The following is a 44723-nucleotide window of genomic DNA, read 5'->3' as shown; positions in this document are numbered from 1 at the left end:
GAATAAGTCTTGTGGTGAGGGGGAGCTGGGGAAGCTGGGGAAGCTGGGGGAGCTGGGGGAGCAAGGGTACATTTTACCTGAGCAAGGTGATGCCATACTTATGAAGGATGCTACCCCATTTCCTTGCACTTTATCCACTGTTATTAAAAAATCCCCATTTTGTAAACTTTCACCATTGATGATGGCAGGATTTTCATCTCCCTGAACTGTAGATGTAATAACAGCAGCGTATGCATCTTTGGGTATTAGGCAACCTACACTAATCAGGGCGGCTCCAGTAGCCATAGCAATTGTACGTGGTAATACACTTAAAGTGACTGTTCTGCGTAGAATGGAATAGATTTTCTGAACTGACATTTTTTTCTCCTTGTGAAGTTGAACGGCTAATAATTTGCAGTACGAGATAGATGCGATCGCACCTTCCGATGTTTACCCAATTAAGTTGATAAACTTACTGATTTCCCTGACACAGATGCATTCTGTTAGCATCAAATCTGTGTTGCATCGATGAACTTGACCAATCTCTGTTGAGATATCGGCGACATTCACCAAAGTTTCGCAATCCGGAAAAAATTGTTACAAACGTTTACATAAAAGCTTAGGGGGTTGAAGATATCCCTGAACAGATCAGGGTAGGATGAATCGAACAAAAAATTTTGAATTTTGCGAAAAACTCTAAATTTGCGCCGATAACTGAGTGCAAGACTCAATTGGCACGATTGTGAAGGATGAGTGTAACCGACGATGACGGGGTAACAACCCACCCCAAAACCAATAGGAGTAAGAGTTTAGGTAATTTCATGGATGCGGACATCGATCAACAACTACGTCAGCTTGTCGCTCAAACCTGCCAGTATCCCCGGCGCAGTCTGCAACGGCGTCGTAGCTTGGATCAACTCATTCGCGCGATCGCACAATCGGGAAAACTTTGGCAGGAGAATAGCCCCGATTACGAAGAAGCACTGCAACAAACCTGGTTGTATCTGTGCCGCAAGATTGAGAACTATAATCCAGAAAGAGCCACTGTGATAACATGGTTGGATGCCCATCTCAAACAACGACTAAAGGATTTGCGCTGGAAACGATGGCAATACATGAAACGCCATCGACGTCAACCGCCCCCAGGTTGGGAGAATCCAACCGATCCGATTGAGAATTTGCCGGATACCCACGCCAATATTCCGCCGATTCTGGAAGAAACCCTACAGTGGGCAGAATCTGATCCAGATGGTGAATTATCCAGCGCTCATATTAAAGGGCGTCCAGATATAACCTGCCAAGTTTTAATTTTGCATCGCTTACCGCCGGAGACAAAATGGGTCAACCTGGAAACAGAATTGAAGTGTAAGACTTCCACGTTGGCAACGTTTTACCAGCGTCATTGTGTTACCCAATTACGGGAATTTGGTGAATCTCAAGGATATTTATAGAAAACAATTAGTTGATGGCATAACAATAATAGGACTGTAAAGGAGTGAATTATGACTAGCGTAGAATTACTGTTAAATAACGCTTTGCCGATGCCCATTATGTCCAAGATAATCCAGATGGCACAAGGGTTTGCCGAGAAACAACCGACGCCAGCAAAAGCGGAACAAGTTTATTTGAATACGTTGGCAGTTTGGGCAGTCCATGATTATTTGGAACTTATGGAGATAGACACTGACATTAAATCTAGTGATCTTGGCAATCCCGTGGTTTGCTTAGGGGCAGATGTGGCAGATTTGAAGGTCAAAGGATTAGGGACATTAGAATGCCGTCCGGTGAAAGTCTTTGAGAATGATTCAGCCTCTGAAAGCAATCGCTGGATTTCTGAATTGGGTTCAATTCCGCCAGAAGTCTGGCAGGAACGAATTGGCTATGTTTTTGTGGCGATTGATCCCAAGCGAAAAGAGTCAAAATTGTTGGGATTCACGAAAACGGCTGGTACTGGTAAGGTGGTATTGACGCAGTTACAACCCCTTGATGCTTTATTAGAGTATCTTGACCAATTAGCTCACCCTATCGTCAACATTAATCAGTGGTTTGCTAATCAGTTTGCGGCGGGTTGGCAACAGATTGAAGACTTATGGGCAGCTGATAGTGATCAGTCGCTTGAAAAGCCAAATGTTCCCGCACTTCGTCGATTTGATACTGGCGTTAAACTCTTTCCAGATTCAGATGTTATGCGAGCCAAGTTACTTGATTTGGCAATGGATTTGGGAACTCAGCGCCTCGCCTTGGTAATGGCACTTACCCAAGAACGCGATCGCAAGGTTAATGTTTTTGTTCAAGTTCATCCCACAGGGGGCGATCGCTATTTGCCGAGTAATCTTACACTAGCATTACTGGCTGACTCTGGGGATAGGCTGCAAGTCGTACAATCGAGAGGGTTAGATCTCTGGATTCAACTCAGACAATTTCGAGTCGAAGCTGGAACCAATTTTGGTCTGCAAGTGGCGCTGAATGGTATCAGTGTTACGGAATCATTTACACTCTGAGGTGTCACGGGTTAATTAGGTATTTTCGTAGTTACCCTGTCTTTGTCATAATTGTTGAACGTCTGACTAAAAATCTTGAATATGAATATCACTAGCTTAAGGAAAATATCGCACTCAATTTTTAAGCAATGGTGCGTTACGCTTTGCTAACGCACCCTACATTGGGGTTATATCAAATAGTTATCGCTGGCGAAGCGTTATTGAAGGGTAGAGTATTTTCTTTCATGGCTTAATTGTTTAAGAATCTTAATACCTTACTCGCCCAACTTATAGTAATATTTGAGCCAATGTGTCAATTAATCAGCAGACTTATTCCCTCTATCGCTACCTGTTCCCTAACCAATCAATAAATAAGAGCAGCTATGAGTAAAATAGTCGTCTTAAGTCTCGGATTCGGCAGCTTTAGAACTGGATTTCCTGCTGTTACGGCACGGTTAGGAGAGGTAGGGAATCTTTATATGCAATTCACAGGGAATTTGCCGACAGCGCCAGATATTCCTCAACTGCTCAGAGACTGGCGGCTAATGTATACAGCACTTTATCAGAGTGATGGCTTTCGTGGGATCGAAATTGTCGAATCGGGAATTACCCATTGTTCTGAGGGAAATTTCAATGATATTTGTCAGCAGTTACAAACGCGACTTAATACATGGTTCAAAAGTGACGGATTTCGCAAAATTGAATCACAATTGAGAACTCAATTAAACCCGTCTGAATCTGTGCGAGTAATTATTGAAAGCAATGAACCTGAAGTCTGGAAATTACCATGGCATCTTTGGGATTTTTTGGCAGAATACCGCCAAGCTGAGTTAGCGTTTAGTACCCCCGATTATCCCCCACCCGCTTATCAAGTTCCACCCCAACACAGAAAAGCTCAGGTCAAAATATTAGCGATTTTAGGCAATAGCGCGGGGATTAATTTGGAGAAAGATCGGGAATTACTGCAACGATTGCCAGGGGTTGACATTAAATGGTTAGTTGAACCCGAACGACAAGAATTAAATGACCAACTTTGGCAAGCTGGTTGGGATATTATTTTCTTTGCCGGACATTCCCAAAGTGCAGAAACTTTAACCCATGGGCGATTATATATTAATCAAAACGCTCAGAATAATAGCATAACGATTGGTGAACTCAAAGAAGCCCTAAGTCAAGCAGTTTATAATGGATTGAAATTAGCAATTTTTAATTCTTGTGACGGGTTGGGATTAGCACGAGATTTGGCAGCAGCACAGATTCCTTTGCCACCGATGATTGTTATGCGCGAGCCTGTGGCAGATCAAGTGGCGCAAGCCTTTTTGAAATACTTCTTAAAAAACTTTTCTGCTGGCGAACCCTTTCATTTATCCGTGCGCCAAGCCAGAGAGCAACTCCGGGGAGTGGAACATGATTTTCCTGGGGCAAGTTGGCTACCTGTCATTTGTCAACATCCTGCTGTAACTCCACCCACTTGGAAGCCGTTGGTTTTGCCTGAACGCCAACGTGACACAATTCCTTTTATTGGTTTATCAAAATGGGTGGCAATTGTTTTAGTGGCAGCGATTAGCAGTTACCTTTCATTCGGCTCCCAACTGGCAATTTTGGCAAACAAAATGGGACTAAAAAATCACCAAAATGGGCAATTATTAATAGCAAAACGCTACTATAATATCGCTACTGTACTGAACCCTAATTATGCACAACCGCACTACAATTTAGGGTGGATATGCAATGAAAATCTTGATGATAAAGACTGTGCTGAACAACGGTTTAAACAAGCCGCCCTGCGAGGACTTCCTGATGCTTACCCGGAGCTGGCTCGCTTGCAATTGCAGCAGCATAATCTAGAATCTGCACTGAAACAAACCTGGGATTGCTTAAAGCATAGCGACTATGATGAGGTGAAAGCTGCCTGTTTGAAGAATCGCGGTTGGGTGCGATGGGAACAACAACGGTTGGAGGAAGCTGAAGCCGATTTACGCCGCGCGATCGCGCTTCAACCTGACAGCCCTCATGCTTATTGTCTATTAGCCCAAGTGTTAGAAACGAAAGGGAACCATCAAGATGCAGTATTGGCTTGGGAAAATACACTTCGCTACTCGGATTATAATGTCCCTGAACAAGACGAGTGTATTGCCTTAGCCAGAGAAAATTTGGTAAGTAGTCGGACAAAATTAAACTTAACGGTTGAGATTAGGGAACAGGGAACAGGGAACAGGGAACAGTAAGGGTTTGAGGCTTGTAATACTTCTTAGTACAGGGTACAGAATCTTGTAATTAAACTTGACAATGATACTCGTAGCGGTTTAAATAGAACTAGAAAGATTCCCCTCTTCTGTTACAGATAAAAATTCTTCTCAACAGTCAGGCTTAGCTTTAATCTGCCTTGGGTGCAAACTATCAATGCGGATGCTAGGGCTGACTGAAAATAGCGCAAGTTTCAGTCATTGGTAATGATACTTTTTCGCAACGAGAAAATTAATGCCTAAGAAAAAGTAAGGCATAAATTAGGCATAGGTCATATTCACTCAAACAGTTTGCAATCTGAATTTTAAACAAGCATCAAGTTTGATCGTTTTAGAGGCAATAGCTAGGTCTCTCAATCTCCTGAACAGCATCTTAGTGTTTATTATGATGCGTTCTCGAATCTAACCCCATAGACAAGAAGGAGTACAAATTGCACTCAGGGTCATCCAAAGAATCGAAACAATAACACACGATTAAAGGAGTATAAGTATTGTATGAACTGGGCAATAGCGACTTCCATAAGTTTCCTGTTAAGTTCTCTATTACTCCTATTTGGCGGTAATTCTTCGGGTGTCGGGGCTGTTTATAGGGATGAACCTGTGAATAGGACTAATTGGGTTGATAGTGTCGGAGGCGGGAGCAATAAACAATCGGTACGGCATCAAAACAATGATCAATTGGTTACGACGTATCCCATTCTCTCTGCCTTACGCCCAACATCCCAACCCCTTGCCAATGGGCAAATTCTTCAGATAACGGGTGATGTACAAATTCAGCGAACTGGACGTAGAATTGAACCTAAAATTGGCACGGATATTTATCCAGGTGATCAGTTATTTATCGCCCAGGAATCACAAATCATTATGCAATGTGCGGACTTATCCATCCAAACGATATCCTCTGCCAATAATCTCCGCAATCGTTGTCCCGCCGCTAGCGAACAAACCGAATGTAGTCCGGGTACTTATAAATGTCCCCATCGCGGCGATGTTACCTCCTGGAACAATAATATTCCTTATATTATTAGTCCTCGTCGCACCGCGATTCTCACTGATAAACCTCTCCTACGCTGGAATGGGATACCGGAAGCCCAATACTATACCGTCACTCTCGAAGGGGATGGAATCGAGTGGACAACCCAAGTTAGCGATACCCAAATCCTCTATCCTGGAGAACCCCCACTCCAACCCGATGGTGATTATCTACTCATTATTGAAGCCGATACCGGGGAATCCTCACTGGATGAATCCCCCCTACCTGGCGGACTAAATTTCAGCCGACTCGACACCCAACAAACCCAACAGATTCGCACTCAAGCCAGCCAAATCAGCCAGCAACCCTGGAATCAAACCGCCAAAGCCCTAGCCTTAGCCACACTCTATAGTAAACATCAACTTCATACTCAAGCGATCGCAACCTTAGAATCCCTGATTGCTGACGGCGTAGAAAGTGCAGCCATCTATCGCAAAATAGGCGATCGCTACTTCTATCACCTCGCCCTTCCCCTCCAAGCTAAACCCTACTACAAAAAAGCGATCGAACTTTCCCACACCACCGACATCGAAGAAAAAACCCACGCCCAATACCACCTAGGGCGCATTGAAACCGCACTCGGTAATCCCAACCAAGCCCAGCACTGGTTCACCCTCGCCCTCAAAGGATATCAAACCCTCGGCTATACCCAACAGATTCAGGAAATTGAACACCAATTAAACCGATAACCAAACCACCCTCCTCCACCTCCAACCCCTCTGCGCCCCTCTGCGCTTCCCTCTGCGAACCTCTGCGTTAAAACAACATGAACCCATAGCCACTCAAAAAAGTCATGAAACCCCCTTTTCTGTGCAAAACAATTCTCCTCGCCCTCTTAACCCTAAACCCCTCTCCCCCTACCCTAGCCCAACCCATTATCCCCGCCAACGACAATACCGGAACCGTCGTTAATCCTACAGGCGATCGCTTTGACATCACCGGAGGTACCCTCTCCCCCGACGCCACCAACCTTTTCCACAGTTTTGAGCAATTTGGATTAGAATCTGAGCAAATTGTCAACTTCCTCTCCACCCCAAATATTCAGAATATCCTCAGTCGAGTTACGGGCAATAATCCCTCCATCATTAACGGCTTAATTCAAGTCACCGGAAGTAACGCCAACTTATTCTTAATCAACCCAAGCGGTATTATCTTTGGCACCAATGCCCAATTAAACGTTCCCGGCGATTTTACCGCCACAACCGCCACAGGAATCGGATTTAGCAATAACCATTGGTTTAATGCATTTGGCGACAATAACTACTCCAATCTCATCGGAAACCCCAATCAATTTGCCTTCGATTCATCCAATTCTGGCAGTATTATCAACGCGGGCAACTTAGCTGTCACTTCCCAGCACAACTTAACCCTATTAGCAGGTCAAGTGATTAACACCGGTGAATTAAACGCACCGGGCGGAACCATTACTGTTGCTGCTGTACCTGGCTCTAATTTAGTCCAGATTGGTCAATCAGGAAACCTGCTCAGTTTAGAAGTTGAACCGCCCCGGGATACTCAGGGAAATATTCTCCCCGTAACCCCCTTAGATTTAGCGGAACTGCTTACGGGAACACCACCTGAATTAGACACCCAATTAACTGTTTCTGCGGATAATACTGTTCAATTAGCTAATTCTGGCATAACCTTACCCAATCAACCCGGAACCACGATTATTTCTGGCAGTCTCAATGTTGCCAACTTCTCTGCTATTCCCGCAAATCAATCCATTACTATTATCGGTGAAAACGTGGGACTCGTCGATGCCGATATTAATGCCTCTGGTAATCATAATGGAGGTATTGTCCGGATTGGTGGAGATTACCAAGGTCAAGGTTCCATCCCCAATGCTGAAAACACATTTATCAGTTCCGATTCACTTATTAATGCCAATAGTATCCTCAACGGTGATGGCGGGCGTGTTATCGCTTGGGCAGACAATAATACCACATTTAACGGCACTATTTTAGCCCGTGGCGGGGATAATTCCGGAAATGGTGGATTTGTTGAAGTTTCCGGAAAAAACAATCTAGTTTTTCGGGGCGATGTCGATGTCATGGCAGCTAATGGTCAAGCTGGCAACGTACTACTTGATCCCGTTAATATCACGATAGTCGATCAAGATAATCCTGCTGCTAATGATAATGAGTTGAATGATAATACAATTCTCTTTTCAGACGGAATCACCGATAACTTTACCCTTTCTAAAGCCAAACTGGAAAGCTTATCCGGTAACCTCACCTTAGAAGCAACGAACAATATTACTATTGAGGATATCGCCAACGACAACTTAAATCTGAATACAGGTTATGGTAAAAACATCACATTTAGGGCGGATGCCGATGGCAATGGTGTCGGTGATTTTTGGATGAATTCTGGGGATTTAATCCAAACAGACGGAGGCTCGATTACCATTACAGGAGTCAATGTTGATGTCGGCATTCTTGATACGAATAACTACAACAATCCTCTATTTAACCATGGTGGTGATATCACGATCGTCACCGATAACGGCAACATCAGCACGGGTCTTTTAAAATCATGGGGAAGAGAAACTATCGGAGATAGTGGCACGATTACCCTGATGGCTAATAATGGCAATATCCGCACAGGTGAACTTCAATCCCAATCTCTTGCCAATTTGGGAAATGCTGGTGATATTAACCTCACCGCGAATAATGGTAATATTGAAGTATTTGGTGATATAAATAGTAGTATTGAAGAAGGGCTTGGTAATGGTGGAACTATTAACCTAACTGCTAACGGGGGTGATATTAAAATTACAGCCACAGAACAGAATAGTAGTATCTCTTCGGTAAGCCTTGTGGGAAAGGGCGGTGAGATTACAGTCCAAGCGACAGGTAATATTGAAATTTTAGGAACTATAGCCTCTTTGTCCGGATTGAGTAATACAGGCAACGTCACACTAACCAGTGAGCAAGGGAATGTTTCAAGCGGTAGCCTTGGCTCGGCTGTTTTTAGTGGAACGAGTGGCAAAGTCACCATTAATGCCCCCAATGGCAGCATTAATACTGGTAATATTGCTTCACTTTCTTTCAATGGTACAGGTAATGACATTAGGCTTACCGCTCGAAATAACTTGATAACAGGTGACCTGATATCTTCAGGTAAACTTGGTAGTGGAACAATTAATTTAACTGTTACTCATGGTTCTATTAATGCCCTGAATTCTGATTTGTCTGAGCTATTCAATTTGGTTGATTTAGTCCCGATCGAGGATTATCCAGAACTCGCTGATTTCTTAAAGCCTATAACTCAGTTACCCACACATGTTCTTGACTCATCTTCATCATCAAGATCAGGAGGTGCAATTATCCTTAATGCACCTAATGGGGATATTATTACTGGCGGTAAAACAATCAATTCCCATGGTTTTGTTAATGCTGGAAATATTACCCTAACCAGTGGGGGTATTATTGATACAACGGGCGGCATAATTAGCGCTCCCGGTGGTATTAAAGGGGGTGACATTACGCTGCTTGCTCCCGGTAATATTGATACGGGAACGATTACCGTATTTTTAAGTGGCTTTAGTGGTGATAGCGGCGATATTAGTATCACAAGTACCGAGGCAAATATTAACACCAGTAGTGGGGCATTAATTACGGCGTCTGGAGAGGGTTTAGGTGGTAATATCACCCTTGATGCGGCGGATAATATTACCCTGGGTCAAGTTAATGCCTTATCGTTTATGGATAGGGGTGGCAAAATTGATCTGAGTGCAGAGACTGATATTACAATTGGCGGAGATCTTCAAACCAACCAAAATAACATTACTTTGAATGCGCCTGTTACCTTAGCCGATAATGTGGCGTTGACTACATCAGAGTCTGGTGGTATTATCTTTAACGATACCGTCAACGGAACCTATAATCTGACCCTAAATTCAGACCAAGGAGTTGTGCAATTTAACGATCGCGTGGGTCATTTAACCCCCTTAAATAACCTACAGGTTCAAGGTGAGATCACCACAACTCATCCATCGGGTATCGATATCACTGCATTAAACAGGATTCTGACGGAAGATATTAGTGCATCGGGTGGGATTAGCCTCACAAGTCATCAACGAAGTATCACCACCCAGCGTCTAAATACCTCGGCATTGAATAATGGTGGTAATATTACTCTTAAAGCACCGGGTAATATTAGCGTGAGTCAAATTGATAGCCAAAGTTTAGGGAACGGGAATGGCGGCGCGGTTGACATTACTACCGGACAATTTTTCCAAGCCACGGATACATTCCTCGATCAAAATGGAATTCAGACAAGTATTTCCACGGCTGGGGTGGCTGACGGCGGATCAATTTTCATTCGCCATGGTGGAGAGGGAATTACCCCATTTATTGTCGGGAATGCTGATATCAATGGTACTGAAGGCGCGATAACGCGAGGAAACGATAATCCCGAAAGCCAGATTCTCCCCACACAAACCTATCTACACACTCATAAACAAGACAGCGATCGCATTCAGATTATATCAGTCTCTCCGGCTTCACCCCCGCCACCTGATCCCAATCCCCTACCACCTAAACCCAATCCTAGTCCTCAATTAACACCTGGTTCTCCATCATCCTCTAGTTCTAATTCTGAATCAACTCCAGAGACGACTCCATCTAACCCCAATCCCCTAGAATCTCTCGCCTTTCTTGTCGGCGATACTCTCGATGTCAATTCTCAAATCAATCAAGATGCTGAAACCGGAAACTACACCTTTACCTGGAAGATTCCCAATCAGCCAATCTTATCACTCAATGTTCCCTACGTTCAAGAGTCTTCCCGCCAACTGTCAATTAATCCCGGCGATGATATTGTCACCGTAATTGACCAATTATTAGAAGCGCAATTTGAAACCTATTTAGGCGAAGATATTACCCAGAAAAAAGTCACCACCGCTTCCCTGCAAAACAGGCTACAAACCATGGAAACCCAAACCGGAAAACGGGCTGTGGTAATTTACGCCTTGTCTCATCCCGATGGATTACAACTGGTTCTCGTTCCACCCGAAGGTTCTCCTATTTCTAAACAGGTTCCCCAAGCCAATCATCAAACCCTACGGCGGGAAGTGAAGAAATTTTATCACACGCTCAATGATTATACCAATAACAGGTATTTATCCAGTTCTCAACAACTCCACCAGTGGCTAATCGAACCCTTAGCAACGGAACTCGATGCCCTCAATATTGATACACTCATTTTCTCAATGGACGCCGGATTACGCGCGATTCCCCTAGCGGCGTTGCACGACGGACAGCAATTTCTGATCGAAACCTATAGCCTAGGTTTAATCCCCAGTGTCAGTCTAACCGATACCCGCTACCAGAGTTTAGAAAACGCGACTATCTTAGCCATGGGGGCTTCAGAGTTTCCAGATTCCACCCTTTCTCCATTACCTGCTGTTCCGATTGAATTATCCACAATTTTAGCCGAATTTGGACAAGGCAAATTATTGCTAAATGACCAATTTACTTTAGATAATTTCAAGACTCAGCGCCGCAACGCCCCCTTTGATATTGTACATCTGTCTACCCACGCCTCTTTTCCCCGCGATCGCAATCATCATCCCTACATTCAACTTTGGCAAAAACAAGTCGGATTAAACGAATTGCGACAACTACAATGGTACGCCCCACCAACCGTAGAACTCTTAACCCTAAGTGCTTGTGAAACAGCCGTAGGGAATGAACAAGCCGAAATGGGATTTGCCGGATTAGCGGTACAAGCGGGGGTAAAATCAGCCCTAGCTAGCCTCTGGAAAGTTGATGATTTAGGGACGTTAGCGGTAATGACCGAATTTTATCAGCAACTTAACAGCGAGAATGTATCAATTAAAGCCGAAGCATTGCGACAAGCCCAACTTGCCCTATTGCGTTCTCAAGTGCGAATTGAATCAAGTCAGTTGGTTGGCACAAGTCGGAATATAAGCGTTGCTAAAAGCTTAGTGAATAACTCAGAAATTAATCTATCTCATCCCTATTATTGGGCTGGATTTACCCTAATTGGTAGTCCTTGGTAAAACCAATGAGGACATTTTCATTTTCCTGTAGGGGCGGGTTTGACTATTATTCTTTCTCAATCCACCTTAATGTAACTAAACCCGCCCTGACTCATCCTCTCGTCAACCCAACCTACAACCGATATTCTTGGATACTCGACTGGTTAGTAATGATATCTCTTCAAATGCTGCCACATCAATTTCAATCCCAAATTGCACATTGGGTTCAGCAAAGTATCCTTCTGGCAATTGACGGTTTAAATCAGAAGCGATATACGTTGCCCACGCATTATGGAAAGCGTGCCAGTGACGACGAGTACTCAACGGTGGATGAAAGTGATCCAGTAATCCCATAATTCCTAACTCCAATTATTTATAGTGATTAAATTTATCGGGATAGTCTTTCAGCTTTTGTTTTTATTATACTTTTAAATTGCGATGCGGGCGTTTATAGCGCTAAAGCGCAACTACAAACTAGCAAACTATGAGACAATTAACTTTATCGAGAACTACCATCAGGTCAACTCCATGTCTTCAATAACTGACTCCTGGCAAGAGGATTATAGTATCACTAATGGTGTCAAACTACACTACGTCACCCAGGGAGAAGGTAAACTTATGCTGATGCTGCATGGTTTCCCTGAATTCTGGTACTCTTGGCGGCATCAAATCCCTGAATTTGCTAGGGATTATAAAGTTGTTGCCCTTGATTTACGCGGTTATAATGACAGCGATAAGCCCAAAGATGTATCAGCTTATCAGATCAGCGAGTTAGTTAATGATATTAAAGGAGTTATTCAAGGATTGGGTTATGAAAGCTGTATCTTAGTTGGGCATGATTGGGGAGGAATGATTGCTTGGTATGTTGCCTATACTTATCCTGAACGGGTGGATCAGTTAATTGTCATGAATATTCCTCATCCTGCTAAATTTACCGAAGCGTTTCGCAGTAATCCCCAACAACTCCTGCGAAGTTGGTATATCTTTTTCTTTCAACTTCCCTTACTCCCAGAGTGGCTGTTCCAGTGGGATGATTATCGACTGATTGCATCTAGTTTTATTGATATGGCAATTGACAAACGTGCTTTCTCAGAAGCGGATTTAAACGCCTACAAAGATGCAGCGGCAAAACGGGGGGCGATAACTGCCATGATTAACTATTACCGTAATCTCTTTCCCGGACTATGGCATCAGCGCCAGTGGGATGTTCTACCCATTCCAACTCTGATGATTTGGGGGGAGAATGATACGGCTTTGGGCAAAGAATTGACCTATAATACAAAGGATTATGTGCCAGATTTGCAAATCCGCTACATCCCGAATTGTAGTCATTGGGTACAGCAGGAACAGCCCCAGTTAGTGAATCAGTATATGCGAGAGTTTTTGGCAAAGGATGAGGGATGAGAAAGTTTTGGATCTTCGCTTTGCTAATCAGACATGGCGTGTGTGTAGGGGCGGGTTTCACTATTATCTTTCTATTTCACCCAGATGCGACTAAACCCGCCCCGATAAAGTTTTGAGGCGTAGCATACTATGTCTGAAAGAGGTTTATGAGGCGTAGCAAATATTGTTCAATTATCGGTTATTTGCCAATTTTTTGGCTAAAGGAAACCATGATAATTGGATCAGGGCGGGTTTGATTAAAATATTATCGGTGACATCCTAATTGTGTCCCTAAACCCGCCCCTACAATTACTCTTCACAACCTTCGAGGGATGTTTATTCCTCATTCAGTTTACCGTTGCGATAACCATAGAAGTCAATCCGATACTCAGTAATTTTGACACCAGTTTGTTGCTCAATGTGCTGGATTAGTTCCTCTGGCAATTCTACATACACATCCATGATCTGATTCGTATCCACACAATTAACGTGGCTGTGTGCATCGCTGATATTTCCGTAAAGCCGTCCATCGGATCGTTCAATACATTCGATAATGCCTTGAGAGGATAGCGCCTCTAGGTTCTGATATACCGAGGTATGACCAATTTCTTTACCTTGCTTATTTAGGCGATCATAAATGTCTCGTGCACAGAGATGCTCTCGATCTTGCCACAACAGTTCCAAAATTAAGCGGCGTTGACGCGACAAGCGCATTCCTAACGCTTGACATCGATTGAGGGCGTCTTCCAATGAGCGAATTGGTTTGACAACTGCCGCTTCTTTCTGCATGGTCAATACTTTGAATGGGGTGGTTAGCTTTCTGGGGAGTAGTCTCAAGCTCTACTCTTAAGGGGAGAATTATAGAGATCCCATAATGCACTGGTTAAAAGTGCATCATATTTGCGGATATAATCTCTTTCGCCAAGCTTTGTCCAGGTTTTGGTCTGAATGACTTGGCATCTGGCACTGTAAGGCAAACTCATTACCACTTTACCTTAGATGGTGTAAGTATGTCTACTGTGGACTGATATCAAGTCGGGTAGCATCGATTGTGTTAATTCAAACTAAGGTAAGCTTGATCCGAGGTTAAGCCTGGGGACTGGTTGACCCTGAGCGGCGTCGAAGGGTCAAGTGCCGTCACTACCAGGATGAAAGACCGAAGTAATCCAGGCAATGTACAGACGCTGTAACAGTGCGTCTCTACGTCCAAGTGTTGTGGAGCGGATAAAGATTAGTGGCAATCACAATTAAACTCAATTCCCATTCCATTAATGATTTAGACCTATCGCCCGTCCAGACTGTGATTGATAAGTGGTTGACCGAGGGAGCGATCGCAAACTATGAGCAGCAGTTACGCTTTGAGTTTAACTACCCTCGCGAACCCAATGATCCACGGGAATGGTCAGAAATTCCGGAGATACGTCTGTGGTTTATCCGCTTAGATGTTCAGTATCCGTGGTTACCATTTCTGCTGGATTGGAAAGCTGGGGAACTCGCTCGCTACACGGCGATGCTCGTCCCCCATCAGTTTAATCGCACGGAAGGGATTCAATATAACCCAGAAGCCTTAGAAATTTTCATGATGCAAAAGGTTTTTGTGGTGAATAACTGGTTACAACAAATTGATTTACCCAACCAGTCGCGCCTCAAGTCCATGGCTCAAATGTTAGGGTATGAACTCGATGATACGTTGTTTCAGCTAATGTTTCCCCCAAAAAGAACTTGAGACTTAGAGGAGTGAGGCTGGTGGGCATTGCCCACCCTACGGTATATCAAGGGTTTCGACACTCCAAAACGGCTCAAAAAGAACTTGAGACTTAGAGGGATGAGGCTGGTGGGCATTGCCCACCCTACGGTATATCAAGGGTTTCGACGCTCCAAAACGGCTTAGTTGAGTGCCATTCCCTAGCCCCGCCAAACTTGTTTTAATACATCATCAGGCTGAATATCGGCAATCCAACGAGTGGGTGATTGAATACCGATATAGCGTTCTGATGGGGGTAGGAGTTTGTCAGCCTCAGTCGGACCAAACAACGCGATCGTATACGTTCCCACAGCAACAGCCAGATGCATCGACGCGCTATCGGTACACAGCAGTAAATTCGCCCCCGCAATCATTGCCGCTAATTTACCACTATCAGGAGGTGAGGTCATCTGTAAATTAGGACAGACTTGAGTGAGAGCCGCAACTAACTCCGTATCCTCCGAACCATGCAGCATAACCAGAGTTAGGTCAGGCTGTTTTTGGTGGATGTCTTCAATAACCTCTTGCCATTTATGGGCGGGATAAACTTTATCAATGTCCTGTGACTGATCCAGGTGGTTAGAGCCGCCGTCGATCATAATGTAACCGCTTTCCTGGATACCCAGGCGGGCTTGTTCACCTTCAGCCCAATCCAGATCGGATTTTGGCACACGAATGGCAAGTTCTGGACAGGGGGTGTTAATCCCTAACCCGGTGAGCAGGTCATGATACATGTACGCGGCATACTGCTCTGTTTTCAGGGGTACAGTATTGGTGAAAAACCACGTACCCTGATTATTTTCGTAGCCCACACGGATGGGAATACCACTCATCCAGAGCAATAGTCCCACTGACCACCGACGCTCTAGGGCAATTGCCGCATCATATTCGCGATCGCGGATAATCCCCAATAGGTTACCAAAATCTGCCAGACCATTGCGGTCTTTATAGTCAAAGGGTAATACTTCCTGGACTGAACCGGAAACTCGATAGGCTCCCTTGGCGCGGGGTTCGACAATGACATCGATTTCGGCGTCGGGGTAATTGGCTTTTAGGTCATCTAACGTCGGAAAGAGCAGCAGTTGATCGCTGATTCCTCCCGGAACAAGGGCTAATAGTCTCATCTGAATATAATTTAGAGCTTGTATATCAGCTCAATTTTAATGGACTGGTCGTTCCTAATTTCACGAAATTTTCCAGAAATTAGTTTGTCCGGATCACCGTGACAGGGTGAACTCCTACACCCCTGCTCCCATTGCTATTTAGCTGATGGAATTACTGTACGCATGATATTATACCTAGTGGTTTCCTAGGATGAACCAGTAGTAGCATATTAGATTAGATTCGGTCGCGATTAGAGATTTGGCATCATAAGGCGGAAGCTTGTGCATTTATTAATTCCAGCAGCGGGAATGGGACGACGGATGGGGAGCGATCGCAACAAGCTATTGCTTACCTTACTGGGTAAACCCTTATTAGCATGGACGTTACTGGCGGCGGAAGCGGCGACGGAAATTACCCAAATTGGCATTATCGGACAGCCAGGGGATCAGACCGATATTCAGGCAATTCTGGCGGATCTCGCCCTGACGAAAGCAGTACAACTGATTCCTGGGGGCGCAACTCGCCAAGAATCCGTATATAACGGCTTGCAGGCTTTACCCTCAACGGCGGAACGGGTACTGATTCACGATGGTGCGAGATGTTTAGCCACACCTCAATTATTTGATCGCTGTGCGGAACACCTCAGAGATTGTTCGGGTTTGATTGCCGCTATCCCGGTTAAGGATACGATTAAAGTGGTCGATGAGTCGGATATTATCCAAGATACACCCGACAGGCGACGGTTATGGGCAGCCCAGACGCCCCAAGGATTCGAGGTATCGCTTCTGAAGCAATGTCATCACCAAGGACGGAAATTACATTGGGACGTTACCGATGATGCGGCATTATTTGAGCGCTGTGGGCTACCTGTACAGATTGTGGCAGGGGAAGAGACTAATCTCAAGATAACCACACCCATGGATTTAGCGATCGCGGAGTTTATTCTGCGTCAGCGACTTGCAGCCAGCCATCAGTCATAAGGATCGTCATTTATCATTTGTTATACTCGCTCCCGACAAGAAGCAAGCTACGTCAGTTGTCAAGGTTTAAAGACTATTTACAGAACTTAATAGTTTTAGGCGACTTTCCACAAACCTACTAAAGTCAATTGTCGGAGCTGGTTTAACCAATAACCGTTTACCAATTTTATTTTATCACCAAGGATGAACTGAGATGAAACTTCCCACTTTTCTGATTATCGGTGTTCAAAAAGCAGGGACAACCTCGATTTATAACTATTTGAAACAACACCCCCAAATTTACATGAGTCCCGTTAAAGAAACAAACTTTTTAGAAAAGAACTGGGAAGAACTTGAAACTAAACGGAAATCCAAAATTGACACCTTTGAAAAATATTGTCAACTTTTTGAAGGGGTAACAGATGAAATTGCGATTGGAGAAGCCTCGCCTAATTATCTGTTTCATTATCAGTCATCCTCAGAGCGGATCAAGCGTTATGTGCCTAATGCCAAGTTGATAGCCGTCTTGCGAAATCCAGTTGACCGAGCCTATTCGGATTACTTAATGCATATCCGAGATGCCATTGGCAAAGGAAAGCACAACAGCTTGTCTGACCAAATAAAATATCGAGCTGATAAATCGTTTATTTTGCTCAAGGGATTCTATTATCAGCATTTGCAGCATTTTTATAAAGAATTTGACCGAGAGCAAATCCGAGTTTATTTGTATGATGATCTGGTGAAAGACCCGGCTCAATTCATGAAAAGCATGTATCAGTTTGTTGGCGTCGATGATACCTTTTCACCTGATGTCTCCAAAAAAGCTCAAGTTGCTCAAGTTCCCAAAAATACAGCAATGAATAAGATGTTACGCCAAGAAAATCCCTTGAGAACGATAGTCAGGTCGGGACTGCGAGTTATTTTACCCCTGGGAATGAGGCAAACGATTCGTTCTCGCCTGATTCAAATTAACTCTCAAGATAAGAAAGCGGCTCCACTTTCGCCAGAAGATCGCCAACAACTGATCGAACTCTATCGAGACGATATTCTCAAGTTACAAGATTTAATTCAACGAGACCTTTCTCATTGGTTAAAGTAGTTATTAGTTATTAGTTATTAGTTATTTGTCATTTGTCATACTCGCTCCCTTGAGAAGCAAGCTACGTCATTTGTGATAATTGAACGGTTAGGTCGGGGCGGGTTTAGTTATATCAGGGTGAAAACTAAACGTTAGTGGTAAAACCCGCCCCTACAAAAGATGTTTCATCGGAACGTCTCTGCTTCCTCAGTTTCCTCTGCTGCCCCAACTCCCCCTGTCTTCCACCCTTGGCTCGATTAAGCAGATAGTGCCATCTCTTGTTCGGTTTGAATCGGTAGCGTAATTGCAAATTCGGTTCCTTTCTCAGGTTCAGAGGTGACTTCAATTTTACCCTGGTGTTTTTTCACAATCTGGTAACAAATAGCTAATCCCATCCCTGTGCCTTTGCCTACAGCCTTGGTGGTGAAAAAGGGATCGAATATCCGGTCTTTAATTTCCCCTGGAATCGCTGCACCATTGTTCCAAACTGACAGGCGAATCCAACGATTATCGATGGTTTCACTACGAATGACGATTGTCGGTATAGCTTTACCCTGAACCTCTTCTAAGGCGTCAATGGCATTGCTGATAATGTTGATAAATGCTTGATTGAGTTGAGCCGGATAACAATCAATTCGCGGTAATTGACTGTACTTTTTGACCAGATTAATATTGGGCTGGAGGCGATGACCGACAAGCAAGAGGGTATTCTCTAGTCCTTCATGAATATCTGCCTGTTTCAACTGCGCTTCATCCAGACGACAGAAGTTTCGCAAAGATAAGACAACTTCCTGGATTCGTTCAGCCCCACTTTTTAAGGATGACAGCATTTTTGGCATATCGGCGATGAGGAAATCTAAATCCATCGCTTCGCTTTGTTCTTGAATCGCGGCGTTAGGCTGAGGATACTCTTGCCGATACAGTTCTAGCAAGATCAGTAAGTCGTTAATCGATCGCTTGGCATAATCTAGATTGCCGTAGATAAAGTTAATTGGATTATTAATTTCATGGGCAATCCCTGCTACCATCTGTCCTAAACTGGACATTTTTTCATGTTGAATCAGTTGGGCTTGGCTGTGTTGGAGTTCTCGCAGCGCTTGCGTCAATTCTTGCGTTCGTTCATCGACGCGCTGTTCTAAGGTTTGACGCGCTTGTGTCAATTCTTGGGTTGAGTCATCTACCCATTGGACAAGCTGATTGAGAGATGTGGCTAATGAACCGACTTCATCGTTGGCGGTGACGGGAGTACGAATCTCCAGATTGGACTCTTTGACGATCGCACTAGCAACGTGAGTTACTGTTTCGATAGGATGCGCGATCGCACGGCTGGTAATCGTGGCTAAGAGTACCGCGATACCTACCGATAGCAGCAAACTACTTACCATGATTCGCAGGCGTAAGGCTTCTGCTTGTGCTAGTTGTTGATGTACCTGAGACTGTTGCGTTTCGGCATTAGTTTTGGCATCCTCTACATGGTGGGATAGGTGATTGAACTCAGCCATCACTTGGCTGGTAGAGGGGTGATGCAGTGCCTGTAAGAGTTCTTGTTGTATCGCAGTAACCTCTTCTGGCTTCAGGTTCTCCGATTTACTGATCTGCCAGAGTGATTCAATCACCTGATTGTAGGCGTCTATATTCGCTTCATACTCCTGAAGCAGATGATGTAATTCAGCCGTGTTTATGTTTAAGTCATCGGGATAGTCTTGGATGAAGATGTCTAACTCCGAGAGTAGGCGTTTCATCCGATCCACATCGGCTAAATACTGATTCTTTTGGGCGTCAATCTGGCTAGGGTTCACCGAAACTGTGAGTAGTTCTTGCGGATGCGATCGCACAGCCAAGGTGACATTTTCCAGGTTGCTGAGGAGATGGTGCTGCTGATCCGCAACCCGTTCTTGTTGTTGGGCTTGGTCTTGGTAATAATTACCTAGAATTAATCCTCCAGTTGTTCCCAGAATGGATATGCCGATCGCCAAGGCGTAGCCGTAACCAATTTTCTGAGATATGCTGAGGTTGCGAATCCCTTCTTTGATCCAGGTGAAAGGGGAAATCTCGGATAAATTCTTATTCAGATTTAATGGGTTTTGCTGACCCATTAAGGTATTTTGGGGAGAGACTGGGGGATATCGGGAATTGGAAAAAAGCATAAGATAAGCCAAAAAGTGAGATAGATCGTAAGGTTTCCAGGGGAAGTGATGCATGATTTGCGAGAAACGATTGAATTAAACAATCGGTATCATTGTTAAGAAAAATACTTGAAGCTTGCGACAATTAGTAGATGGAAAATTCAGTTTACCTCTGTTCATCAATATACATTACCTTTTTACACCCTCTATCTATTAATTGTAGGAATAAAATGATGAAGTTTTTAACAAGTTTTCATTTAAAATTGTCTAAACAAATAAAGTTAGAGTAAAGATTAAAGTACAGAAGCAGGAAAAAGGAATTCCGCTCTAGGGCTATCAATGGATGGAATCGGCTACCAGTAAGAATTAGAGCGACAATGACAGAGTTGTAGCGGTCTGCCCAAATCATAAAGTAATGTGAAGATATTTCATAAAATCCATCAATTAATTAAAAAATATTAAAAACGTCCGGATTAGACTGGAAGTAAGCCCAGACATTTGTTATTTCAAGACTGTAGGGTGGGCAATGCCCACCTTGCCCTCATCAATAGGATTTGCATCCTCAAATTGCGTAAGTTCTATCTTTTTGATGGGCAAGGAAGGAAGCACATTAGCTTTGTGATTTGGATCATCCCAATTCGCCAAAATGATTGGTAATAGGAATATTTTTATCGCAGGAATCGATATAAATTTCTACCTAGAAAGGGTGGAGATAACTTAGTTAACCGCCGAAGCCCAATTGTAGGGGTTCGGCATACCTAATTTGATGGATTAGTCGCACGCTTTTGTTGTTTCCCCCTCATCCCCTAACCCCTTCTCCCACCGGGGGAGAAGGGGAACCATCACTCTCAGAGCTAAGCTGTTTGGCGTTTACAGCTTTGCGCTCTCCATAAAGTACAGTCGATCAAAGTCCCCCTTCAGATCCCCCTCCCGTCCCCCTTCAGATCCCCCTCCCGTCCCCCTTCAAAAGGGGGAGACCAAAGGATGCGGGAGCTTTTGGTTCCATGGGGGAGACCAAAGGATGCGGGAGCTTTTGGTTCCATGGGGGAGACCAAAGGATGCGGGAGCTTTTGGTTCCATGGGGGATTTAGGGGGATCGACAATGTACCGCATAGCAGAGCCAACTGCTGTAAATATTAATGTCAAGAATGGCGAAGTCTTTGTAGGGCGTTTAGCGAAGCCATGCCACAGGCTTTGCATCTTGCTCGCTACTAATACCCAATTTAAATGCATGACTGATTATTTAACCGCCGACGTGTCCGCCATACCCAGCAAAGGTTCTAGCAGCTTGCGTTCTTCTATGGGTAGGCTAAATAAAACACGCTTATTGCCTTTTGCTTCCTTATAACCAACAGCCGCTTTGAGAAGACGGAGAGGGATTTGAAATTCAGGATAATCACTCGCCATTTCTTGCCACACCTCCAACCAGGTTTGTGCCGCTTTGTCGCTAACCATTTCTGACATTAGTGTAGGAACGCTTTTCACCAGTCCCTGTCCTAATGTAGAAATAACCTGGTGTTTGTGGTAAAGTTCGATAAGGGTTTCGATGCGCGATCGCCATATCTCTACATTGTTACTGCTGTTGAACAAGATGTGCATAATTAACTTGGCATCATCTGCATCAGCTTCATCGTCAAGGGTAAAACGTTGGAATGCGTTCTCTAGTGCAGCAATTCCTTCATCCCAGCGATTTAATCCCAAAATGGCAATAGCACGGTTTAAGAAGACAGAGGAGTCTTGATACCCCAGTTCAATGGCTTTGTCACAGGATACTAAGGCTTCCTCGTAGCGTTCGAGATTGTCTAGCACCCAGCCTCTGTTCAACCAAAGTGCTGCATAATTAGAGTCAAACTCAATTGCTTTTTCGTAAGATACTAAGCTTTCCTCGTAACGTTCGAGTTTCTCTAGCACCCAACCTCGTCGTCCCCAAGCTTCTGCATAATTAGGGTCAAGCTCAATTGCTTTTTCATAAGATACTAAAGCTTCCTCGTAACGTTCGAGTTTCTGTAGCATCCAACCTCGTCGTCCCCAAGCTTCTGCATAATTAGAGTCAAGCTTAATTGCTTTTTCGTAAGATACTAAAGCTTCCTCGTAGTGTTCGAGTTGACTTAGTACCAAACCTCGTCGTCCCCAAGCTTCTGCATAATTAGGGTCAAGCTCAATTGCTTTTTCGTAAGATACTAAAGCTTCCTGGTCTCGTTTGAGATTATATAGCATTGCGCCCCGGTTGCACCAAGCTGGTGCATAAGTAGGGTTAAGCTCAATTGCTTTGTAACAAGAGGCAAAAGCTTCTTCGTAGCGCTCGATACAATACAGCATTGTGCCTCGTAGTACCCAAACTGGTGCATAATTAGGAGCAAGCTCAATTGCTTTGTCACAGGATACCAACGCTTCCTCATAGCGTTGAAGATTGCTCAAGCACAATCCGCGTTTAAACCAATCCTCGGCTTGACCGCGAATTTTTACCAGTTTCTCTGCTAGTTCTAAAGCAGTAACATAATCTTCCTTCTCAAAACAATCCCCATACTCTTGCAAACACGCGGCGATGCGAGGATCTTCATCTTCATTTTCTATCGCTTTAAGTGCATAAAGAATATATTCTCGTTCTAGAACAGCATCAGAGGGGAGTGGTTTTAAGCGTTGCTGATACTGGAGATTATCATTGGTTACTCCTAATCGCTGTAATAACTCTTCCTTCGTATACCAAATCCGTAAAAAATCGACAAATAACTGTATCGGTTCCCCCCGCTGCTTCTTCACCTCCAGACAAAAGCGCATCAATGGTTCCCGCATCTCATAAAAAGACTCCCGCCCGATCGCGTCAGATGTGACATACCCTTTCTCCCGCAAATCCTTAAGCTGACTGGATGTGGTTTGATGCGTCATAAAACAGCGCTGGGCAATTTCTTTGACTGGAACCCCATGGCGGCGATCGCATAAAAATTCCACTATCTTCCGTTGCTGCGGTGACAGAGACGCCATCCGCGCCTGATAATAGGGTGTCAAATCATCTAGCATCCGCATAAAGGGTTCCACTAATTCATCCAACGACTGGCGAGTGAGGAACTCTGAGAAAATCACATAAACCCGGTGATTTCCCCCAGCCAGATGATGAACCGCCTGGATGCGATCGCGTCCCCTTGGCTGTCGGATAAAGGACTCTAATTCGCGATCGCCCCGAACTCTGGCAATATTGGCTAATAACTGTATCGCTTCCTCAACCGTTAAATCTTCTAAGTGATCAATGTGGAAAAACCCATAAAACGGCGATTTCTCTTTTTTTACCTCATCGAATAAACTCTGAGACGTTGCCAAAATCGTACAACCAGGATTCTCTTGCAAAAAAGCATAGAGTTGTTTTTGTCCTTTTTTACCCAACCCAGAAAAGATATCATCCAGGTTTTCCATCAGTAGGAGTAAGTGATTATCGCCGATGATTTCCCTTAATAATTCTGCCCCAACCTGTTCCGCTTCATCGGGCGACAATTCATAAAGTGATTCAACCCGCTTAATTAACCCTTCTTGTCCCCCCTTTAGTTGGATTTTGGCAAAATTTCCATCATTTTCCTGAAGCGCCCGAAATATCCGCAACAGCAAATCCAGAAACGAGGTAACGCCCCATTCTTCCTCACGTAACCAGGCGATTAACAGGAAATTTTGTAACGCTTCCCGCTTGCGAATCCGGTGATATACCAGCGAGACTAAATGAGTTTTGCCAATACCTCGTGGACCAATCAGTAATGTGTGATGTGGCGACGGTGTAAGCACACTATCGCTAATGCGTTCCATAATATTTTCAGCTAACTGATGACGCTGCACAAAGATGGCTTCTAAATCTTCATGCTGCATCAAACTAGGAGTAAAACGAGATACTTTCATATAAGTCACTAAATTAAGCCCTGAACTAAAGTTCGGGCTAAAAGCTAAAACCCGTTAAAACGGGTTAAAAGACTGACCCAGTAAGCTCCATTCTTACTTTAGCTTTGACAGGGTTAGGGAGGGGTCTGTCTCAATGGAGATTTTTGAGCTTAAGTTGATACCAATGCGTCATGAATTCCTCCTACTCACACCGTTGTTCAACCTGGATGTTTCCATTTTATGTCATTTTTGACGTACTCAACTAAATAAGTACGTCAATTTTATTGTATCTTTTTTAAAGAGCGTGCTATCTTTGGCATATAAGCAGTTGAGCGCCCCTAGCTGGAACTAGAGACGCTCTCGATTGCTTACAAATTCAGTTGAGCGACTGGCTGGAACCAGTGACGCTCTTGGATTTTATCAATTTGTCGTTTTTGGTATAGAAAGACCAAAGTATTCCTATGTCTAATCATAACAAAGAACAGGTCATTCTAGTTGCAGCGACTCCCCCTGAACCACCTCTACCCCCTGAATCCGGGAATATCAGTTCCCTGATGGTGTATGGCGGCGGAGTCGCGGTGGTTGTAATTCTGGCAATGGCGTATTTCTCGCAAACTCTGCTTAAGTCAATTGCTGAGTTGCTCAAAACGGTAAACAAGCCCAGGAAATAGGTCATACTGTCTTACTGTTCTCCTCTTGCTCCCCTCTTGCTCCCCTCTCCCAAGGTTGGGAGAGGGGCTGGGGGTGAGGGTTGGCTTGGGAGAGGGGCTGGGGGTGAGGGCTGGCTTGGGAGAGGGGCTGGGGGTGAGGGGTTGAGCTTAAGTTGACACCAATGGCAAGTGGGTAGCCCCTACATGACCCCAGATGCGTTTCTTTAAACTCAAAGCGAAGGGTCAAGTCAGGGCGGGTTTTGTACAAATGTTATTATCAATAGCTGCACGAAAGTCCCTAAACCCGCCCCTACACACTCACGCCCTATACCCTCGAAGGTCGTGAAGCATCAAAGCTATTTTACCCCTCCTTTGGCGGTTCAACTCCAAACATTAATTGTCCACTATTATAAACCGGAATATAAGTACGTTTGCCCTTTCCGGCTTGTTCTAGCATCTCTTGGTATGACCAATCATTATTCATAGCCCAGATACCTGTCGGCGTATTCACCTGAAATTGGACATCTTTCTTATAATAAGCTTCTCCCCCAGGATAAAGTTGAGTTCCATCCACATCCACCTGAATATAATAAATCGTTGGCGAATTTTGCCAAGGATTGAGTCCAGATACCGTTATTCCTGATTCAGGACTGGCATTGACTGTAATATCTGTTGGGTTTCCTCCGGCTTCAATCACCTCACTAGTATCGATAAAATAGCGAAACGATAAATTAGGAATAATTCGGGCGGGCCACGCGGATTGGTTATAAATGGTGGCTTGCACTTCCATCAAATTATCACTCAGTTGATTTCCTTGCGCCTCGACAAAAAATTCATCGCCCCGTTGTTCTGGTTCCGGAAAATTAGCTAATGCTTTGCCTCCATATTTCTGATAGAGTTTCGCCACAGCACCCGTAAATCCGGCATTATAATCTGTGGCAACTTCAGTCATCTGAAAATTAGACCGTTCATCGATATAATTATCCTGCTGATCGGGTCCACCCACTAAGGCTCCATATAAAATATGTCGCGTTTCTTCCGGAATTTCTTTACTATTTGCCCAAGAACCATGTGCCGTTCGATGATGGGGTTGTCTGGGTGGGTTATTGCCAAATCCGACCACATAACTCCGCTGATCTGGATTCGATCCTAACATATAATTAATCTGCCGTTCGGCAAAGGCATGATATTTTCGTCGCGTCCAAGCCGAGTCTACTGAGTCCCCATAAATAAAGGCTAAAAATGCCGTTTTTGCCGCATATCTTAACGAACCCCATTCATCTAGCCAAGCCAGTCCCCCTGGAGTATAAGAGATGTGCTGCCACTGACAGCGATCGCACCAATAGTCTAACCAGCGTTCGGCGTCTTCTCGATACTTATTTTTCCCGGTTAATTCGGCTAATAAGACATAACTGCCATAAGATTTATCATCCCAGGTATGCGTCCAATTATAAGCAAGAGTCGCATTAGGTTGATCCCTTAACTGCTCATAATAGGCTTCAGATTTCTGTAAATACTCTGGTGTTTGGGTTGCTCGATAAAGCCATGCTGCACCCCAAACCAGTTCATCGGTATAACCACTGGATTTATAATACTCTGCCGCCTCGGTAATACAATCCGAATAGATTCCCGGATATTGCTCAGCAAAGTCGTAGAGTTCTTGGGCATGTTTGAGCAAAGTTTGGGCATAATTTGCATCGGTTTCTTGAAAAACCATAGCTGAAGCTGCCATCGCGGCGGCGGTTTCTCCAGCTAAATCAGAACCCGGACAAGTGGCATCAATTTTATAGGAAGGACGCTCCATTGGCATCACCTCCGCTGCTCCCCACCACCCATGATCTAAACTTCCTTTACCCACCTGACCCCACAATACTGTTGGCGCAGGATGTGCCTTAATAAAATAGTCATTAACCCAGCGTAAATTATCCAGCATGGCGTCATATTGACCACTTTGTTTATAGGCGTCTTCATATTCAATCACGCCCCAAGCCAAAAGCGTAGTCGAAGCTGCCATGGGAAAGCCAAATTTTAGATGATCCCCGGCATCATACCAGCCTCCGGTTAAGTCAATCCCATTATCTGCACCATCATTTAATGCCGAATCCCCCCGCCATTCCACCCGATTATTGGCAGGCAGTTTTCCGGATCGCTGAACATCATAAAAATAGACCGCTTTTTGTAAGACTTCTCCGTAATTGTACTGATTTCCTGCTAGATAGTCTTGACCCAAAACATTGAAGACACCGAACATCCAATAGTGAAGGCAATTAAAGGTTAAAATAAAGACCGTCAGTAAAAAAATGAGCAGGAATTTAACCAGAGTACGGGCTTTAAACATAACGTTAGGGTTATCCAGATTAATCTCATGCTAGCTTAGTCAGTTCCTGAATCCATCAGAAAATTCACTCAATTGCTAATTTTTCATGAAATCTTTAATTAAGATATATTTTACTGGACAAATAAAAATACCTTAGCAAACGCTTTAGCTTATCTAGAGCGTCGGTTAAGTATTCCTAGAAACCGGGTTTCTCGTGAGGATGACGACGCCATATTAACCTTTCACCCAAAGAAACCCAGTTTCTTGACCGAATTTTTCCTCAACAGTGTACTATTCGGATCTACCTTTATCCCTCATAATCGTCCGGATAGTGTGATACCACATCTGCTTCAGGAATCCCCTTTATCCTGTGCGTACTTTTTCCTTGAAGCCCTCTGCCATTTACCTTCTACACCTGTGCAATCCAACTCAACCCCCATCTATCAGCACCTCCTCAAGGGGGCGGCGCGGTGAAGTGGGCATGGCTTGTTCATTAACAAACGCCGGATCATTAAACTGGTGGCGATTCCCTTGTTTAACAAAGTCAGTAATCTGTTCAATATCGTCAGCCTCCGTAAATACTCTTAACTGAATCCCGTCTTGAGTATTTGCCCTTTCCAACTCTTCTAAATCGGTCACTGGGATTTCCCGACTATCATAAGCGCAACGAGTGGATTGACGCTGAGGAATAGCGTGGAACAGGGCTGTATCCGGAGGATGGAAATTGGGGTGCAAATGAACCAGCAAACAATCTTGGGCTTCTCCATCGGGAAAGTACTCAACATCGCCGTTGAAACCGCTATGCTGTGCCGCAATCAACAGATTTTCCAAAGCACAACCTAAACTGATAAACAGCGCATGGTCATCGAGATCTACTATAGGTAGACGACGGGAATAGTCCGGGTAAATACGGATAGTATTGGTATCAATAGAAAATTTCCAGGGTTGGGTGTTGTGACCCGATGGTGCTAAGGTGGCGAGGCGAATCAGTTCTCTGGCTTCCGGCTGAGAAATCATGGTTAAAGTAGTCGGTACAATTAACGTCCAGTGATGAGTGTCGTTATTTTAATAGTTTCATGTTGTAGGTTGGGTTGAGGTATGAAACCCAACAAACTCTAGGCTCGCATCCCTGACTACCGAACCGTGACAAAATTGGCGGCAAATACCCACTAACCAACTGTCAACAGCCACCAGTCATCAGCCACCAGTCAGCCGTCAACACTAGAATTACAATAATGACGCGATCGCAACCTGGGGTCAAGCGATGATTGACACCGCTTGATATCCTCAAGAAACCGAGATACTCCCCACCGCCTCTATGGATGGCAGAATGTTCCAGGCTTGGGCGACAATATCACTAAGCCAGCGTCGTTGTGCCTGATCTAAGACACTATCTTCCGCTAGCACTTCAGCGGTAAGCTCGTCTAAGGACTGTCCTTGAGAACGGGCAATCTGAATGACACCGGCAATTGCCGCTGCTACTAATTCTTCGTTCACTGGTTTTTGACGGAGAGCCGTCATTTCTTGGGGACTAACTGGGATGGGATAATTCATGGCGAGTTAACAAAAGCACCCTAATTTACCGAAAATGAGAAGAGTGTAAACTTTTTTTACTAATATTAAACCAATCAGTATCCGGAAGTGTAGCGTATTTTGCTCCAAGTCACCTCCGTCATCTTGCGTAATTCCTCAGCGAATCAGATCACTCAGATGAAAGAACTTCTCTACGTAGAAATACCGAACCCCGATACCGACGCTGTTCGCACCTGGTTGCAGCAGGACTGGTACTTTGAGCTGGGGAAGAAAACTCTAACCCCCGATGGTATCCTGGTACAAATTGAACATGCGTCTTCAGCCAATTCATCTACACCGATTTGCGTCCCGATTCCGGAAATCTCCATTTTTGTTTGGTCGGTGCAGCGAACCACCTACTTGAAAGCCTTTCGCTGTGGCGATTGCGCGATCGCGGGGGAACGGCAATTACTCCAGAAGCTGACAGGGGACTTACGCCGTCAGTTTCCCCATCGCTATCCTGAACCCCCAGAGGTCGATTTATCCCAACAGTCGATCTTTGAGGCGCTAGCACCCTATTATCCCCAGACAGTTCATTTCTTCCAAAAAATGCCCAAAGGGGAATATGACCTCAACCGCGTCTATTGGTGGGAAAAACGATGGCGCGAAGGGGTGCGGAATCCGCAGCAACCCAAACAAGTTGTGTTTAAGACAACCGAGGCACCGACACAGCTTCTCGGAAGCCGTCACTCAAAGTCCACCTATGACCTGATTTACATCGGTGGTGCCCTGGGAGTCATTCACGCCGCTGTGATGGCACAACGGGGGTATCGAGTCCTACTGATAGAACGGTTACCCTTTGGGCGCATGAACCGCGAGTGGAATATTTCCCGGGCTGAGTTTCAGAGTCTCATCGATTTGGGGTTATTTACGCCCGATGAGTTTGAAGCCATGATCGCCAGAGAATATATTGATGGCTTCAACAAATTCTTTGATGGCAACAATCCTCCTCATCTAAAAGCACCTGTATTACATACACCAACAGTACTCAATGTGGCAATTGATTCAGAGAAATTGTTACAATTATGTGGAGAAAAGTTACAAAAAGCGGGCGGCGACATCTGGGATGAGACGGAGTTTATCCGGGCAGAGATCACGCCAGAGGAAGTTGTCGTCAGTCTACAGCATTTGCCCAGCCAAACCCCCCGACAAGCCAGAGGACAGCTTTTAGTCGATGCCATGGGTACCGCTTCCCCCATCGCTTGGCAACTGAATGGAGGCAGGGCGTTTGATAGCGTCTGCCCAACGGTTGGTGCGGTGATTGCCAGTGGGTTCGAGCCAGGGGTGTGGGATTCTAACTATGGAGACGTTCTCAATAGCCACGGTGACATCTCCCGGGGACGGCAGTTGATTTGGGAACTGTTTCCGGGAGCAGGGCAGGACTTGACGATCTATTTGTTCCATTACCATCAGGTGCATCCTGAGAACCCTGGCTCTTTATTAGAAATGTATGAAGACTTTTTTACAATTCTGCCGGAGTACCGCCGCTGCGACATGGAAAAATTAGTGTGGAAGAAACCCACATTCGGTTATATTCCTGGACACTTTAGCATCAGCAGTCGCGATCGCACGGTGGCGTTTGATCGGCTGGTTGCCATTGGGGATGCGGCTTCCCTACAATCGCCTCTGGTGTTTACAGGATTTGGTTCCCTGGTGCGTAACCTGTATCGGTTAACCGACTTACTCGATACCGCCCTACGCCATAATCTCCTAACTGCCAACGATTTAAACCAAATTCGCGCTCACCAAAGCAATATTTCTGTCACCTGGCTCTTTTCCAAAGGCATGATGGTGCCAACCGGGCGTCATTTGCCTCCCCAACGGGTTAATGCCATGCTGAATACCTTCTTTGGGCTTTTAGCTGATGAACCGCCAGAGGTGGCTGATACCTTTATTAAAGACCGTTTTGATTGGTTAACCTTCAACCGACTGGCATTAAAAGCAGCCAGACGTAATCCTGCCCTGATTTTTTGGATTTGGGACATGGCAGGGACAAAGGATTTCTTGCGTTGGCTGGGGAGCTATTTCACGTTTACTCGAAATGCTATAGTGAGTGGATTCCTTAAAGGGTGGTTCCCGAATCTGATTCGCCGCTTACAACCCTGGATTGAAGAGCGTTATCCCTCACTAGGATTGCGGCTGCTAGCCCAACGTTATGCCATGACAGTGGGGATGGGACATCCGGAGCGGATTCAGCGTGAAGCATCAAATTCGGATGAATTAGTGACCCATGGGGGTCAAAAGAAAGCCTTTGATTCTTGAGGGTTTAACCCATGCAACTCTTGCCCTACAATAGGGGCTGCTGAATAAGTCTTGTGGTGGGGTAGGAAGCAGGGCGAGCAGGGGAAGCAGGGCGAGCAGGGAAGCAGGGGAAGCAGGGCGAGCAGGGGAAGCTCAAACAGAGTCTCGGCTTAGTTAGGGAGTTTGTCCTACTGGCAATTGCCCAAACTATTGCCAACGCAATGCAGCTTAAAGTTCATCAAATGAATCAACTAAAGCCTCCCGCCTTCAAAATTGATGAACCTGAGCAATAAGTAAATTGTCTACGACGCCTACGTGAACTGCTGACTCAGCACGACAGGGTTGTGAACCGTGATTTTTTTCTTTTGAATAGAAATCATTTGATCCGTTCGCAGATCCCCCAGTAGACGAGTGACGGTTACTCGTGTCGAGCCAATCGCTTCCGCGATCGCTTGATGGGATAGCTTCAAGTCAATGGTAATCCCATCCTTGCCAGGGACACCGAAGTCACGGCAGAGAATCAATAAAAAACTGACCAAGCGAGATCCCATATCCCGGTGAGCTAATGTCTCGATCATCATTTCCGTCTGTAAAATCCGCGAGGACAATCCCTGGAGCATTAACATGGATAGTTCTGGGTTGTCCTTGAGCGCTTGCTCTACCTGGTCAATCGGAGCCGAAAGTAGTTCAACCGGGGTAAATGCCACCGCATGGTAAAACCGATCAGAGCGGTGACCTGTAATCAATGACAATACCCCAAAGACACTATTTTCCCGCAACAAAGCCACTGTAATTTCTTCCCCCGCCTCATAAACCCGGGAAAGCTTCACAGCGCCTTTCATTAGAAAGTAGACCCGTTCGGCGGGATCTCCTGGGAAAAAAATAGTTTTGCCCCGTTCAAAGGTTTCAACAACGGGAGGAAATGAGCTTCCGCCGATTTGACGGAACACAGCTGCTAACGGTCTATCTTGCATTACGACCATACCTATTACCCTTGCGCCAAAGCCTTACTGACTTCCTGTAAGTGATCGCCGATGAAGCTTGAGACTCCAAAATCGGCTCAATGAACGATCTCTATATTGTATTCAAGAATACTTAATCTGAGTCCCAATAGGTTTTTTGTACTAATTGTTACATAATGAGGTGAGATGTCAACGGACACCTGGCAAGTTGGGTTGATAGCTAACGGTTTGGCGTTATCATACAACGAACATCGCCCAAACACGGTTATTCTTTAATGAATTGTTTTATTGTCTTGAAGAATTAAGATACTTATGCTGAATTTGACTGGAAAGAATGCCCTGGTGACTGGGATTGCCAACAAGCGATCAATCGCTTGGGGCATTGCCCAACAGTTGCACCAAGCGGGTGCGGAGTTGGGAGTCACCTATTTACCCGATGAGAAGGGACGCTTCGAGAAGAAAGTCAGAGACTTGGTAGAACCGCTACAACCTAGTGTCTTCTTACCCTGTAACGTCCAGGATGATGCTCAAATCGACGCCACTTTTGAGTCGATTGGGAAGCAGTGGGGCAAACTGGACATCCTCATCCATTGTCTGGCGTTTGCCAACAAAGAGGACTTATCGGGAGAATTTAGCCAAACCTCGCGACAAGGGTTTACCACAGCCTTAGAAATTAGTACCTATTCCCTCACGCGATTAGCCGCCGCTGCTAAACCCTTAATGAAGGAGGGAGGAAGTATTGTCACCATGACCTATCTTGGCGGCGTGAAAGTGATCCCCAATTATAATGTCATGGGGATTGCCAAGTCGGGATTGGAGATGAGCGTCCGTTACCTCGCCGCCGAATTGGGACCGAGTAATATTCGGGTCAATGCGATTTCTGCAGGTCCAATCCGTACCCTAGCGTCTTCAGCCGTGGGCGGCATCTTGGATATGATTCATCATGTGGAGCAGGTAGCACCCCTACGGCGAACCGTTACCCAGCTAGAAGTTGGCAATACCGCCACCTTCTTATCAAGTGATCTCGCCAGTGGGATCACGGGTCAGGTTTTATATGTCGATGCTGGATATGAAATCATGGGTATGTAATTGGGTGCCTCGGTCAAGAAACCGGGTTTCTTTGGGTGAAACTTGATATTTCTGTCATCTTCACGAGAAACCCGGTTTCTCATAATACTTGACCGACGATCTAGGCATCAGCATTAAAAGGAATGATGTTGGAGCAACTCATTAAATATTTTGTCTATAAGACAAAAGGACATATCACGAAAACACAGCTCGTTAATTTTTTATATTTGGCTGATCTTTATACGGTTAAATGGACAGGAAAGCAGCTTACTGAATTAAACTGGTGTTACTACCGCCATAGTCCCTGGCATGAAGATATAGACGCCGCTCTCAGTCAAATGGACGGGAAAGAGATTGCCCAGGAAGCTGAAGGCAGGATCACCTTTATTAGACTAGGTATAGAAGCAGATCTCACAACTGATATAAATTTACCTTTGGGTCTAAAACTAATGCTTGATAACATTAGAAGAGAGTGGGCTAGTGCAGCAAAATTTGAACAGTTATTAGATTATGTACAGAATACGGCTCCAATGCTGGAAATAAGGCGAATTCATAAAGCCGAAGGAAAAGTTAAGCTCAATTTAAACGCCGAACGAGAAAAATTGGTGCGTGAGTTAGGATTGTAAAATGGCTGGACAAAAACCTCGGCAAGGATGGATATACCTGATTAATCCTTCTCGTGTTTCTTTGCGCTGTAAGCAAGGTCATGTTCATATTTATGATTTAAAAGAACCCAGTCAGATCGAGTGTAATCATGAATATTGTACAGAAAAGCTTAATGCTAGTCGAGTTTTGAGAGGCAGTAATCCTCACCTAGTTTGGACAAGTGAGCAATTTAGAAATAACTCGGATGACATACAGATATTTGCAATTATTCCATTGAGTTCACAAGAGATATACAAGGGTTTACCAACGGTTTACCCGATTAATCCAACTCAAAGGAATGAGCTTGATACTGAATATTATGCTTTAATACATCAAATATACACTGTTGATAGTACCTGTTTTAAAGATTCTAACCATCATTGGTTGAAGCGCATAGGACAGTTGGATAAATCAGACAAAGAGGCGATAGAGAAACGATTACACTATTTTTTGGTAATACAAGATAATCCTGATGGGGACTGGTTTTCCAAAAATGTCTCTCCAGAGTTGGCTAAAAAGGTATTCTATCAGTTATCTGAAGATGAGCGAAACAACCTCATCGATGAATTTCTAGGTTTTTGATAAAACAACAGTATTCTCAAATCTTATTTGACACTCCCCGCCTTAAGCTCTCCGATTATAAATTCAGCAACAGTCCAAGATACCTACACGGTCAAACTGGCACCATTTTTCCTGAGCCACTCTTTTCTCTCCCGGTAGTCAGGCATGACCTTATCTACTTCATTCCAAAAGAGATCGCTATGATTGCGGTGGTGGAAATGGCATAGCTCATGAACCACAATGTAATCAATAATTCTGGGTGATGCCATCATGCATTTCCAATGAAAATTAAGCCAGCCACCTTTGCCACAACTAGCCCAGCGGTAGCCCATGTCTTTGACTTTGACACCTACAGGCTGAACGCCGACTTTAGGCGCAAAGTATTTGACGCGATCGCGAAAACGTTGCTGACCCTTCTCGGTGAAATACGATATAAATGCTTGTTTGGCTGCTGTACTACTACCTTGCTCCACTACTCTACGATCTAAGCAAAAGTAGCCTTCTTTGAGCTTGAGGGCACGGTCTTGATTTGATACGAGTGCTAAACGGTAGGTACGACCTAGGTATAGAAAGGTTTCACCGTTGACCCACTCGCGCACTACAGCACTGGCATTGAGGTCTTTCCATTCAGCCAAGTTGCGGTAGATCCATAAACGCTTGCTTTCTACTACTGCATCGGATTGTTCCGGGGTGTAATCAATCGGTGGGCGCACGGTTACTCTGCCATCACGCTCAATTACAATATCGGTGGTTTTGCGGGGGCTACCAGGGAGTAACTGGTATTCTATATCTTTGACACAGCGGATATTCATGGGTTTTCAGTCGTATCTTTCAAGAGTTCGTTGTGGCGGTTTTTGGCGAGTTTCATAATTTCAACGGCGATCCGTTCACGATTCACTTTCAACTCGGCAATGCTAGTCAGGGTAAGCGCAGTCTTGATTTCACTGCGGGTTCGCTTTTGCTTATCGCTATTATTCCAGAAATCGATGCTGCCAATACTATCTTGCAAGGTTTCGACAACTGCTTCCATCAGCACCTTTATCTTGGGTTTAGCATCTGTGGGTATCTCTCCATTTTCAAAGACCTGGTTGGCGATGTGTTCGTAGAAGGTTGTCGCTTCTTTACTCATGCCCTCTTCACCCCGCTGACGACCCGCGATCGCTTCTTCGCGGATTTTCTCTAACTCTTTGGCAAGCTTGTCCCAGCGGTCATGATATTCTTCGATTAGGTACTCGACTTTCTCGGATAGCTTTTGATAAAAGGCTGGGTCTTCATCGTGGTGGACGGTGCAGTGCTTGCGGATAGCGTGCTCCATTTCGCTAGCTCTGGCTTCGTCGTTGTTGCCTGCGTGTTGGTTAAGCTGTGCCATAAAGTCTGGCGATAGCAGCTCTACGGGGGGTACTTTGGGGTTGATTCCCAGACTAATCAAATGCTCGTTAATCAGATCCCGGACTTTTTTGCCAGCATCGCCGAGGTTGAGGCTGGTGTCCTTGTAACGCTCTTTAGTGACTTGGAGGATGTAACCTAACCGTTTGGCAGGCACCCGGTAGTTCTGAGCGATGGGGTTGGGCAGGATAATATCTAGACTCGCCAGGAATTTTTTCAGATAGACCTCAAAGTCAGCCCGGATTTTCTCATTTTTGAGTAGCTTAACCGCCTCGTGAACCACGGCAGCATCTGCTTCGATGGTTTCTAGTTTCCCTTCGGCATAGTCCCGTACCTTGGCAACCTTATGCTCCGCAAATAGCTGTAGCAGGCGTTGGTATCGCTCCTCTAGCACGGGCATCTCAGAGGCGATGCTCTTTAAGCCCTGAGCCAATTCCTGTTGTTCATTAGTGGCTGCATACAAAGTCAGAGCCTCGGTCAGATTTTCGGTGAGACCGATGTAATCGACGATGTAGCCCCGCTGTTTGCCTTGCTTGACTCGGTTGGTGCGGGCGATCGCCTGTAGCAATGTATGCTCTTTCATTTTTTTGTCGAGATACATCACCTGCTCAATGGGGGCATCAAAGCCAGTGAGTAGCATATCACACACGACCAAAAAGGCAATGCCAGTGTGAGGCTTATCGGGATCATCAAAGTCGAAGGGACGGCAAAAGTTATCGACGGCATTCCAAGCTCGGACTTGCTTGCGGGCTTCGGTAACGTAGCCAGGTTCATTCGTGCCGCTGCTGGAGATTACTACTGCTGCTTTGAGGAAGCGGACTTTGCGGATCAGTTCAAGGTCGGGGTCAGGTTGCGCTTTTAAGCGGGCTACGGTGTCAGCTAAGGCTTGATGGATGGCTTTTTGATAGCGCACAGCAGCGAGTTTAGAATGGCACACCACTTGGGCTTTAAAGCCGTTCGGGAAAATATTTTCTAGGTAGTGTTTCACTAGGTCTTGGGCGATCGCGTCAATCCGTTGCTCGGCTTCTAGCAAGTCACCTGTCGCCCCGTATTTTTTCTTGATTGCTAGTAACTCTTCGTCACTGCGATCGCGAAAGAGATTTTCAAAGCGGGTTTCAAAGCCGTGTTTATCGTTGAGGGCATCGTCGGAGGTACGACCCTCGTACAAAATTTGTAGCGTGGTGCCGTCGGGTACGGCATCCATGAGCCGATAGGTGTCGATGTAACTGCCAAAGCGTTTATGGGTCTTCTTTTCACCGTGTCGCTCGGTGATCAGGGGAGTGCCAGTGAAGGCAAGACGGGCAGCATTGGGAAAGGCTTCAAAGACATTATCGCCCAGGTCGGAGCTTTGGGTGCGGTGAGCTTCGTCAATCATTAGCACGATGCGGGAGGAGTGATTGACTACGCCAAAAGTCTGGTTGCTCGGAATGGCGCGATCAGTCCCCAGGGCTTCGGCAACTTTCAGGGGCATGACCGGATCACGTTGCTGAAATTTATGCACCATCACCATATTGATATCGGAGACATCTGTTGATAGGTGGTTTCGGAGGGCTTGGGTGCTTTCGATCAGATGAACCCGTCCCCCAATTAGGGTGGCGGTTTTAGATAGCTGCTCTTCGAGATCGACGCGATCGTTAATCAGCACGATTTTGTAGTCGCTCAGGTCTGACGATGCCCGCAGCATCCGCGCCACAAATACCATAGTTAGGCTCTTGCCCGATCCTTGAGTATGCCAGACAACACCACTCTTTTCTGCTGCGGTTTCACCTTGGCGGAGACGCTCGATAATTTTGTTGGCTGCTCGAAACTGTTGGTAACGGCACACTACTTTAATGCGGGGACCGCTATCAGTATCCATGAAGACACTAGAAGTCCTCAGAATGCTCAACAGGTTGGTTTTATTGAGCATACCGTTGATGAGTTGCTGTTGTTGGTTCAGCCCTTTGGCGGTGCTTTCTGGTTGAGGATACTGGGTTTTCCAGGGATAGAAATGCTCTTCTTCGGAGGCGATCGTACCGTAGTCAGCTTCAATGCCTGTGCTGCGAACAACAAACAGATTGGGATGAAACAGGCGCGGTTCTCCTTCCCGTAAGCCATGCCGGATCGTCTCCTCTCGTTGGTTCATGTAACGCTGGAGCTGCTCAAAGGCTTCGGACATGGGGTTGGCGCAGGTGGCACTGCCTTTTTTACACTCAACGACTACCAGGGGGATGCCGTTGACGAATAGCACAATGTCGGGAATGATGTATTGCTTGACACAACCGGGGGTATCGATGCGGAATTGGTTGATGGCGTGAAACTGGTTGTTGTTGGGATGGGTAAAGTCGATCAGCTTTACTACAGGGTCTTCTTCCCCGGTTTGCTCGTTGACATCAACCTGGGACTTGAACAGCAGTTTTTGAATGGCTTCGTTGGCTTCGAGGAGGGTGCGGTTGGGCTGACGCAGGATTTGGTCTTGCAGGTCTTGGAGTTGTTTGGGGGTGAGCCAAGAAGTGCCGTCGGCGTTGGTGTTGAGGGCTGCGACGGATTGAGTAAATACATTGGGTAGCAGCCACTGGCGAAAGTTAGCCCGTAGGCTTTTGGTGGGGTCACTGGGGATTTGTGCGCCCTGGTCGATAATTTGCCAACCGAGGGCTTGTAATTGCTGGAGAAATGGCTGTTCGACTTCGGTGTATTCAGACATAAGCTAACTGATAAGCTGTAATGCATTTAAATTGGGTATTAGTAGCGAGCAAGATGCAAAGCCTGCGGCATGGCTTCGCTAAAGCCTGCGGCATGGCTTCGCTAAACGCACTACGGCAAGGATTGCGCCATTCTTGATATTCAGGTTTAAATGCCGAACAGCTTAAGGCTGGAATTGCAGATGTCGCCAATCGCCAGCGGTTGTACCCCTAAAAGTTGATCCAGTCGTTCGACAGCAGGGGTATCCTGACCGTTAAAATAATCAATCCAAACGCTAGAATCGACCAAAATCATGTATCTGTCCTCATCAGGTCGAGGTCGCCCTCCCAGGACAACTTACCTCGAAAAGCTTGAGTTGTATAGCACCATTGTAGAGACGTTGCATGCAACGTCTCTACATAAATGATGTGTCCTAACCGCTATGGCGGTTGCTATAATAGCGTTTTTAGAGCCAACTCGATTACTTGATCGGTGGTGGTTAGCCCGGTGGTTTGTAGGGCATCAGCAATCAAGGCTTCGTCTATTTCAATGTTGGTTTTCATGATTTTGGGAGTAAGCTGTTCGGCATTTAAACCTTAATATCAATATATGGCGAAATCCTTGCCGTAGTGCGAGCATCTTGCTCGCTACATCAAGCATCTTGCTCGCTACATCAAGCATCTTGCTCGCTACATCAAGCATCTTGCTCGTTACATCAAGCATCTTGCTCGCTACATCAAGCATCTTGCTCGTTACTAATACCCAATTTAAATGCATGACAGCTTATGAGACTGTTAAAAGCGTTCAAAGTCGCTATCATTGCCAACGTTGGGAATGAGGCGAAGCACTTCAGCAAAGGATTTTTGGGGCGGATGCAATAGGGCTTGTTCCAAGATTTTGCGATGTTCAGCTTCGGCACTGATGCCGTGGCGACTAGCCCGTTGTTTCAGTGCTTTGACAATGGCATCGTCAATGTTACGAACAATTAGATTAGCCATAGCGAATGGGTTTTGAAGAGATTGCTTATGCTGATGATAGCATTGCTATCAGGACAGGTGATAGGGCTAGTTTAAGACATGAGCCACTTCATCAGGGTCTACTTTCACCGGGACTTTGCCAGTGAGTAAATCGTGCATTAAGCCAGTCTTTTGTCTAGCTAACTTCTCTAATATTTCACACTCTTTTTGAATTTTGTACTCACAAGCTTCTATACATCGAACTATATCAATTTGCTCGGTTTCTGGTGGAATAGGTATCAGAGGCTCCAGTATTCCAGCCTTTGATAAATGGGGTATGTCCATACCTTTTTGCTGATTCATGAGAGCACAAAGATATTGATCCGAAAGTAATATCCATCTTAGATAGGACTTATGACAGCCAAAAGCAACAAATCTCCCTACTCGCTGCACTAATAAGCTAGGACAGTCAAAGACTTGTAATACAGTTATTTTTATTCCTGACTTTGTGAAAGTACGATCCATTCCGATAATGATGTCACCTTCACGTAGTAAATACTCCTTGAAGTTTTCGGATTTTTCGTAGGACAAACATTGCGTATCTTTCCAATCTGGCTGACCATATCCAACATTTTCACCACGTAAAAGTTTTATGCCATCTTCTTGAAACCAGTCACTTTTGAAAGGGAATCCCACCTCTAAATCTGCAACTTGGCGAAGATTAACACAGTCCCACTCCCTCGGAATCCAACCGATCGCACTCTCCTGATATAGCTCCGGTGCTTCCTCACGAGTCGGGCGCAGCTTACCATCCGCACCAATGCCACGGGTAAACAGGTCGTGCATCAGCCCAGCCTTAATCTGATGGTATTTCTCGATTAGGGCTTCGGTGTGTGCGATCGCGCGATCGATGGTTGATAAGATTTCTTGGATGCGTTCTTGAACTAATCTTGAAGGAATAGCAACCTTTGTTGAAAAATAATTTTCAAGTTTCAGGTTAATGATTCCGGTTGTTTGCTGTTGGTATCGATATACGAAACCACAATAGTAAAGGAAAGTCATCAGATAATAAGAGAACTTCTTATCAAAGCCATCCGCGACTCTCAATAACTGTAAGAAGTTGGAAGGCACATACTTTATGCCTTCATCCTCTCGGTCGAAAAAGACAACTCTTCCGACAGGCTGATCGGGACTTCCACCCGATTTTTCAATGAGGATATCTCCCTTCTGCAAACTTAGTCTGTCGAGCTTTAGCTGATTAATCTTTCTTAGAGCGCCTATTTGACCTCTCAGCTTACAGTCTTTTGTAAAGTCTGCTGCTCTTAATACCAAAGCATTGCCTTCAGGCACTGGCTCACTTCCCCATTCACCTGAAAGCGATATTGGAAAAATATCAGCTAGTGCATATTCTGAAATGCTATTCATACCCCAACTCCACCAAAAACTCTTGTAACTCCTGCGCTGCTGCATCCCTTGCCGTTTCTATCTCCTTCGCCGTCACCGCATACTTCTCCCACAAATTCTCGATCGCCCGCACACAAGCCCGCAGATCCGCCCGCAAATAGGATTCATAAATCTCCATCAGCGTTTTCCGCAGACGCTCAATAATTACCATCCGCGCCTCAGCCGTAGAAATCTTTTCACGCGCACTTTGCACCAGTTCATCGCGATTATTTTCAATACTCCTGATACTAACCCTGAGTATTTTCACTTCATCTTCTAGAGCCTGATGACGCTCCAAGCTCGCCGTAATCCTTGCTGCCTGATGATAGGCGTGTTGTCCCCGTTCCATTGCTTCTTTTAAAGGAATGGCATACTCACTGATATGACCCACCTCAGCAGCAAGCTCCAGAATGCGATTACCGTTAGCAAACTGCGCCTCTTTTTGGGTCAAGCCTTCATTGCAATAAAAGCCTTTCTTCTCACCCTTGGGTAACAAATTCGCCCCCTGGATTTCCGTAAAGAGATTGCCAGCCAAGGCTTTGACCTGTTTGAGCTGCGCCTTCCACTCAGCATTCTGGGTCTTCAACTCCTCCTTCTTACTTTTCACCTCCTCACTGGGTAATACCCCCGTATCATCAGTATCTTCAAAATCCTCCTCATCGGCAGCAGCAAATAGTGCCTGCAACTCCGCCAGACGAGTCTGCGCCTGCTCCAACTCCTCCAACACTTCCGGGAACTGACTCTGCAAAATATCCTCATCGGGAATCAGTTCTGCCCCCCAACCACTGGCTGCAATGGACTTAAAATCTGCCTTCAATGTATCCAGATAGTTAGCAAATGCCCCCCGCACCTGAAAGGAAGTGAGTAACTGCTGGTTAGCTAATGTCTCCTCAATACTCCTGAGCAAACGACTCCGCATAATATAGACATTCCGGGGGCGAGCTTCCTGATTCGCTGCATCTGGAGCCAGAGCCTGCACAAGGGGTAGATTTGCCTCCCACCACGCCTTTAGCGTCTCCCTAAACTGCTGGTGACGAGTTAGCACGCTCTGGTGAGTCGCCACAAAGTCGGCAATGTCACGCTTCCTCGCAAGCACCGGGGTGAAGTCGAGATACTGATCATCTCTAGGCACAAAGGCATCCTCTCGCAACTGCCCATAGTTCTGCCAAAAGTGTTCGAGGCTATCGACTTCCACCTTGGGTACTCCCCCATGCAGATGGGCAGGCACATCATGGGGTTCTGGCGGTGGGGCATTATCCACATAACGCCGGATATTGCAGTTATAGTCCTCCTCAACAATCTCCGCCCTAGACACTAGCCGCGCATAGGCGGGAATGTTGTTCTTGGTGCGATAGGCATAGACAATTTTGTCAATATCTTCGGGGCGTAGGAAGTTCTGCGCTTTGCCCTCACGATATTCGCGATCGGCATTGATAAACAGCACCTCGTCGCGAGTCGTTGCCCCCATCTTATTCAGCACCAGAATGCACGCCGGAATCCCGGTGCCATAAAATAGATTACTGGGCAAACCAATAATCGCCTCTAGATAGCCGTGATTGATCAAGTATTTGCGAGCTTCCTGCTCCTCACCCCCTCGAAATAGCACACCGTGGGGCATGACTGTTGCCAAACGACCATCATGCTTCAACACCGCCAGCATGTGCTGCACAAACATCAGGTCAGCCTTCTTACCCTTTTCCGGCATCATCACCGGGAAGCGTCCGGTAAATACCAGATCTTTTTTATTTAATATAGTTCTGGCTAAAGGGGGGATTGGCTAAGACGCGATCAAAGCGCTTGAGTTCGTTATTTTCGTCTAAGTGCTGGGGTTCACGGATAGTATCCGCTTGACGAATATCCGCATGGGAAATGCCATGCAGCAGCATATTCATCTTGCAGATAGACCAGGTTGTCCCCATTTTTTCCTGACCGAATAGCGCCAACTCCTCCGCATTCCTCCCCTTTTCCCGCAGGTAGTCCCGCATTTGAATCAGCATCCCGCCTGAGCCGACAGTAGGGTCATAGACCCGCATACCCTCCTCTGGGTCACAAATTTCGACGCAAACCCGCACCACCTCCGCTGGGGTATAAAATTCTCCCGCCTTTTTCCCGGCAGAGTCCGCAAAGTATTTAATCAGCCACTCGTAAGCCGCCCCCAACAGATCGGGAAACTCAAAATCGCTGTCTTTTAAAGGAATCTTCTCAAAGTTCTGCAAAAAATCAGACAATGTATCGTCATCCAGCGTTCGCTGCCCGATTTTGCGGTTGAAGTTAATACCCTTAAGTACATCTTCCAGTACATCCGGGTTGGCATCTTCGATCGCCTCTAAAGCTTTATTGAGAGTCGTACCGACATTGTTTTTAACGTGCTTGAGAGCCGGATGCTTGACGATTTGACGCTGACCGTTATTGTTAACTCCCTCTTCCTCCCAGCCTTCATTCCAGCGGGCGCGAGGTGGCACATAGAAGTATTTGCCAGAGTAATTATCGGGATCTTCTAACTCCATCTCGATATCTTCTTCAGCCATGCCTCTAGCGGCTAACTCTGCGTGTAATTCCCCACGGCGTTGGTCAAAGAGATCGCTCGCCCGCTTCAGAAACAACATTCCAAAGACATACTCTTTGTACTCGCTGGCATCCATACTACCGCGCAGATCATCGCAAGCAGTCAGCAACAGATTGTATAGGCGCGAAAGCGTTAATTTCATCGATAACCTGAGCAAAATCTATTTAATTCCAAGGCAAGAGTTGCTACAATCCGCCTCTGAAACTAGGGGTCTAGCACTTCCTTGCTGTGATCTTTCGATTGAAAGATCCTTTCTAATGTCTGGGCAACTGTAATACAAGACTCATACATTTCAAAACGGTCTGTTAGCCAAAGCCATCGTCACCTTCGCTCAAAGTCAAGGTGCAGGCAGTATTGTTCTTCCCAAATGTCGATTGACACTTGTTTAACGAGCACGGAGGGATTTGAACCCCCGACACCCAGAACCGGAATCTGGTGCTCTATCCACTGAGCTACGCGCCCTTGTGTGTAGCGGCGTTTCAAAGGAAACACACTGACACAAATCAGATTATAACGTTGATTTGGAAAAAACGGCAATCTGTGCCGAATAAAAAATTTCCCTGCATACGGCTCAGACTAAATCCGGGTTAACTACCCCCATATTGATCTTACTTTTGGTCGGGATCTGGAAAACCTCTCTCCAAACCTCTCTCCTACAAGGAGAGAGGCTTTGAATTCGGGAGCATCCCGTTTTGGACAAAGCATTACCTCAAGTAACGCAATTGCAAGGGTTTCAGCCCCATTCAAAGAGCCAACCTGCCAAATTGGGATGCTCCCTTGAATTCTCCCTCTTCGTGAAGCATTCTCTGGTTTCCCCGTGCAAAAAAAAGCGAAGCATCCTCTGGCTTCCCCCATGGAACAAAAAGCGAAGCATCCTTTGGCTTCCCCCTTTTGAAGGGGGACGGGAGGGGGATCTATAAGGGACGAGGGGGATCTATAAGGGAAGCGGGGGATCTATAAGGGAAGAGGGGGATATAGGTAGCGAATGTTACCTAAAGCAGCTTTCCTTTTTGACTTTCCTGAAAACTCTTCCTTTAGATAGATGCACATTCCACTCTTCTTTGGGAAAAAGAACTGGTGTGTATGCTTACTCATGTAATCACTAGGGCAATATGATATAGGTTCAGTACTCACTTGCCTATTATCAGGAGTCGTTTGGTAAACTGCTGGAGTCAAAAAACTAATTTGTTCCATTATCACTTGGAATAAATGCAGTAAACCTCTCTACTCAATAGGATGATGATACTAGGACTTCTTACAATTTATTTGTTAATCGCTGGATTATTTTGCATCAACTGGTTAAATGCATTCCAAAAAGAGACGAATTTATCGTCGGAGCAAAAAACTCGGTGTCGGATAGTCTTTATCATTGCCACCGTTTTTTGGCCCCTTACCTTCCCAATTTCATATCTGGAAAACTGTTCGAGAGTTTAGGTAGTTGGAAAGTGAGAAAGCTTGAACCAGCTTTTTCCAACCTGAATAAGAGTGGGCATCTTGCCTGCTTCATTATTTGGGCAGAGTTGGGCTGACGCAAGCCCCCCTAATCATGGCATCGTCAACAACCCACGCTTCATCCTTAACGGATAGAAGCGGGGCGTGTAAAAGCGCTCTTGTTGATTAGCCTCAGCTAGGAATAGCTACGTTATGAAGGAATATATAGGTACTTCAAGGTGCTTCACTAGCCTTGAACTCTAC

General features: G+C 45.4%; 28 protein-coding genes, 1 tRNA gene and 3 pseudogenes. 14 read left to right on the top strand and 18 right to left on the bottom strand.

The window, feature by feature from the left end:
- On the bottom strand, positions 1 to 357 hold a 357-nt coding region (locus RIB93_RS33195), incomplete at its 3' end, for a hypothetical protein (protein ID WP_446379690.1).
- A 371-nt stretch (positions 358 to 728) separates the two neighbouring features.
- On the opposite strand from RIB93_RS33195, the gene RIB93_RS33190 reads away from it, so the two are divergent.
- From RIB93_RS33190 to RIB93_RS33170, 5 genes are all read left to right on the top strand, one after another.
- Positions 729 to 1430, top strand: a complete 702-nt coding sequence (locus RIB93_RS33190; protein ID WP_446379688.1) for a sigma-70 family RNA polymerase sigma factor — start codon at positions 729 to 731, stop codon at positions 1428 to 1430.
- Between the two features lie 51 nt (positions 1431 to 1481).
- Positions 1482 to 2480, top strand: a complete 999-nt coding sequence (locus tag RIB93_RS33185) for a DUF1822 family protein (RefSeq protein ID WP_446379686.1) — start codon at positions 1482 to 1484, stop codon at positions 2478 to 2480.
- A 362-nt stretch (positions 2481 to 2842) separates the two neighbouring features.
- Positions 2843 to 4687: a CHAT domain-containing tetratricopeptide repeat protein gene (locus tag RIB93_RS33180; protein WP_446379684.1), complete on the top strand. Its 1845-nt coding sequence runs from the start codon at positions 2843 to 2845 to the stop codon at positions 4685 to 4687.
- Between the two features lie 513 nt (positions 4688 to 5200).
- Positions 5201 to 6427: a tetratricopeptide repeat protein gene (locus RIB93_RS33175; RefSeq protein WP_446379682.1), complete on the top strand. Its 1227-nt coding sequence runs from the start codon at positions 5201 to 5203 to the stop codon at positions 6425 to 6427.
- A gap of 104 nt (positions 6428 to 6531) precedes the next feature.
- Positions 6532 to 11769, top strand: a complete 5238-nt coding sequence (locus RIB93_RS33170; protein ID WP_446379680.1) for a CHAT domain-containing protein — start codon at positions 6532 to 6534, stop codon at positions 11767 to 11769.
- Between the two features lie 147 nt (positions 11770 to 11916).
- Here RIB93_RS33170 and RIB93_RS33165 read toward each other — a convergent pair.
- Positions 11917 to 12102, bottom strand: a pseudogene (locus RIB93_RS33165) (DUF4058 domain-containing protein); the annotation flags it as partial.
- A 174-nt stretch (positions 12103 to 12276) separates the two neighbouring features.
- On the opposite strand from RIB93_RS33165, the gene RIB93_RS33160 reads away from it, so the two are divergent.
- Entirely contained in the window at positions 12277 to 13152 is an 876-nt protein-coding gene (locus RIB93_RS33160; RefSeq protein ID WP_446379678.1) for an alpha/beta fold hydrolase, read from the top strand.
- 315 nt (positions 13153 to 13467) lie between these two features.
- On the opposite strand, the gene RIB93_RS33155 is transcribed toward RIB93_RS33160, so the two are convergent.
- Positions 13468 to 13920, bottom strand: coding sequence for a Fur family transcriptional regulator (locus RIB93_RS33155; protein WP_446379676.1), 453 nt, complete (start codon positions 13918 to 13920; stop codon positions 13468 to 13470).
- A 445-nt stretch (positions 13921 to 14365) separates the two neighbouring features.
- Between RIB93_RS33155 and RIB93_RS33150 the strand changes: the two genes are divergently transcribed.
- Positions 14366 to 14857 carry a CRR6 family NdhI maturation factor gene (locus RIB93_RS33150; protein WP_006105681.1) on the top strand — a complete coding sequence of 164 codons (492 nt, stop codon included), beginning with the start codon at positions 14366 to 14368 and terminating at the stop codon, positions 14855 to 14857.
- A gap of 179 nt (positions 14858 to 15036) precedes the next feature.
- Here RIB93_RS33150 and RIB93_RS33145 read toward each other — a convergent pair whose 3' ends face one another.
- On the bottom strand, positions 15037 to 15999 hold the full coding sequence (locus tag RIB93_RS33145; protein WP_446379674.1) for a glycosyltransferase family 9 protein: 963 nt from the start codon (positions 15997 to 15999) through the stop codon (positions 15037 to 15039).
- 261 nt (positions 16000 to 16260) lie between these two features.
- Between RIB93_RS33145 and ispD the strand changes: the two genes are divergently transcribed.
- Both ispD and RIB93_RS33135 read left to right on the top strand, forming a co-directional pair.
- Positions 16261 to 16959, top strand: coding sequence for a 2-C-methyl-D-erythritol 4-phosphate cytidylyltransferase (ispD, locus tag RIB93_RS33140; protein ID WP_446379672.1), 699 nt, complete (start codon positions 16261 to 16263; stop codon positions 16957 to 16959).
- Between the two features lie 193 nt (positions 16960 to 17152).
- Positions 17153 to 18037: a sulfotransferase family protein gene (locus RIB93_RS33135; protein ID WP_446379670.1), complete on the top strand. Its 885-nt coding sequence runs from the start codon at positions 17153 to 17155 to the stop codon at positions 18035 to 18037.
- Between the two features lie 236 nt (positions 18038 to 18273).
- On the opposite strand, the gene RIB93_RS33130 is transcribed toward RIB93_RS33135, so the two are convergent.
- Positions 18274 to 20163, bottom strand: coding sequence for an ATP-binding protein (locus tag RIB93_RS33130; protein ID WP_446379668.1), 1890 nt, complete (start codon positions 20161 to 20163; stop codon positions 18274 to 18276).
- Between the two features lie 1218 nt (positions 20164 to 21381).
- Positions 21382 to 24021, bottom strand: coding sequence for a tetratricopeptide repeat protein (locus tag RIB93_RS33125; protein WP_446379666.1), 2640 nt, complete (start codon positions 24019 to 24021; stop codon positions 21382 to 21384).
- A gap of 440 nt (positions 24022 to 24461) precedes the next feature.
- On the opposite strand from RIB93_RS33125, the gene RIB93_RS33120 reads away from it, so the two are divergent.
- Positions 24462 to 24671 (top strand): hypothetical protein, encoded by a 210-nt coding sequence (locus RIB93_RS33120; RefSeq protein WP_446379664.1) that lies wholly within the window; start codon positions 24462 to 24464, stop codon positions 24669 to 24671.
- A gap of 340 nt (positions 24672 to 25011) precedes the next feature.
- Here RIB93_RS33120 and RIB93_RS33115 read toward each other — a convergent pair whose 3' ends face one another.
- The 3 genes from RIB93_RS33115 to RIB93_RS33105 form a co-directional block, all read right to left on the bottom strand.
- Positions 25012 to 26988, bottom strand: coding sequence for a glycoside hydrolase family 9 protein (locus RIB93_RS33115; RefSeq protein WP_446379662.1), 1977 nt, complete (start codon positions 26986 to 26988; stop codon positions 25012 to 25014).
- A 408-nt stretch (positions 26989 to 27396) separates the two neighbouring features.
- Positions 27397 to 27984, bottom strand: coding sequence for a hypothetical protein (locus RIB93_RS33110; protein ID WP_446379660.1), 588 nt, complete (start codon positions 27982 to 27984; stop codon positions 27397 to 27399).
- A gap of 270 nt (positions 27985 to 28254) precedes the next feature.
- Entirely contained in the window at positions 28255 to 28521 is a 267-nt protein-coding gene (locus RIB93_RS33105) for a hypothetical protein (RefSeq protein WP_006105795.1), read from the bottom strand.
- Positions 28522 to 28677: 156 nt separating this feature from the next.
- On the opposite strand from RIB93_RS33105, the gene RIB93_RS33100 reads away from it, so the two are divergent.
- A complete protein-coding gene (locus tag RIB93_RS33100) occupies positions 28678 to 30801 on the top strand; it encodes an NAD(P)/FAD-dependent oxidoreductase (RefSeq protein WP_446379658.1) in 2124 nt (707 codons plus the stop codon).
- A gap of 290 nt (positions 30802 to 31091) precedes the next feature.
- On the opposite strand, the gene ntcA is transcribed toward RIB93_RS33100, so the two are convergent.
- Positions 31092 to 31763: a global nitrogen regulator NtcA gene (gene ntcA, locus RIB93_RS33095; RefSeq protein ID WP_044210879.1), complete on the bottom strand. Its 672-nt coding sequence runs from the start codon at positions 31761 to 31763 to the stop codon at positions 31092 to 31094.
- A gap of 291 nt (positions 31764 to 32054) precedes the next feature.
- Here ntcA and fabI point away from each other — a divergent pair, with 291 nt between their 5' ends.
- The 3 genes from fabI (at position 32055) to RIB93_RS33080 (ending at position 34037) form a co-directional block, all read left to right on the top strand.
- Positions 32055 to 32831 carry an enoyl-ACP reductase FabI gene (gene fabI / locus RIB93_RS33090; RefSeq protein ID WP_446379656.1) on the top strand — a complete coding sequence of 259 codons (777 nt, stop codon included), beginning with the start codon at positions 32055 to 32057 and terminating at the stop codon, positions 32829 to 32831.
- Between the two features lie 125 nt (positions 32832 to 32956).
- Positions 32957 to 33436 carry a type II toxin-antitoxin system antitoxin SocA domain-containing protein gene (locus tag RIB93_RS33085; protein ID WP_446379692.1) on the top strand — a complete coding sequence of 160 codons (480 nt, stop codon included), beginning with the start codon at positions 32957 to 32959 and terminating at the stop codon, positions 33434 to 33436.
- A gap of 1 nt (position 33437) precedes the next feature.
- Entirely contained in the window at positions 33438 to 34037 is a 600-nt protein-coding gene (locus RIB93_RS33080) for a type II toxin-antitoxin system PemK/MazF family toxin (RefSeq protein ID WP_446379654.1), read from the top strand.
- An 83-nt stretch (positions 34038 to 34120) separates the two neighbouring features.
- On the opposite strand, the gene RIB93_RS33075 is transcribed toward RIB93_RS33080, so the two are convergent.
- From RIB93_RS33075 to RIB93_RS33040, 8 genes and pseudogenes are all read right to left on the bottom strand, one after another.
- Complete coding sequence (locus RIB93_RS33075) at positions 34121 to 34828, bottom strand: M48 family metallopeptidase (protein WP_446379652.1); 708 nt, start codon at positions 34826 to 34828, stop codon at positions 34121 to 34123.
- Positions 34825 to 38085 (bottom strand): type I restriction endonuclease subunit R, encoded by a 3261-nt coding sequence (locus tag RIB93_RS33070; protein WP_446379650.1) that lies wholly within the window; start codon positions 38083 to 38085, stop codon positions 34825 to 34827. Before RIB93_RS33070 ends, RIB93_RS33075 begins: the two co-directional genes overlap by 4 nt.
- 179 nt (positions 38086 to 38264) lie before the next feature.
- Positions 38265 to 38378 (bottom strand): annotated as a pseudogene (locus RIB93_RS33065) (type II toxin-antitoxin system VapC family toxin); the annotation flags it as partial.
- A gap of 137 nt (positions 38379 to 38515) precedes the next feature.
- Positions 38516 to 38626, bottom strand: a complete 111-nt coding sequence (locus tag RIB93_RS33060; protein ID WP_446379648.1) for a type II toxin-antitoxin system VapB family antitoxin — start codon at positions 38624 to 38626, stop codon at positions 38516 to 38518.
- Positions 38627 to 38857: 231 nt separating this feature from the next.
- Positions 38858 to 39061: a FitA-like ribbon-helix-helix domain-containing protein gene (locus RIB93_RS33055; RefSeq protein WP_446379646.1), complete on the bottom strand. Its 204-nt coding sequence runs from the start codon at positions 39059 to 39061 to the stop codon at positions 38858 to 38860.
- Positions 39062 to 39127: 66 nt separating this feature from the next.
- Positions 39128 to 40444 (bottom strand): restriction endonuclease subunit S, encoded by a 1317-nt coding sequence (locus RIB93_RS33050; RefSeq protein WP_446379644.1) that lies wholly within the window; start codon positions 40442 to 40444, stop codon positions 39128 to 39130.
- Positions 40437 to 43170: pseudogene (locus RIB93_RS33045) on the bottom strand (type I restriction-modification system subunit M). Before RIB93_RS33045 ends, RIB93_RS33050 begins: the two are co-directional and overlap by 8 nt.
- Positions 43171 to 43417: 247 nt before the next feature.
- Positions 43418 to 43490 (bottom strand) — tRNA-Arg (locus RIB93_RS33040).
- Positions 43491 to 44723 lie beyond the last annotated feature (1233 nt).

It is taken from the genome of Coleofasciculus sp. D1-CHI-01 (assembly GCF_040218875.1).
GTDB lineage: Bacteria > Cyanobacteriota > Cyanobacteriia > Cyanobacteriales > Coleofasciculaceae > Coleofasciculus.
Note: the sequence above shows the minus strand (reverse complement) of the source record. Positions and strands in the feature narration are given on the sequence as shown.

Coding starts and splice junctions, on each gene's coding strand:
- RIB93_RS33190 (WP_446379688.1), top strand. CDS start 729: ATGAGTGTAACCGACGATGACGGGGTAACAACCCACCCCAAAACCAAT.
- RIB93_RS33185 (WP_446379686.1), top strand. CDS start 1,482: ATGACTAGCGTAGAATTACTGTTAAATAACGCTTTGCCGATGCCCATT.
- RIB93_RS33180 (WP_446379684.1), top strand. CDS start 2,843: ATGAGTAAAATAGTCGTCTTAAGTCTCGGATTCGGCAGCTTTAGAACT.
- RIB93_RS33175 (WP_446379682.1), top strand. CDS start 5,201: ATGAACTGGGCAATAGCGACTTCCATAAGTTTCCTGTTAAGTTCTCTA.
- RIB93_RS33170 (WP_446379680.1), top strand. CDS start 6,532: ATGAAACCCCCTTTTCTGTGCAAAACAATTCTCCTCGCCCTCTTAACC.
- RIB93_RS33160 (WP_446379678.1), top strand. CDS start 12,277: ATGTCTTCAATAACTGACTCCTGGCAAGAGGATTATAGTATCACTAAT.
- RIB93_RS33155 (WP_446379676.1), bottom strand. CDS start 13,920: ATGCAGAAAGAAGCGGCAGTTGTCAAACCAATTCGCTCATTGGAAGAC.
- RIB93_RS33145 (WP_446379674.1), bottom strand. CDS start 15,999: ATGAGACTATTAGCCCTTGTTCCGGGAGGAATCAGCGATCAACTGCTG.
- RIB93_RS33135 (WP_446379670.1), top strand. CDS start 17,153: ATGAAACTTCCCACTTTTCTGATTATCGGTGTTCAAAAAGCAGGGACA.
- RIB93_RS33130 (WP_446379668.1), bottom strand. CDS start 20,163: ATGCTTTTTTCCAATTCCCGATATCCCCCAGTCTCTCCCCAAAATACC.
- RIB93_RS33125 (WP_446379666.1), bottom strand. CDS start 24,021: ATGAAAGTATCTCGTTTTACTCCTAGTTTGATGCAGCATGAAGATTTA.
- RIB93_RS33120 (WP_446379664.1), top strand. CDS start 24,462: ATGTCTAATCATAACAAAGAACAGGTCATTCTAGTTGCAGCGACTCCC.
- RIB93_RS33115 (WP_446379662.1), bottom strand. CDS start 26,988: ATGTTTAAAGCCCGTACTCTGGTTAAATTCCTGCTCATTTTTTTACTG.
- RIB93_RS33110 (WP_446379660.1), bottom strand. CDS start 27,984: ATGATTTCTCAGCCGGAAGCCAGAGAACTGATTCGCCTCGCCACCTTA.
- RIB93_RS33105 (WP_006105795.1), bottom strand. CDS start 28,521: ATGAATTATCCCATCCCAGTTAGTCCCCAAGAAATGACGGCTCTCCGT.
- RIB93_RS33100 (WP_446379658.1), top strand. CDS start 28,678: ATGAAAGAACTTCTCTACGTAGAAATACCGAACCCCGATACCGACGCT.
- ntcA (WP_044210879.1), bottom strand. CDS start 31,763: ATGGTCGTAATGCAAGATAGACCGTTAGCAGCTGTGTTCCGTCAAATC.
- fabI (WP_446379656.1), top strand. CDS start 32,055: ATGCTGAATTTGACTGGAAAGAATGCCCTGGTGACTGGGATTGCCAAC.
- RIB93_RS33085 (WP_446379692.1), top strand. CDS start 32,957: ATGTTGGAGCAACTCATTAAATATTTTGTCTATAAGACAAAAGGACAT.
- RIB93_RS33080 (WP_446379654.1), top strand. CDS start 33,438: ATGGCTGGACAAAAACCTCGGCAAGGATGGATATACCTGATTAATCCT.
- RIB93_RS33075 (WP_446379652.1), bottom strand. CDS start 34,828: ATGAATATCCGCTGTGTCAAAGATATAGAATACCAGTTACTCCCTGGT.
- RIB93_RS33070 (WP_446379650.1), bottom strand. CDS start 38,085: ATGTCTGAATACACCGAAGTCGAACAGCCATTTCTCCAGCAATTACAA.
- RIB93_RS33060 (WP_446379648.1), bottom strand. CDS start 38,626: ATGAAAACCAACATTGAAATAGACGAAGCCTTGATTGCTGATGCCCTA.
- RIB93_RS33055 (WP_446379646.1), bottom strand. CDS start 39,061: ATGGCTAATCTAATTGTTCGTAACATTGACGATGCCATTGTCAAAGCA.
- RIB93_RS33050 (WP_446379644.1), bottom strand. CDS start 40,444: ATGAATAGCATTTCAGAATATGCACTAGCTGATATTTTTCCAATATCG.